This window comes from Micromonospora sp. CPCC 205546 (assembly GCF_036902715.1).
Taxonomy (GTDB): Bacteria; Actinomycetota; Actinomycetes; order Mycobacteriales; family Micromonosporaceae; genus Micromonospora.
Genome location: NZ_JBAKHL010000039.1, coordinates 1 through 54,770, shown reverse-complemented (window position 1 = coordinate 54,770; position 54,770 = coordinate 1). Strand labels below are relative to the sequence as shown.

59 protein-coding genes, 1 pseudogene and 1 riboswitch (1 of these 61 running past the window's edge) are annotated in these 54,770 nt (G+C 73.4%); of the genes and pseudogenes, 48 read left to right on the top strand and 12 right to left on the bottom strand.

Annotated features, from left to right (window positions below; all coding sequences use genetic code 11):
- The 23 genes and pseudogenes from rplN to V6U77_RS18890 form a co-directional block, all read left to right on the top strand.
- Window positions 1–8: the final stretch of a 50S ribosomal protein L14 gene (gene rplN / locus V6U77_RS19000; RefSeq protein ID WP_007465279.1), read on the top strand. 361 nt of this gene lie to the left of the window's left edge; 8 of the gene's 369 nt are visible here — the last part of the coding sequence; its start codon lies off the left edge, out of view; it ends in the stop codon at window positions 6–8.
- Window positions 5–325 (top strand): 50S ribosomal protein L24, encoded by a 321-nt coding sequence (rplX, locus tag V6U77_RS18995; protein ID WP_172896341.1) that lies wholly within the window; start codon window positions 5–7, stop codon window positions 323–325. Before rplN ends, rplX begins: the two co-directional genes overlap by 4 nt.
- Window positions 325–894, top strand: a complete 570-nt coding sequence (gene rplE, locus V6U77_RS18990; protein ID WP_334607672.1) for a 50S ribosomal protein L5 — start codon at window positions 325–327, stop codon at window positions 892–894. Before rplX ends, rplE begins: the two co-directional genes overlap by 1 nt.
- 1 nt (window position 895) lies before the next feature.
- Window positions 896–1,081, top strand: a complete 186-nt coding sequence (locus V6U77_RS18985; RefSeq protein ID WP_088998358.1) for a type Z 30S ribosomal protein S14 — start codon at window positions 896–898, stop codon at window positions 1,079–1,081.
- A gap of 118 nt (window positions 1,082–1,199) precedes the next feature.
- Complete coding sequence (rpsH, locus tag V6U77_RS18980; protein ID WP_013288624.1) at window positions 1,200–1,607, top strand: 30S ribosomal protein S8; 408 nt, start codon at window positions 1,200–1,202, stop codon at window positions 1,605–1,607.
- Window positions 1,608–1,623: 16 nt separating this feature from the next.
- Window positions 1,624–2,166, top strand: a complete 543-nt coding sequence (gene rplF, locus V6U77_RS18975; protein ID WP_334607671.1) for a 50S ribosomal protein L6 — start codon at window positions 1,624–1,626, stop codon at window positions 2,164–2,166.
- Window positions 2,163–2,552 (top strand): 50S ribosomal protein L18, encoded by a 390-nt coding sequence (gene rplR / locus V6U77_RS18970; protein ID WP_334607670.1) that lies wholly within the window; start codon window positions 2,163–2,165, stop codon window positions 2,550–2,552. The genes rplF and rplR overlap by 4 nt, the downstream gene beginning before the upstream one ends.
- Window positions 2,553–2,585: 33 nt before the next feature.
- On the top strand, window positions 2,586–3,200 hold the full coding sequence (gene rpsE / locus V6U77_RS18965) for a 30S ribosomal protein S5 (protein WP_007073019.1): 615 nt from the start codon (window positions 2,586–2,588) through the stop codon (window positions 3,198–3,200).
- Window positions 3,200–3,382, top strand: coding sequence for a 50S ribosomal protein L30 (gene rpmD, locus V6U77_RS18960; protein ID WP_018784560.1), 183 nt, complete (start codon window positions 3,200–3,202; stop codon window positions 3,380–3,382). Before rpsE ends, rpmD begins: the two co-directional genes overlap by 1 nt.
- A complete protein-coding gene (gene rplO, locus V6U77_RS18955; protein ID WP_334607669.1) occupies window positions 3,382–3,825 on the top strand; it encodes a 50S ribosomal protein L15 in 444 nt (147 codons plus the stop codon). The genes rpmD and rplO overlap by 1 nt, the downstream gene beginning before the upstream one ends.
- 233 nt (window positions 3,826–4,058) lie before the next feature.
- On the top strand, window positions 4,059–5,387 hold the full coding sequence (gene secY, locus V6U77_RS18950; protein ID WP_132230908.1) for a preprotein translocase subunit SecY: 1,329 nt from the start codon (window positions 4,059–4,061) through the stop codon (window positions 5,385–5,387).
- Entirely contained in the window at window positions 5,388–6,041 is a 654-nt protein-coding gene (locus V6U77_RS18945; protein ID WP_334607668.1) for an adenylate kinase, read from the top strand.
- Between the two features lie 93 nt (window positions 6,042–6,134).
- On the top strand, window positions 6,135–6,986 hold the full coding sequence (map, locus tag V6U77_RS18940) for a type I methionyl aminopeptidase (protein ID WP_334607667.1): 852 nt from the start codon (window positions 6,135–6,137) through the stop codon (window positions 6,984–6,986).
- 310 nt (window positions 6,987–7,296) lie between these two features.
- Window positions 7,297–7,836: pseudogene (locus V6U77_RS18935) on the top strand (DUF1707 SHOCT-like domain-containing protein); the annotation flags it as partial.
- A 441-nt stretch (window positions 7,837–8,277) separates the two neighbouring features.
- Window positions 8,278–8,499, top strand: coding sequence for a translation initiation factor IF-1 (gene infA, locus V6U77_RS18930; RefSeq protein WP_007073013.1), 222 nt, complete (start codon window positions 8,278–8,280; stop codon window positions 8,497–8,499).
- Between the two features lie 93 nt (window positions 8,500–8,592).
- Window positions 8,593–8,706, top strand: a complete 114-nt coding sequence (rpmJ, locus tag V6U77_RS18925; RefSeq protein ID WP_012184307.1) for a 50S ribosomal protein L36 — start codon at window positions 8,593–8,595, stop codon at window positions 8,704–8,706.
- A 264-nt stretch (window positions 8,707–8,970) separates the two neighbouring features.
- Complete coding sequence (gene rpsM / locus V6U77_RS18920; protein ID WP_088998365.1) at window positions 8,971–9,351, top strand: 30S ribosomal protein S13; 381 nt, start codon at window positions 8,971–8,973, stop codon at window positions 9,349–9,351.
- Window positions 9,352–9,368: 17 nt separating this feature from the next.
- Complete coding sequence (gene rpsK / locus V6U77_RS18915; RefSeq protein ID WP_014440747.1) at window positions 9,369–9,776, top strand: 30S ribosomal protein S11; 408 nt, start codon at window positions 9,369–9,371, stop codon at window positions 9,774–9,776.
- Between the two features lie 13 nt (window positions 9,777–9,789).
- Window positions 9,790–10,416 (top strand): 30S ribosomal protein S4, encoded by a 627-nt coding sequence (gene rpsD, locus V6U77_RS18910; RefSeq protein WP_132230910.1) that lies wholly within the window; start codon window positions 9,790–9,792, stop codon window positions 10,414–10,416.
- Window positions 10,417–10,514: 98 nt separating this feature from the next.
- Window positions 10,515–11,537 carry a DNA-directed RNA polymerase subunit alpha gene (locus V6U77_RS18905; RefSeq protein WP_013735931.1) on the top strand — a complete coding sequence of 341 codons (1,023 nt, stop codon included), beginning with the start codon at window positions 10,515–10,517 and terminating at the stop codon, window positions 11,535–11,537.
- 34 nt (window positions 11,538–11,571) lie between these two features.
- A complete protein-coding gene (gene rplQ / locus V6U77_RS18900) occupies window positions 11,572–12,132 on the top strand; it encodes a 50S ribosomal protein L17 (RefSeq protein WP_334607666.1) in 561 nt (186 codons plus the stop codon).
- Between the two features lie 70 nt (window positions 12,133–12,202).
- Complete coding sequence (truA, locus tag V6U77_RS18895; protein WP_334607665.1) at window positions 12,203–13,033, top strand: tRNA pseudouridine(38-40) synthase TruA; 831 nt, start codon at window positions 12,203–12,205, stop codon at window positions 13,031–13,033.
- 138 nt (window positions 13,034–13,171) lie between these two features.
- Entirely contained in the window at window positions 13,172–14,170 is a 999-nt protein-coding gene (locus V6U77_RS18890) for a P1 family peptidase (RefSeq protein ID WP_334607664.1), read from the top strand.
- Between the two features lie 57 nt (window positions 14,171–14,227).
- Here the strand turns inward: V6U77_RS18890 and V6U77_RS18885 are convergent, their stop codons facing one another.
- Window positions 14,228–15,292, bottom strand: a complete 1,065-nt coding sequence (locus V6U77_RS18885; RefSeq protein WP_334607663.1) for a hypothetical protein — start codon at window positions 15,290–15,292, stop codon at window positions 14,228–14,230.
- Between the two features lie 244 nt (window positions 15,293–15,536).
- Between V6U77_RS18885 and V6U77_RS18880 the strand changes: the two genes are divergently transcribed.
- From V6U77_RS18880 to V6U77_RS18865, 4 genes are all read left to right on the top strand, one after another.
- Window positions 15,537–16,142 (top strand): class I SAM-dependent methyltransferase, encoded by a 606-nt coding sequence (locus tag V6U77_RS18880; RefSeq protein WP_334607662.1) that lies wholly within the window; start codon window positions 15,537–15,539, stop codon window positions 16,140–16,142.
- Between the two features lie 42 nt (window positions 16,143–16,184).
- Window positions 16,185–17,864, top strand: a complete 1,680-nt coding sequence (locus V6U77_RS18875; protein ID WP_334607661.1) for an ABC-F family ATP-binding cassette domain-containing protein — start codon at window positions 16,185–16,187, stop codon at window positions 17,862–17,864.
- Complete coding sequence (locus tag V6U77_RS18870) at window positions 17,861–18,658, top strand: nucleotidyltransferase domain-containing protein (protein WP_334607660.1); 798 nt, start codon at window positions 17,861–17,863, stop codon at window positions 18,656–18,658. Before V6U77_RS18875 ends, V6U77_RS18870 begins: the two co-directional genes overlap by 4 nt.
- A gap of 101 nt (window positions 18,659–18,759) precedes the next feature.
- Window positions 18,760–19,722, top strand: a complete 963-nt coding sequence (locus tag V6U77_RS18865; protein ID WP_334607659.1) for an aldo/keto reductase — start codon at window positions 18,760–18,762, stop codon at window positions 19,720–19,722.
- Window positions 19,723–20,181: 459 nt separating this feature from the next.
- Here the strand turns inward: V6U77_RS18865 and V6U77_RS18860 are convergent, their stop codons facing one another.
- Window positions 20,182–21,087: a DUF559 domain-containing protein gene (locus V6U77_RS18860; protein WP_334607658.1), complete on the bottom strand. Its 906-nt coding sequence runs from the start codon at window positions 21,085–21,087 to the stop codon at window positions 20,182–20,184.
- 123 nt (window positions 21,088–21,210) lie between these two features.
- Window positions 21,211–21,319, top strand: a riboswitch (TPP riboswitch).
- On the opposite strand from V6U77_RS18860, the gene thiE reads away from it, so the two are divergent.
- From thiE to thiC, 7 genes are all read left to right on the top strand, one after another.
- Window positions 21,314–21,940 (top strand): thiamine phosphate synthase, encoded by a 627-nt coding sequence (gene thiE, locus V6U77_RS18855; protein ID WP_334607657.1) that lies wholly within the window; start codon window positions 21,314–21,316, stop codon window positions 21,938–21,940. (Overlaps the previous riboswitch by 6 nt.)
- Window positions 21,934–23,067 carry a glycine oxidase ThiO gene (thiO, locus tag V6U77_RS18850; RefSeq protein ID WP_334607656.1) on the top strand — a complete coding sequence of 378 codons (1,134 nt, stop codon included), beginning with the start codon at window positions 21,934–21,936 and terminating at the stop codon, window positions 23,065–23,067. The genes thiE and thiO overlap by 7 nt, the downstream gene beginning before the upstream one ends.
- On the top strand, window positions 23,058–23,258 hold the full coding sequence (thiS, locus tag V6U77_RS18845) for a sulfur carrier protein ThiS (protein ID WP_334607655.1): 201 nt from the start codon (window positions 23,058–23,060) through the stop codon (window positions 23,256–23,258). The genes thiO and thiS overlap by 10 nt, the downstream gene beginning before the upstream one ends.
- A 5-nt stretch (window positions 23,259–23,263) precedes the next feature.
- Entirely contained in the window at window positions 23,264–24,034 is a 771-nt protein-coding gene (locus V6U77_RS18840) for a thiazole synthase (RefSeq protein WP_442934459.1), read from the top strand.
- 95 nt (window positions 24,035–24,129) lie between these two features.
- Window positions 24,130–24,813, top strand: coding sequence for a thiamine phosphate synthase (locus V6U77_RS18835; protein ID WP_334607677.1), 684 nt, complete (start codon window positions 24,130–24,132; stop codon window positions 24,811–24,813).
- Complete coding sequence (gene thiD / locus V6U77_RS18830) at window positions 24,810–25,598, top strand: bifunctional hydroxymethylpyrimidine kinase/phosphomethylpyrimidine kinase (RefSeq protein WP_334607653.1); 789 nt, start codon at window positions 24,810–24,812, stop codon at window positions 25,596–25,598. Before V6U77_RS18835 ends, thiD begins: the two co-directional genes overlap by 4 nt.
- A 17-nt stretch (window positions 25,599–25,615) precedes the next feature.
- Entirely contained in the window at window positions 25,616–27,208 is a 1,593-nt protein-coding gene (gene thiC / locus V6U77_RS18825) for a phosphomethylpyrimidine synthase ThiC (protein WP_334607652.1), read from the top strand.
- 66 nt (window positions 27,209–27,274) lie between these two features.
- Here the strand turns inward: thiC and V6U77_RS18820 are convergent, their stop codons facing one another.
- The 4 genes from V6U77_RS18820 to V6U77_RS18805 form a co-directional block, all read right to left on the bottom strand.
- Window positions 27,275–29,824: a hypothetical protein gene (locus V6U77_RS18820; RefSeq protein ID WP_334607651.1), complete on the bottom strand. Its 2,550-nt coding sequence runs from the start codon at window positions 29,822–29,824 to the stop codon at window positions 27,275–27,277.
- Window positions 29,825–29,900: 76 nt separating this feature from the next.
- Window positions 29,901–30,203 carry a cupin gene (locus V6U77_RS18815; RefSeq protein WP_334607650.1) on the bottom strand — a complete coding sequence of 101 codons (303 nt, stop codon included), beginning with the start codon at window positions 30,201–30,203 and terminating at the stop codon, window positions 29,901–29,903.
- Entirely contained in the window at window positions 30,200–31,150 is a 951-nt protein-coding gene (locus V6U77_RS18810) for an LLM class F420-dependent oxidoreductase (protein ID WP_334607676.1), read from the bottom strand. The genes V6U77_RS18815 and V6U77_RS18810 overlap by 4 nt, the downstream gene beginning before the upstream one ends.
- A 2-nt stretch (window positions 31,151–31,152) precedes the next feature.
- Complete coding sequence (locus V6U77_RS18805) at window positions 31,153–31,938, bottom strand: ABC transporter ATP-binding protein (protein ID WP_334607649.1); 786 nt, start codon at window positions 31,936–31,938, stop codon at window positions 31,153–31,155.
- A 266-nt stretch (window positions 31,939–32,204) separates the two neighbouring features.
- Here V6U77_RS18805 and V6U77_RS18800 point away from each other — a divergent pair, with 266 nt between their 5' ends.
- Both V6U77_RS18800 and V6U77_RS18795 read left to right on the top strand, forming a co-directional pair.
- Window positions 32,205–33,236 carry an ABC transporter substrate-binding protein gene (locus tag V6U77_RS18800; RefSeq protein ID WP_334607648.1) on the top strand — a complete coding sequence of 344 codons (1,032 nt, stop codon included), beginning with the start codon at window positions 32,205–32,207 and terminating at the stop codon, window positions 33,234–33,236.
- Window positions 33,237–33,333: 97 nt separating this feature from the next.
- Complete coding sequence (locus tag V6U77_RS18795) at window positions 33,334–34,179, top strand: ABC transporter permease (protein WP_334607647.1); 846 nt, start codon at window positions 33,334–33,336, stop codon at window positions 34,177–34,179.
- A gap of 57 nt (window positions 34,180–34,236) precedes the next feature.
- On the opposite strand, the gene V6U77_RS18790 is transcribed toward V6U77_RS18795, so the two are convergent.
- Window positions 34,237–35,418 carry an ABC transporter substrate-binding protein gene (locus V6U77_RS18790; protein WP_334607646.1) on the bottom strand — a complete coding sequence of 394 codons (1,182 nt, stop codon included), beginning with the start codon at window positions 35,416–35,418 and terminating at the stop codon, window positions 34,237–34,239.
- A gap of 446 nt (window positions 35,419–35,864) precedes the next feature.
- Here V6U77_RS18790 and V6U77_RS18785 point away from each other — a divergent pair, with 446 nt between their 5' ends.
- From V6U77_RS18785 to V6U77_RS18770, 4 genes are all read left to right on the top strand, one after another.
- Window positions 35,865–39,047: a sensor histidine kinase gene (locus V6U77_RS18785; protein ID WP_334607645.1), complete on the top strand. Its 3,183-nt coding sequence runs from the start codon at window positions 35,865–35,867 to the stop codon at window positions 39,045–39,047.
- Complete coding sequence (locus V6U77_RS18780; RefSeq protein ID WP_067359650.1) at window positions 39,044–39,451, top strand: roadblock/LC7 domain-containing protein; 408 nt, start codon at window positions 39,044–39,046, stop codon at window positions 39,449–39,451. Before V6U77_RS18785 ends, V6U77_RS18780 begins: the two co-directional genes overlap by 4 nt.
- Window positions 39,452–39,540: 89 nt before the next feature.
- Window positions 39,541–39,906: a DUF742 domain-containing protein gene (locus V6U77_RS18775; RefSeq protein ID WP_334566315.1), complete on the top strand. Its 366-nt coding sequence runs from the start codon at window positions 39,541–39,543 to the stop codon at window positions 39,904–39,906.
- A complete protein-coding gene (locus V6U77_RS18770) occupies window positions 39,887–40,510 on the top strand; it encodes a GTP-binding protein (protein ID WP_334607644.1) in 624 nt (207 codons plus the stop codon). Before V6U77_RS18775 ends, V6U77_RS18770 begins: the two co-directional genes overlap by 20 nt.
- A 27-nt stretch (window positions 40,511–40,537) precedes the next feature.
- On the opposite strand, the gene V6U77_RS18765 is transcribed toward V6U77_RS18770, so the two are convergent.
- Window positions 40,538–41,626, bottom strand: a complete 1,089-nt coding sequence (locus V6U77_RS18765; protein WP_334607643.1) for a uroporphyrinogen-III synthase — start codon at window positions 41,624–41,626, stop codon at window positions 40,538–40,540.
- Window positions 41,627–41,954: 328 nt separating this feature from the next.
- Here V6U77_RS18765 and V6U77_RS18760 point away from each other — a divergent pair, with 328 nt between their 5' ends.
- From V6U77_RS18760 to glmM, 6 genes are all read left to right on the top strand, one after another.
- Window positions 41,955–42,650, top strand: coding sequence for a class I SAM-dependent methyltransferase (locus tag V6U77_RS18760; protein WP_334607642.1), 696 nt, complete (start codon window positions 41,955–41,957; stop codon window positions 42,648–42,650).
- Window positions 42,651–42,701: 51 nt separating this feature from the next.
- Window positions 42,702–42,959, top strand: coding sequence for a DUF6364 family protein (locus V6U77_RS18755; protein WP_088998395.1), 258 nt, complete (start codon window positions 42,702–42,704; stop codon window positions 42,957–42,959).
- Window positions 42,937–43,242 (top strand): type II toxin-antitoxin system PemK/MazF family toxin, encoded by a 306-nt coding sequence (locus tag V6U77_RS18750; RefSeq protein WP_334607641.1) that lies wholly within the window; start codon window positions 42,937–42,939, stop codon window positions 43,240–43,242. The genes V6U77_RS18755 and V6U77_RS18750 overlap by 23 nt, the downstream gene beginning before the upstream one ends.
- A gap of 264 nt (window positions 43,243–43,506) precedes the next feature.
- Window positions 43,507–43,950: a 50S ribosomal protein L13 gene (rplM, locus tag V6U77_RS18745; protein ID WP_242794454.1), complete on the top strand. Its 444-nt coding sequence runs from the start codon at window positions 43,507–43,509 to the stop codon at window positions 43,948–43,950.
- A 20-nt stretch (window positions 43,951–43,970) separates the two neighbouring features.
- Complete coding sequence (gene rpsI, locus V6U77_RS18740) at window positions 43,971–44,438, top strand: 30S ribosomal protein S9 (protein ID WP_334607640.1); 468 nt, start codon at window positions 43,971–43,973, stop codon at window positions 44,436–44,438.
- Window positions 44,439–44,548: 110 nt separating this feature from the next.
- On the top strand, window positions 44,549–45,904 hold the full coding sequence (glmM, locus tag V6U77_RS18735) for a phosphoglucosamine mutase (protein WP_334607639.1): 1,356 nt from the start codon (window positions 44,549–44,551) through the stop codon (window positions 45,902–45,904).
- A 73-nt stretch (window positions 45,905–45,977) separates the two neighbouring features.
- Here the strand turns inward: glmM and V6U77_RS18730 are convergent, their stop codons facing one another.
- Together V6U77_RS18730 and V6U77_RS18725 are read right to left on the bottom strand one after the other, a co-directional pair.
- Complete coding sequence (locus V6U77_RS18730) at window positions 45,978–46,724, bottom strand: ABC transporter ATP-binding protein (RefSeq protein WP_334607638.1); 747 nt, start codon at window positions 46,722–46,724, stop codon at window positions 45,978–45,980.
- A gap of 2 nt (window positions 46,725–46,726) precedes the next feature.
- Window positions 46,727–49,561: an FtsX-like permease family protein gene (locus tag V6U77_RS18725; RefSeq protein ID WP_334607637.1), complete on the bottom strand. Its 2,835-nt coding sequence runs from the start codon at window positions 49,559–49,561 to the stop codon at window positions 46,727–46,729.
- A 96-nt stretch (window positions 49,562–49,657) separates the two neighbouring features.
- Here V6U77_RS18725 and V6U77_RS18720 point away from each other — a divergent pair, with 96 nt between their 5' ends.
- Window positions 49,658–50,266, top strand: coding sequence for a PadR family transcriptional regulator (locus V6U77_RS18720; protein WP_334607636.1), 609 nt, complete (start codon window positions 49,658–49,660; stop codon window positions 50,264–50,266).
- 20 nt (window positions 50,267–50,286) lie between these two features.
- On the opposite strand, the gene V6U77_RS18715 is transcribed toward V6U77_RS18720, so the two are convergent.
- Window positions 50,287–51,477, bottom strand: coding sequence for a pyridoxal phosphate-dependent aminotransferase (locus V6U77_RS18715; protein WP_334607635.1), 1,191 nt, complete (start codon window positions 51,475–51,477; stop codon window positions 50,287–50,289).
- 203 nt (window positions 51,478–51,680) lie between these two features.
- On the opposite strand from V6U77_RS18715, the gene glmS reads away from it, so the two are divergent.
- Window positions 51,681–53,594, top strand: coding sequence for a glutamine--fructose-6-phosphate transaminase (isomerizing) (glmS, locus tag V6U77_RS18710; RefSeq protein ID WP_334607634.1), 1,914 nt, complete (start codon window positions 51,681–51,683; stop codon window positions 53,592–53,594).
- A 69-nt stretch (window positions 53,595–53,663) separates the two neighbouring features.
- On the opposite strand, the gene V6U77_RS18705 is transcribed toward glmS, so the two are convergent.
- On the bottom strand, window positions 53,664–54,770 hold a 1,107-nt coding region (locus V6U77_RS18705; protein ID WP_334607633.1), incomplete at its 5' end, for an alpha/beta hydrolase.

The following is a 54,770-nucleotide window of genomic DNA, read 5'->3' as shown; positions in this document are numbered from 1 at the left end:
TGTTGTGACCGTGAAGGTCAAGAAGGGCGACACGGTCGTCGTCATCGCCGGCAAGGACAAGGGTGCCAAGGGCAAGGTCATCGCGGCCTACCCGCGGCAGGACAAGGTCCTGGTCGAGGGCGTGAACCGGGTCAAGAAGCACACCCGCATCAGCACCACCCAGCGTGGCGCCAAGACCGGTGGCATCGTCACCCAGGAGGCCCCGATCCACGTCTCGAACGTGCAGGTCCTGGACTCCGACGGCAAGCCGACCCGCGTCGGTTACCGGATCGACGAAAACGGCCAGAAGGTCCGCATCGCGCGTAGCACCGGTAAGGACCTGTGATGACCACGGCTACCGAAACCAAGACCATGCCGCGCCTCAAGGAGCGGTACCGCAACGAGATCGTGGCGCAGCTGCAGGAGCAGCACAACTTCGGCAACCCCATGCAGGTGCCGCGGCTGGTCAAGATCGTCGTCAACATGGGTGTCGGCGAGGCAGCCCGGGACGCCAAGCTGATCGACGGCGCCGTCCGGGACCTGGCCACCATCACCGGCCAGAAGCCGCAGGTGCGGCGGGCGACCAAGTCCATCGCGCAGTTCAAGCTCCGCGAGGGCATGCCGATCGGCGCGAAGGTGACCCTCCGCGGCGACCGGATGTGGGAGTTCCTGGACCGGCTGCTGTCGATCGCGCTGCCGCGTATCCGTGACTTCCGTGGTCTGGACGGGCGCAAGCTCGACGGGCACGGCAACTACACGTTCGGTCTGACCGAGCAGTCGGTGTTCCACGAGATCGACCAGGACAAGATCGATCGGCAGCGGGGCATGGACATCACGGTGGTCACGACCGCCACGACCGACGACGAGGGCCGGGCGCTGCTCAAGCTCCTGGGCTTCCCGTTCAAGGAGAACTGAGATGGCCAAGAAGGCGCTGATCCACAAGGCGGCCGCGAAGCCGAAGTTCTCGGTTCGCGCGTACACCCGCTGCCAGCGGTGCGGGCGTCCCAAGGCGGTCTACCGCAAGTTCGGTCTCTGCCGGGTCTGCATCCGGGAGATGGCCCACCGCGGTGAGCTGCCGGGCGTTTCCAAGGCTTCCTGGTAAGGGCGACCGCGTCCCGGCCATCGCGTCGGGACCCCTTGCACCGATCACGTATTGCTCTTCGCCGTAGGCCCGGGGCGGAAGGCCCCGGGAACCCCGGCGAGAAAGGCTGACGAAATCCATGACGATGACCGACCCGATCGCAGACATGCTCACGCGTCTGCGTAACGCCAACCAGGCGTACCACGACCGGGTGACGATGCCCTACTCGAAGATCAAGGCGAACATCGCCGAGGTCCTCAAGGCCGAGGGCTACATCGCCACCTGGTCGGTCGAGGAGCCCGAGGAGGGCGCCGTCGGCAAGCGACTGGTCGTCGAGCTGAAGTACGGCCAGAACCGGGAGCGGAGCCTGGCCGGCATCAAGCGAGTGTCCAAGCCCGGTCTGCGGGTCTACGCCAAGTCGGACGGGCTCCCGCGGGTGCTCGGCGGGCTGGGCGTGGCGATCATTTCGACGTCCCAGGGGCTGCTCACCGACCGGCAGGCCCGCAAGCGGAGCGTTGGCGGGGAAGTCCTCGCCTTCGTCTGGTAACGGGAGACAGGTAGAAATGTCGCGTATTGGACGTAAGTCGATCCCGGTGCCAGCCGGCGTCGACATCACGATCGACGGGCAGACCGTCAAGGTCAAGGGCCCGAAGGGCGAGCTCTCGCACACCCTGGCCGAGCCGATCACGATCGACCGGGCCGAGGACGGGCAGCTGAGCGTCAACCGCCCGAACGACGAGCGCAAGGCCAAGGAACTGCACGGCCTCAGCCGTACCCTGGTCGCCAACATGATCGTCGGCGTCACCGAGGGCTACCGCAAGAGCCTGGAGATCGCCGGCACCGGTTACCGCGTGACCGCCAAGGGCCAGGACCTGGAGTTCGCGCTCGGGTTCTCGCACCCGGTGCACGTGGCGGCGCCGAACGGCATCACCTTCACGGTGGAGAAGCCGACGCTGTTCCACGTGGCCGGCATCGACAAGCAGCTCGTCGGTGAGGTTGCCGCCAACATCCGGAAGATCCGCCCGCCGGAGCCCTACAAGGGCAAGGGCGTGAAGTACCAGGGCGAGGTCATCCGCCGCAAGGCTGGAAAGGCAGGTAAGAAGTGAGCGCCACGCTGCTCAAGCGCCGCCGCGGCGTCGCCGCCAAGCGTGCCGTCGGGCGTGCGCGCCGGCACTTCCGGGTCCGCAAGAACCTCAGCGGCACCGCCGAGCGCCCCCGCCTCGTGGTCACCCGTTCCCTGCGGCACATCGTCGCCCAGATCGTGGACGACACCAAGGGTCACACCCTGGCGTCGGCCTCGACCCTGGACGCCTCGCTGCGTGGCACGGAGGGCGACAAGAGCGCCCTGGCCGGCAAGGTCGGCGCCCTGCTCGCCGAGCGGGCGAAGGCCGCCGGCGTCTCCAAGGTCGTCTTCGACCGCGGTGGCAACCGGTACGCGGGGCGGGTCGCCGCGCTTGCCGATGCCGCCCGCGAAGCCGGGCTCGAGTTCTAGAAACCCCGTCACGAGAGAGAAGGAAGGCTGCTGATGCCAGGTCAACAGCGCCGTGGCGGCGGGTCCGGTGGCAACGAGGGTGGTCGCCGCGACAACCGCCGTGAGGGCGGCCGCGGAAACGCGCCCGTCGAGAAGACCCCGCACCTCGAGCGGGTCGTCGCGATCAACCGCGTCGCCAAGGTCGTGAAGGGTGGTCGTCGCTTCAGCTTCACCGCCCTGGTGATCGTGGGCGACGGCGACGGCACCGTCGGTGTGGGCTACGGAAAGGCCAAGGAGGTGCCCGCGGCGATCGCCAAGGGCGTCGAGGAGGCCAAGAAGCACTTCTTCAAGGTGCCGCGCATCGCCTCCTCCATCCCGCACCCGGTGACGGGTGAGGCGGCGGCCGGTGTGGTGCTGCTCAAGCCGGCCTCCGCCGGTACGGGTGTCATCGCCGGTGGCCCGGTGCGTGCCGTGCTGGAGTGCGCGGGTATCCACGACGTGCTCTCCAAGAGCCTCGGTTCGTCGAACCCGATCAACATCGTGCACGCCACCGTGGCGGCGCTGAAGGGGCTCGAGTCCCCGGAGGCCGTCGCCGCCCGTCGTGGTCTGCCGGTCGAGGACGTCGCGCCGGCCGCCATGCTGGCGTCGCGGGCGGGGGTGGCGTCCTGATGGCTCGCCTGAAGGTCACCCAGGTCCGGTCCGAGATCGGGACCAAGCGCAACCAGCGTGAGTCGCTGCGTTCGCTCGGTCTCAAGCGGATCAACGACGTGGTGGTCAAGGAGGACCGTCCGGAGATCCGCGGCATGATCTTCACGGTCAACCACCTCGTGAAGGTCGAGGAGGTCGAGTAATGACGATCAAGGTCCACCACCTGCGCCCGGCGCCCGGTGCCAAGACCGCGAAGACCCGCGTGGGTCGCGGTGAGGGCTCCAAGGGCAAGACCGCCGGTCGCGGTACCAAGGGTTCCAAGGCCCGCAAGAACATCTCGGCGGCGTTCGAGGGTGGGCAGATGCCCATCCACATGCGCCTGCCGAAGATGAAGGGCTTCAAGAACAAGTTCAAGGTGGTCTTCCAGGTGGTCAACCTGGACCGGCTCGCCGAGCTGTTCCCGAACGGCGGCCAGGTCGGCCCGCACGAGCTGGTCGAGGCCGGCGCGGTCCGCAAGGGCCACCCGGTCAAGGTCCTCGGTACCGGGGACCTGGGCGGGGTCGCCCTCCAGGTGTCGGCGCACGCGTTCAGCGCGTCGGCCAAGGAGAAGATCACCGCCGCCGGTGGCTCCGTCACCGAGCTGTAAGGGCTGTACGACCCGTGGCGCCCGCTCAGTTGTCGAAACTGGGCGGGCGTCATGGTCTGCCCCGGCATGTGTGCGCCGGGTAACATCGGATTCGGTTTATGTAGCCGGGCACATCTGCCCGGACCGGGATCGGGCTGTTAGAGTCCCTTCCCAGCCATGGATATCGGGCACTCGCCCGGCACCCACCGACCGCCAGGGATGACTGGCGGCCCGCCTCGCGCAGGAGGAAGAAGTTGCTGTCCGCCTTTCTCAGTGCGTTCCGTACGCCTGACCTGCGCAAGAAGCTGCTGTTCACAGTAGGCATCATCGCGGTCTACCGGCTCGGGGCGACGCTGCCCAGCCCGGGTGTCTCGTACGGCAACGTCCAGAAGTGCATCGACGCCATGGAGAACGGCTCCACCGGCGTGATGAACCTGCTCAACCTCTTCTCCGGCGGAGCGCTGCTGCAGCTCTCGGTCTTCGCGCTGGGCATCATGCCCTACATCACCGCGTCGATCATCCTGCAGCTGCTGACAGTGGTGATCCCCCGGCTGGAGCAGCTCCGCAAGGAGGGCCAGTCCGGCCAGGCGAAGATCACCCAGTACACCCGCTACCTGACCCTCGGCCTGGGTGTCCTCCAGGCGTCGGCGTTCGTGGCGCTGGCCCGCTCCGGGCAGCTCTTCAACAACCAGTGCGACCAGTTCCCGATCATCCCCGAGGGGACCGGGATCCCGGACTGGCTGACGCTCAGCCTCCTGGTCATGACGATGACCGCCGGCACCGGCGTGGTGATGTGGCTCGGCGAGCTGATCACCGACCGGGGCGTCGGCAACGGCATGTCCGTCCTGATCTTCACCTCGATCGCCGCCCGGCTCCCCAGCGAGGGCTGGCAGATCAAGCAGACCGGCGGCTGGGGCAAGTTCCTGCTCGTCATCGCGCTGGTCCTGGTGGTCATCACCGCGGTCACCTTCATCGAGCAGGCGCAGCGCCGCATCCCGGTGCAGTACGCCAAGCGCATGATCGGCCGGCGGATGTACGGCGGCACCTCGACCTACATCCCGCTGAAGGTCAACCAGGCGGGTGTCATCCCGGTCATCTTCGGCTCGTCGCTGCTCTACCTGCCTCAGCTGGCGCTGCAGTTCTTCGACCAGAACAACCCGGGCAAGACCCAGGCGTGGATCCAGAACAACCTGGTCGACCCGACCAGCCCGATCTACATCGCGGTCTACTTCCTGCTGATCATCTTCTTCACCTACTTCTACGTCTCGATCACGTTCAACCCGACCGAGGTCGCGGACAACATGAAGAAGTACGGCGGCTTCGTGCCGGGCATCCGCCCCGGCAAGCCGACCGCCGACTACCTCGACTTCATCCTGAGCCGGATCACGCTGCCCGGCGCCCTCTACCTGGGCATCATCTCGATCCTGCCGAACTTCTTCTTCATCTGGCTGGACAAGCAGCAGTACCTGAACTTCCCGTTCGGCGGCACCGCTGTGCTGATCATGGTCGGCGTGGGTCTGGAGACGACCAAGCAGATCGAGAGCCAACTCATGCAGCGGAACTACGAAGGGTTCCTGCGGTAGATGAGACTCGTTCTGGTTGGCCCGCCGGGTGCGGGCAAGGGCACGCAGGCCGAGTTCATCGCCGCGCACCTCTCGGTCCCGAAGATCTCGACCGGCGACATCTTCCGGTCGAACGTCTCGCAGGGCACCCCGCTCGGCGTCGAGGCGAAGCGCTACATGGACGCCGGCGAGCTGGTGCCCGACGAGGTGACCATCAACATGGTGCGGGACCGGCTCGCCGAACCCGACGCCTCCGAGGGCTTCCTGCTCGACGGCTTCCCGCGCACCACGCCGCAGGCCGCCGCGCTGGACAAGCTCCTCGCGGACCTGGGCACCGCGCTGGACCTGGTGCTGGAGCTGGTCGTCGACGACGACGAGGTGATCCGGCGGCTCTCGGGGCGGCGTACGTGCCGGGGCTGCGGCAAGATCTGGCACGTCGAGTTCGACGCCACCACCCGTGAGGGCATCTGCGACCGGTGCGGCGTCGAGCTGTTCCAGCGCGACGACGACAAGCCGGAGACCATCGCCACCCGGCTGCGGGAGTACGCGGACAAGACCGCGCCGCTGGTCGACTACTACGGCGCCCAGGGCAAGCTGGTGGGCATCGACGCCACCGGCCCGGTGGAGGACGTCACCGTCCGCGCCATCGACGCCCTGCGGTCGTACGGCGGCTGACGTCCCGCCGGACTCCGGCGGATAGAGTGCGAAGAGCGGGGTACGTCCGACGTGCCCCGCTCTTCGGCATCGGCAACGAAAGGTAACGGCTCCATGCGTCGTCCCCAGCTGGACATCCAGCTGAAGACCCCTGACCAGATCGAGAAGATGCGGGCCGCCGGGCTGGTGGTCGCCGCGGCGCTGCGTCGGATGCGGGAGGCGGTCGCCCCCGGGGTCAGCACCGCCGACCTGGACGCCATCGCCGAGTCGACCATCCGCGAGGCCGGGGCCGTCCCCTCCTTCAAGGGCTACCACGGCTTTCCCGCGTCGATCTGCTCGTCCGTCAACGAGCAGGTGGTGCACGCCATCCCGTCGGCGCAGCAGGTGCTCCGCGACGGCGACCTGATCTCCATCGACTGCGGTGCCGTGCTCGACGGCTGGCACGGCGACGCCGCCATCACCGTCGCCGTGGGCGAGGTCGACCCGGCGCTGCTGAAGATGACCGCGGTGGCCGAGGACGCCATGTGGGCGGGCATCGCCGCAGCCGCCCGCGGCGCGGCCAGCGGCAAGGGCCGGCTCACCGACATCTCGCACGCCGTCGAGAACGCGGTCCGCAAGGGTGGCCGGTACGGCATCGTCGACGGCTACGGCGGGCACGGCATCGGCACCGAGATGCACCAGGACCCGCACGTGCTCAACCACGGCCGGCCGGGCAAGGGCCCGCGCCTGGTGCCGGGCATGGCGCTGGCGATCGAGCCGATGATCACGATGGGCTCGCCCCGGACGGTCGAGCTCTCCGACGGCTGGACCGTGGTCACCCGGGACCGGTCGATGGCGGTGCACGTCGAGCACACGATGGCGCTGCTTCCCGACGGCGTCTGGGTGCTGACCGCGCCGGACGGCGGCCGTGCCCGACTGGGCGAGCTGGTCACCTCCCGGCAGCCCGCGGACTCGCCGGCGCGTTGAGTTCGGCCCGGCACCGGGGACGATCCGGCCACGCTGCCGGCGTGCTTCCGCCCGCCCGTCGGGCTCCGCGGCCCGCAGGCTCGGCGAGTCCGGCGTTCCTGCCGGCCCGGAGCTGACCTACCCGGGGCAGATCCGGGTGACCGTGGTCCGCTGACCCCGGCGGACACGTCCCGCCTGTGTCCCGGCGGCGTTGAGATCCTGGTCACCCGTCCCGGGGCCACCACGGGCCCAGGGCGTCCGGCGGCGCCTCGGCGAGGGCGGGTGCTGGTGGCGCGGTGGCATGCTTGCGGGCATGGAGGGACGCGACGGGATGCGGGCCGCCGACGAGGACCGTCAGGCGGTGGCGGAGCGGCTGCGCGCGGCCGTGGACGAGGGCCGGCTGGACCTGCACGAGTACGACGAGCGGTTGCAGCGGGCGTACGCCTCGCGTACGTACGGCGAGCTGGACGCGCTGGTGACCGACCTGCCGGCGCCGGCGGCCCCGGCGGCGTCCCGGCTCGCCACGCGGCCGGACGCCGTCGCGCCGCCGTCGGAGGATGCCCGGCCGTCGTCGGTGACCGCCCGGTGGCTGGCCGAGGTCTGGCTGCCGTACCTGCGGGTGGTCGCGGTCGTGGTGACCGTCTGGGCGGTGACCTCCACGCTCTCCTGGGACCTGCTCTACTTCTGGCCCGTCTGGGTGGCCGGGCCCTGGGGAGGGGTGCTGCTGGTGCGCACGGTGGCCGGTCTCGTCGACGGAGAGCCGCGGCGGCGGGCCGCGGAGCGGTCGCGGCGGCGGGAGCGGCGACTGGCGAAGCGGGCGCGGAAGCGGGCGCTGGCCGCCGAGGAGCGGCAGCAGCGGGACGCGCCGGGCCAGGGAGAGCTGCCGGCCCAGGCGGACGTGCCGGTCCAGGGAGAGCTGCCCACGCAGGGAGAGGCGCCGGCCCGGGCCGAGCTGCCGGCCCAGGGCGAGCAGTCGGCCCAGGGCGAGCGACCGATCCAGGGGGAACCGCCGATCCGGGGCGAGCAGCCGGTGGTGCCGGCCCCGCGGCGGCGTCGGGGAGACGAGGCCGGCACCGGGGTGTGAATGACCCGTTCTGTCCGGTCCGACGCACCGATTCCCGGCCGGTTTGGCGACGGCCCGCAGGCGGGCGTACACTTTCTGATCGGCGCACAGCGTCCACTCCGGCATGCCCACCCTGCGCTTCGGTGGGAGCCGGAGCCGCGGCTGGCGCGGGCAATCCGATCTTGATCGGTGGCCCGTGTAAGACGTTGTGGGCCGTCCGGAGTAACCGACGTCAGGACAGCGGAGGACATGCCGAAAAAAGACGGAGCCATCGAGATCGAGGGTCGGGTCATCGAGCCCCTGCCGAACGCCATGTTCCGGGTGGAGCTCGCGAACGGTCACAAGGTGCTGGCTCACATCAGTGGCAAGATGCGGCAGCACTACATCCGCATCCTGCCGGAAGACCGGGTCGTCGTCGAACTCTCGCCGTACGACCTGACCCGCGGGCGCATCGTCTACCGCTACAAGTAAGCCTGACGGCGGCCGGGACGTCCCCGTGTCCGTCTTCGACGTCCGGTGTCGCGCCTCGGCGCGTCGTCGGGCCAGATGGGAAGTAAGGCAACCGTGAAGGTCAAGCCGAGCGTCAAGAGGATCTGCAACAAGTGCCGGGTCATCCGTCGGCACGGCCGGGTCATGGTCATCTGCACCGACCCGCGCCACAAGCAGCGCCAGGGCTGAACCAGTTCCGGCCGACCGTGTGACCACGGTCGGTCGAAATCGGTCCGGGCCGCAGATCCAGACACCGAATCACATGCTCGTCCCAGCCGCGGGCGGTACGCGTCGCGTACCTCTTCGTGGTTGACCCCCGGTCGGAGGCCGGGGCCCGCTCGGGCAGCGACCGACCCCGGTCGCCGGCGCACACGCCGGAAGGACAGGGGCGGCCGGTAGCGGGGTGGGACGGGTCCACACCTCCGCCACACATCACGAGGAGTACGCCCGCACATGGCACGTCTAGTCGGCGTCGACCTCCCCCGCGAGAAGCGGATGGAGATCGCGCTCACCTACATCTTCGGCGTGGGTCGCACCCGGGCCCTGGAGACGCTCTCTGCCACCGGCATCTCGCCGGACAAGCGCGTCCGGGACCTCACGGACGAGGAGCTGGTCCAGCTCCGCAACCACATCGAGGGCAACTACAAGGTTGAAGGCGACCTGCGCCGCGAGGTCGCCGCTGACATCCGCCGCAAGGTCGAGATCGGCTGCTACGCCGGCATCCGGCACCGCCGGGGCCTGCCCGTGCGTGGCCAGCGGACCAAGACCAACGCCCGGACCCGCAAGGGCCCGAAGCGGACCGTCGCCGGCAAGAAGAAGCCCGGCAAGAAGTAATAGGAGCGCACAGACTTATGCCACCGAAGGCTCGTGCCGGAGCCGCCGTCAAGAAGGTCCGGCGCAAGGAACGCAAGAACGTCGCCCACGGGCAGGCGCACATCAAGAGCACCTTCAACAACACCATCGTGTCCATCACGGACCCGACCGGTGCGGTCATCTCCTGGGCCTCGTCCGGCCAGGTGGGCTTCAAGGGCTCCCGCAAGTCGACTCCGTTCGCCGCGCAGCTGGCCGCCGAGGCCGCCGCGCGTCGGGCCATGGAGCACGGCATGCGCAAGGTCGACGTGTTCGTCAAGGGCCCCGGCTCCGGCCGGGAGACCGCCATCCGTTCGCTGCAGGCCGCCGGTCTCGAGGTCGGACAGATCTCCGACGTCACGCCGCAGCCGCACAACGGGTGCCGTCCGCCCAAGCGTCGTCGGGTCTGAGAGGTAGAGAGAGATGGCTCGTTACACCGGTGCTGACTGCCGCCGTTGCCGGCGGGAGAAGATGAAGCTGTTCCTCAAGGGCAGCAAGTGCGATGGCCCGAAGTGCCCGTTCGAGTCCCGGCCGTTCCCGCCCGGACAGCACGGCCGCGGCCGCACCAAGGAGACGGAGTACCTGCTCCAGCTCCGTGAGAAGCAGAAGGCCCGCCGCGTGTACGGCGTGCTGGAGAAGCAGTTCCGCGGCTACTACGAAGAGGCCGTCGGCAAGAAGGCCAAGACCGGCGAGGTTCTCCTGCAGATCCTCGAGTCGCGGCTGGACAACGTGGTCTACCGGGCTGGCTACGCCAAGTCCCGCGACATGGCCCGTCAGCTGGTCAAGCACGGTCACTTCACGGTGAACGGCAAGAAGGTCGACATCCCGTCGTTCCGCGTCAAGGAGCACGACATCATCGAGGTCCGGGGCAAGAGCAAGGAGCTCACCCCGTTCATCGTGGCGCAGGCCGAGGCCGGCTCGAAGTCGGTCCCGGCGTGGCTGGAGGCTATCCCCAGCCAGATGAAGGTGCTCGTGCACTCGCTCCCGGCCCGGCAGGTCATCGACACGCAGGTCCAGGAGCAGCTGATCGTCGAGCTCTACTCCAAGTAGTCGGAGCTCGTTGCGGTGGCCCGCCCTTCCGGGGCGGGCCACCGGAACAGTTTGTCGTGGGCGTCATATGGCGGGCGCCCCGGAAGAGAAGAGAAGACATGCTCATCAGCCAGCGACCGACTCTCTCCGAGGAGTCGATCAACGAGACCCGGTCCCGGTTCACCATCGAGCCGTTGGAGCCGGGCTTCGGCTACACCCTGGGCAACTCGCTGCGGCGCACGCTGCTGTCGTCGATCCCGGGTGCGGCGGTCACCTCGATCAAGATCGACGGCGTGCTGCACGAGTTCACCACGATCCCCGGTGTCAAGGAGGACGTGGTCGAGCTCGTCATGAACATCAAGGAGCTCTGCGTCAGCTCCGAGCACGACGAGCCGGTCAGCATGTACCTGCGCAAGCAGGGTCCGGGCGACGTGACGGCGGGCGACATCCAGCCGCCGGCCGGCGTCTCGGTGCACAACCCGGACCTGAAGCTCGCCACCCTCAACGGCAAGGGTCGGCTCGACATGGAGCTGACCGTCGAGCGTGGCCGCGGCTACGTCACGGCTGCCCAGAACAAGCAGGCCGGCGCCGAGATCGGCCGGATCCCGGTCGACTCGATCTACTCGCCGGTGCTGAAGGTGACGTACCGCGTCGAGGCGACCCGTGTCGAGCAGCGGACCGACTTCGACCGGCTGATCATCGACGTCGAGACCAAGCCGTCGATGGGCCCGCGTACCGCGCTGGCCTCCGCCGGTTCGACGCTGGTGGAGCTGTTCGGTCTGGCTCGTGAGCTGGACGAGACCGCCGAGGGCATCGACATCGGGCCGTCCCCGCAGGACGCCCAGCTCGCGGCGGACCTGGCGCTGCCGATCGAGGAGCTGGACCTGACCGTCCGCTCCTACAACTGCCTCAAGCGCGAGGGCATCAACTCCGTTGGTGAGCTCATCGGGCGTACCGAGGCCGACCTCCTCGACATCCGCAACTTCGGTCAGAAGTCGATCGACGAGGTCAAGATGAAGCTCGCCGGGATGGGTCTGGGGCTGAAGGACTCGGCCCCGAACTTCGACCCGGCGCACGTCGTGGACGCCTTCGGCGAGGCCGACTACGACACCGACGACTATCGCGAGACCGAGCAGCTCTAGTCCGCGCTGCCGCCACACCTGAGGAGCACCAAGCATGCCCACGCCCACCAAGGGCCCCCGCCTCGGCGGCAGCCCCGCGCACGAGCGGCTGATGCTGGCCAACCTGGCCACTGCGCTGTTCCAGCACGGCAAGATCAAGACCACCGAGACGAAGGCCCGGCGGCTGCGTCCGCTGGCCGAGCAGCTCATCACCAAGGCCAAGCGCGGCGACCTGGCTTCCCGCCGGCGGGTGCTGGGCGTCGTCAAGGACAAGGACGTGGTCTACTCCCTGTTCGACCAGATCGCGCCCCGGTTCGCCACCCGCAACGGTGGCTACACCCGGATCGTGAAGACCGGTCCGCGCAAGGGTGACAACGCGCCGATGGCGATCATCGAGCTGGTCGAGGAGCTCCAGGTCGCCGAGCCGAAGGCGAACAAGAAGACCGCCGCCCGCAAGGCCGCGCAGCAGGACAAGGTCGAGGCGCTCGCCCCGGCCGAGGACGCCCCGAAGTCGAACTCGGGCGACCAGGACGCCGAGCCGCCCGTGTCGGCGTCCGGCGACACCGCCGCCGCCCGCGAGGACAGCGACGAGGCCGGCGAGAACGACAAGGCCTGATCCAGGCCACCGTCGGGCCCGGCACCCCCTCGCGGGGTGCCGGGCCCGACCCCGTGAGGCGGAGGTACGAGTGGACGAGCGCACCCGGCTGCGGCTGGACGTCGCGTACGACGGGTCGGGCTTCTCCGGCTGGGCCGCGCAGCCGACGCGGCGCACGGTCGCCGGGGTGCTCGTGGAGACCCTCGACCTGGTCCTCGGCGCGGGCACGGCGACCGGGTTGACCGTGGCGGGCCGCACCGACGCCGGGGTGCACGCCACCGGGCAGGTCTGCCACGTCGACCTGCCGAGCGCCGTGTGGCGGCAGCACGACGGTCGGCTGCTGCGCCGACTGGCCCGGCTGCTCCCCACCGACGTCCGGGTACGCGCGATCATCGAGGTGCCCGCCGACTTCGACGCCCGGTTCTCGGCCACCTTCCGCCGCTACGAGTACCGGGTCACCGACGCCGCCTGGGGCGCCGAGCCACTGCGCCGGCACGAGATCCTGGCCTGGCCGAAGCCGTTGGACCTGGCCGCGTTGAACGCCGCTGCGGCGGGGCTGGTGGGGGAGCACGACTTCGCCGCGTACTGCCGGCGCAAGGAGCACGCCACCACGCTGCGCGAGGTGACCCGGCTGGACTGGCGGCGGGAGGCGGACGGGATCCTGGTGGCCACCGTGCAGGCCGACGCGTTCTGCCAGGCGATGGTGCGCAGCCTCGTCGGCGCCATGCTGGTCGCCGGGGACGGGCGCCGACCGGCCGAGTGGCCGGGCAGCCTGCTGGCCCGCCGGGAACGCTCCAGCGAGGTGACCGTGGCGCCGGCGCACGGGCTGACCCTGGTCGCCGTCGGCTATCCCGAGGACCCGGGCGAGTACGCCCGCCGCGCCGAGGCGACCCGCCGGCTGCGCGTACCCGTGGAGGGTTGACCGCCCCCGCTCCCGCCCTGGGCGCCGGACCGTCAGGCCGGGCCCTCCACCGTCCCCGCAGAGATCCGTCGATCGTCAGGAGTCGCCGCCGTGCAGGAACCTCGCCGTGGACGGGATCTCGGCATAGTCGTCGGGACGTTGCCGACGGGTCCCCTGAACGCGGTCACCGACGTGCCCGGCGTGCGGGTGGGCCACACCACGCTCGTCGAGGGGGACAGCATCCGCAGCGGGGTGACGGCGATCGTCCCGGACCAGCTGACCGACCGCCGCTCCCTGCCGGCGGGGCTGTTCGTGGGCAACGGGCACGGCAAGATGGTCGGGTCGACCCAGGTCGCCGAGCTGGGCGAGATCGAGACCCCCGTGGTGCTGACCGCGACGCTGTCGACGTTCCGGGCGGCGGACGCGCTGGTCACCTACATGCTGCGGCAGCCGGGCCGGGAGACGGCCGAGTCGCTGAACCCGGTGGTGGCGGAGACCAACGACGGGTTCCTGTCCGACATCAGGGCGCGGCCGGTACGGGCGGAACACGTCCTCGGGGCGCTGGAGGAGGCCTGCGGCGGACTGCCCGCGGAGGGCGCCGTCGGTGCCGGTACGGGCACGGCCGCGCTCGGCTTCAAGGCCGGCATCGGAACGTCCTCACGGCTCGCCGCGACGTCCGGCGGCACGGTCACCGTCGGTGTGCTGGTGCAGGCCAACTTCTCGGGAGTGCTGCAGGTGTGCGGGGTGCCGATCCGGCCCGCGCAGGTGGGCGTGCCGACCCCGTCGCTGCCGGACCGGCCCGCGGGGAACTCCTGCGTCATCGTGGTCGCCACCGACGGTCGCCTCGACGCGCGGCAGTTGGGCCGCGTCGCCCGCCGGGCCATCTTCGCCATGGCGCGCGTCGGCTCGGACTTCGCCGGTGGCAGTGGCGACTACGCGCTGGCGTTCTCCACCGCCGACACGCGGACACCGACCGCGCCGGAGTCCGACCTGGAGCCCGTCTTCGCAACGGTGCTGGAGGCCGTGGAGGAGGCGCTGCTGAACTCGCTGTTCATGGCGCGCACCACCGTCGGCGTGGCCGGCCGGGTCAGGTACGCGGTCCCGCACGAGCGGATGCTCGACCTGCTGCGGACGCACCGGGTCGCACCCGGGACGTGAGAGACGGGGAACGGGTGCGTGGCCGTGGCCCCCGCACCCGTTCCGGTCGTGCTCCGGTCAGTCGTCCCCGTCCTGCGTACCGGTGTCGTCGGCGCCACCGTCGGTCGGCTGGCCAGCCGTGCCGCCGTCCGCCCGGCGCTCCAGCACACCCCGGTTGAGGTGCAGCTCGATCATGTCGAACAGGATCTCCCGGGCCTTCGTGTCGCCGGACCGGATCGCCTCGCCGTCGCTGCGGACGACCACCGCGTACGCGAGGTAGTGGCCGCGCACCTGCCAGCCGACGCGGGCCGGCGCGGTGGCGATCGCCGCGCTGTCGTCGTTGGCCGCCATGCCCCGGAACCGGCCCTGCCGCTCGTCGAGCAGCAGCCGGACCCGGTCCCGGGCGCGTTCGGCGTTGGCCCGGTCGATGAGGTTGAACAGCCCGGTGGTGACGAGGTGGTCGTCGTCGGGCGTCCGCAGCGTGCCCCGGACCACCTGGGTGCAGCCGAGGCGGACCAGCAGGTCGGCGACCTCACCGGTGGCCGCCACCGCGCAGCTTGCGCTGGACTGGGTCTTCAACACCCGGTAGGCGGGCTCGCCGTCGGCGACGACGAGCTGCCTGCCGGGGAAGAGCTCCTTGGCGGTCAGGGGGGCCGGGTCGGTGTCGCGGGAGTCGAGGGCCTGCGTCTCGGCCTGGGCGGGCTCGGTCGGCTCGGCCGGGGCCGTGGGCGTGGCCTGCGGGGTCCTGTCACGCTCGGCCAGCAGGGCGGCGGCGCCGAGACCGCAGAGCGCGAGCAGCGCGAGGACGGCCGCGCCGCCGACCGCGACCTGCCACAGCCGGCCGCTGCCGCCGCGCTGCGACCGCCGGGCCGGCAGGGCCGGCTCGGCCGGTGACGGCGGGGCCGGGGGCGGCTCGGCGGGCCCGGCCGACGGCTGCGACTCGGCGGACGCCCGCACATGGGCGGGCAGCGGCGGCGGCACCTGCGCCGCGGCGCGGGGCGGCGCGGGCGCGGCGGAGGGCAGCACGACGCGGTTGGCGCGGGGCAGCGACGGCGTCGGGAAACGGGACGGGGAGGGGCCGGCCGGGGGAGGCGGACCGGCATCGAGCACCGACCGGTCGGACCCGGGCTCCGGGTACTCCATGAATGCATCCTCATCGGACTCGTACCGATACACCATGTCGCCCAGAGTAGGAGGCATTGTCCCTTTAGGTGGGAATAATGGGAAATTGTGCGCGGCGTCGTTTCGCCTCGCCCCGGGCCCGCGTGCCGTCGGGCCGGGCCCCACGTGCGTCGGCGACCGGGCCCGCGTGCCGTCGAACCGGTTCCGCGTGGCGTCGGACCGGGCCCGCGCCGACGGAACGGGCGGCGGTGCGAGAATTGCCCGCGTGACCGGCGAACACTACTTCACCGCTGAGCCCTCGGCCGCCGCCAAGCCGCGCGAGGTCGAGTTCTCCGTCGCCGGCCGCGACTACGCCCTGGCCTCCTCCGCCGGCGTCTTCTCCGCCACCCGCCTCGATCCCGGCACGGCGGTGCTGCTGCGCAAGGCCGACCTGCCACCCGCCGGGACCACCGGCGCCCTGCTCGACCTCGGCTGCGGCTTCGGACCGATCACCTGTGTGCTCGCCAGCTCGGCGCCGTCGGCGACCGTGTGGGCCGTCGACGTCAACGAACGGGCCCGCGAACTCACCGCGGCCAACGCCGCGCGCGTCGGGGCGGCCGACCGCGTGCGCGCCACCGCCCCGGACGACGTGCCCGCCGAGCTCCGCTTCGCCCAGATCTGGTCCAACCCGCCGATCCGGGTCGGCAAGGACGAGCTGCACCAGCTCCTGCTGCAGTGGTTGCCCCGGCTCGCCCCGGACGGCGTCGCCTGGCTGGTGGTGGCCCGCTACCTCGGCGGGGACTCGCTGCAGCGCTGGCTGGTCGAGCTGGGCTGGCAGGTGGGGCGGCACGCCAGCCAGAAGGGCTACCGGGTGCTGCGGGTCACCCGGTAAATGGTTGGGCCGTCCGGCCCGTGCTCGGGCAGGATGCCGGACGTGGGATACGTGGACGTGGCAGCGGTGGGACACATCCTTCCCGACGGTCGGGAGCTCTTCTCCGACGTGTCGTTCCGGGTCGGGGAGGGCGCCAAGGTGGCCCTGGTCGGGCCCAACGGTGCCGGCAAGACGACGCTGCTGCGGATGGTCGCCGGTGACCTGCCGGTCAAGACCGGCGCCGTCGCGCGGGCCGGTGGGCTGGGCGTGATGCGCCAGTTCATCGGGATGATCGGCGACGAGTCCACCCTGGCCGACCTGGCGCTGTCGCTCGCCCCGCCGGCGTTGCGCGACGCCGGCCGCCGCCTGGTCGAGACCGAGGGGGCCATGCGCGCCGCCGAGGTCCGCGGCAAGTACAGCACCGCCGCCGGCAAGGCACAGCTGGCGTACGCGGACGCGCTCGCGGCCTGGGGCGAGGTCGGCGGGTACGACGCCGAGGTGCTCTTCGACACGGTCGCCACCATCGTGCTCGGCCTGCCCTGGGACGGTGCCCGGGATCGACCCGTACGGACCCTCTCCGGCGGCCAGCAGAAGCGCTTCGCCCTCGAACTGCTGCTCCGTGGCCCCGACGAGGTGCTGCTCCTCGACGAGCCGGACAACTTCCTCGACGTGCCCGGCAAACGCTGGCTGGAGGGGCGGCTGCGCGAGTCCGGCAAGTCGGTGCTCTACGTCTCGCACGACCGGGAACTGCTCGCCCACACCGCCGACCGGGTGGTCGCCGTGGAGGGCGGCAGCGCCTGGGTGCACCCGGGCGGCTTCGCGAGCTGGCACGCCGCGCGGGTGGCCCGGCACGCCCGCCTCGACGAGCTGCGCAAGCGGTGGGACGAGGAACACCAGAAGCTGCGCGAGCTGATGCTGATGTACAAGCAGAAGGCCGCGTACAACGACGGGATGGCGTCGCGCTACCAGGCCGCGCAGACCCGGCTGCGCAAGTTCGAGGAGGCCGGGCCGCCGCCCGTACCGCCGAAGGACCAGGACATCCGGATGAAGCTGACCGGCGGGCGGACCGGCAAGCGCGCGGTGGTCTGCGAGCAGCTCGAGCTCGACGGCCTGACCTTCCCGTTCGACCTGGAGATCTGGTACGGCGACCGGGTCGCCGTGCTCGGCGCCAACGGCACGGGCAAGTCGCACTTCCTGCGGCTGCTGGCCCGGGGCGGCACCGACCCCGACCCCGCCAACGGCCCGGTCGACAACGCCGCCGCGCTCACGCCGGTGGCGCACGACGGGGTGGCCCGGCTCGGCGCGCGGGTACGCCCCGGGCACTTCTCGCAGACCCACGACCGGCCGGAGCTGATGGGGAAGACCCTCGTCGAGATCCTCTGGCGGGGCGACGACCACCGGGCCGGCATGGACCGGCACGACGCGATGGCGGCGCTGAGCCGCTACGAGCTGGCGGGGCAGGGCGACCAGCGCTTCGGCACCCTCTCCGGCGGCCAGCAGGCGCGCTTCCTGGTGCTGCTGCTGGAACTGTCCGGCGCGACGCTGCTGCTGCTCGACGAGCCCACCGACAACCTCGACCTGGCCTCGGCGGAGGCGCTGGAGGCCGGGCTGACCGCGTTCGAGGGGACCGTGGTGGCGGTGACCCACGACCGCTGGTTCACCCGCACCTTCGACCGGTTCGTGCTCTTCCGGGGCGACAACGAGGTGGTGGAGACCCCGGAGCCGGTCTGGGACGTGGCGTGATCCCCGCCGACCTGGCCGACCGCCTCCGCGCGGTCGGCGGGGTCGTCGCCGTCGCCCTCGGCGGCAGCCGGGCCCGGGGTGAGCACCGGCCCGACTCCGACTGGGACCTCGGCCTCTACTACCGGGGCGAGCTGGACGTGCCGGGGCTGCGCGCCGTCGCCGCCTCGGTCGCCGACGAGGAGGTCGAACTGACCCCACCCGGCGGCTGGGGGCCGTGGGTCGACGGCGGCGGATGGCTGCGCGTCGGCGGTACGGCGGTCGACTGGATCTACCGCGACCTCGACCGGGTGCACCGGATCTGGGCCGACTGCCGCGCCGGCCGGTACGAGGTCGGCGTGCAGGCCGGGCACCCGCTCGGCTTCTACTCGTCCGCGTACGCGGGCGAGGTGGCGCTCTGCCGGGTGCTCGGCGACCCGACCGGTGAGCTGACCGCATTGCGCGAGGAGACCCGCGCGTACCCGCCGGCACTGGCCGACGCCCTGACGGCCGGCGGATGGGAGGCCCCGTTTCTGGTCGACGGCGCGGCCAAGGCGGTCGCGGCCGGCGACAGCGGCTACGTGGCCGGCTGCCTGTTCCGGGCGGTCGGGGTACTCGCCCAGGTGCTGCACGCCCGGGCGGGGCGGTGGCTGGTCAACGAGAAGGGCATGATCGCCGCCGCGGGACGACTGCCCGGCGCACCGCCCGACTTCGCCCGGCGGGCGCAGGCGCTGCTCGGCGCGGTCGGGCACACGCCGGAGCAGTTGGCCGAGACGCTCGCCGCCGCCCGCCGGCTCGTCGCCGACGTGCTCGACTGACGGGCCGCGACGTACGCCGGACGGCTCCGCGTCGGTGACGCGTGGTTCGTGCGTGTGGTGGGCTTCGCGGTCCGCAGCGTGCGCCCGGCGGCCGGCATAGGGTGGATCTCGTGACTGAGATGACCTACCGCCGGTTGGGCGACTCCGGGCTCGTGGTGTCCGTGGTCGGCATCGGCTGCAACAACTTCGGCCGCAAGCTCGACCTCGACGGCACCCGGGCGGTGGTCGACGCCGCGCTCGACGCCGGGATCAACTTCTTCGACACCGCCGACATCTACGGCGAACCGCAGGGCGGCTCCGAGGAACTGCTGGGCCAGGCGCTCAAGGGCCGGCGCGACGACGTGGTGGTGGCCACCAAGTTCGGCATGGACATGCACGGCATGAACGGCCCCGACTTCGGTGCCCGGGGTGCCCGTCGCTACATCGCCCGGGCGGTCGAGGCGTCGCTGCGCCGGCTCGGCACCGACCACATCGACCTCTACCAGATGCACGAGCCCGACCCGGGCACCCCGATCGACGAGACGCTCGCCGCGCTCGACGACCTCGTCCGGGCCGGAAAGGTCCGCTACCTGGGCAACTCCAACTTCGCCGGCTGGCAGATCGCCGACGCGGACTGGGTGGCGTCGTCGAACGGCCGGTCCCGGTTCATCAGTGCGCAGAACCACTACAGCCTGTTGGAGCGCGGCGTCGAGGCCGAGGTGGTGCCCGCCTGCGAGCGCTTCGGCCTCGGGCTGCTGCCGTTCTTCCCGCTGGCCAACGGGCTGCTCACCGGCAAGTACAAGCGCAACGAGGCCCCGCCGGCGGGCAGTCGCCTCGCCGGTGGCGGCCGGTACGCCCAGCGGCTCGCCGCCGCCGACTGGGACACCATCGAGGCGATCGAGGCGTACGCCGCCGAGCGGGGGCTGTCGATGCTCCAGGTGGCGATCGGCGGGCTGGCCGCCCAGCCGGCGGTGACCTCGGTGATCGCCGGCGCCACCACGCCCGAGCAGGTACGCGCCAACGCGGAGGCGGGCACCTGGCAGCCCACCGACGAGGACCTCGAAGCCCTGCGCGCCATCCTCTGAGCCACGTCGACACCACCCCTGTCGTCACCCTCGCCCTCGTCCCGCCCTCGCCCTCGTCCCGCCCTCGCCCCGTCCCGCCCCCGGCACCGCAGCACTGCGGCACCGGGGGCGGTGCGCTGCGCGCAGCACCCCACCCGCGCCGACGCGAGGCTCGGTGGAACGCCATGGGTGTCACCCGGCACCGGAAACACCCACCACGTTCCACCGAGCGTCGGGTCGCCTCGTGCACGACAGGCGGGCTGCGGTGGTGCGGTGGCAGTCGTGGCGCGTGCCGGGTGTCCGCTGAGTGGAACGTCACGGGTGTCAAGGGACGGCGGAGACACCCGTGGTGTTCCACCGGCTGGGCCGCCGTGCTCTTCGGCCCGCCGGCAGGACGGCCGTCAGGAGGAGGGGGCGCAGGGCAGGAAGCCAGTGCGGCGGGAGCGGGGCCGGGAGGCGGAAGTGAAGGCGCAAGGGTGATCAGCGGGAGGGGTGGCGTTCGCGGAGGGCCTGGTTCACCAGGGCGACGGTGCGGGTGGGGTGCCGGAGCACGTCGTCGGCGGTGAAGCGCAGGACGATCCAGCCGGCCGCGCGCAGGGCGTTCAGCCGGGCGACGTCCTGGCGGAAGTGGGCACGCTCGCGGTGGTGGTCGCCGTCGTACTCGACCGCGACGCGCAGGGCGGGCCAGGCCAGGTCCACCCGGCCGACGAACCGCCCGTCGGTCTCGCGAACGTCGTGCTGGGCGACCGCCGGTGGCAACCCCGCGTCGAGCAGGAGCAGCCGGAGGCGGGTCTCCATCGGGGACTCGGCCAGCGGCTCCGCCAGCGCCAGGACCTCCCGCAGCAGGGGCAGACCGGGCCAGCCGGACCGTGCGTCGGCGTACGCGCGCAACGCGGCGAGTTTCACCGCCCGGCGGTGCAGCAGCGCGTCGACGGCGACCACGGCATCGTGCCGGGGAGCCCGGCGGCCCAGGTCGAAGGCGGTGCGCAGGGGCGTGGTGACGGGCAGCCCGCCGAAACGCGTGCGATCGGAATCCGGCACCACCGACCGGTGTACCCGAAGACGGGGGTGGGCGCGCATCCGCGCGGCGCGCGGCAGCAGCACGGTGACCGGCGCGTTCCGGCTGAGCAGGTCGACACCCCACAGGTACGCGGCGCTGCGGCCGGCGATCGCCCCGCCGACCGGCAGCGACAGTGCGACCGCGTCGCACCACATCCGGTGGTCGTCCGGCCGGTAGCCGTCACGGTGCACGTGGACGTCGGGGAGGAGCCGCTGCCAGGACGGCCCGCGCAACATCGTCCAGCTCAGCAGCCCTTCGGCGATGGCGGTGCTGGCCCGGAACGGTAGGAAGGCGAGGCGGGGCGGTACCCGGGCGGCGGAGGGCATCCGGACAGCATCGCGTGACGGGACGGTCACGTGCCGCCCCCGTCTGCCGGGTTCGGGCGGTCGGTGTGAAATCCGCAGCTTGACCTTGGCGGATCCGGCGATCCGTCGTACGGTGACACCCGCAAGTGACCCACGGGAGCCCGGTGGACCGGGCTGAGAGGGGGGCTGTGAGCCCCCGACCGTCGAACCTGATCCGGGTAATGCCGGCGCAGGGAGGAGTGTTGCCGTGCCGTCCCTCGGACGACTGCATCTCATCACCGACACCCGGCCCGGGCGGGATCCGCTCGCCGTGCTGCGGGCCGCCCTTCCGGTGGCCCGCGCGGAACTGGTCGTGCAGGTCCGGGTGACCGACGACGCCACCGACCGGGAGGCGTACGACCTGGCCCGGCGGGTGGTGGCGCTCTGCGCGCCGTACGACGCCACCTGCCTGGTGAACGACCGGCTGCACGTGGCGCTGGCGGTGGGCGCCGCCGGTGGGCACGTCGGCGCCGAGGACCTGCCGGTCGGGGCGGCCCGCCGGGTGCTCGGCACGACCGCCGTGCTCGGTGCCACCGCCCGCGAGCCGGGGACGGCCGCCGAGGCGGTCGCCGCGGGAGCCAGCTACCTGGGCGTGGGCCCCTGCCACGCCACCGGCACCAAGACGGGACTGCCGGCGCCGATCGGCCCGGCCGGGGTACGCGCGGTCGCCGACGCCGTGGCCGTGCCCGTCGTCGCGATCGGCGGGGTGACCGCCGCGAACGCGCCCGCGCTGGTGGCCGCCGGGGCGTACGGGGTGGCGGTGGTGGGGGCGCTCTCCGGGGCGGTCGATCCGGCCCGGGCGACGGCGGAGCTGCTGGGAGCGCTGGGGTGCTGAACCGACCGGACGTCGCCGTGGTGGGGGCGGGACCGGTCGGGCTGGCGATCGCCTGGCGCTGCGCGCAGCGCGGACTGCGCGTCGTCGTGCACGACCCCGCCCCGGGCTCCGGCGCGTCCCACGTCGCCGCCGGGATGCTCGCCCCGGTCGCCGAGGCGTACTTCGGCGAGCACGAGCTGACCGGGCTGCTGACCGCCTCCGCCGCCCGCTGGCCGGCGTTCGCCGCCGAGCTGACCGCCACGAGCGGCGTGGACGTCGGCTACCGCACCGAGGGCACGCTGATGGTCGGGCTCACCGCCGACGACCTGGCCGAGGCGCGGCGGCTGTGGGCGTACCAGCAGGGGATCGGGCTGCCGGTGACGCCGCTGCGCCCGTCGGCGCTGCGGGACCGCGAGCCGGCGCTGGCCCCCCGGGTCCGTGGCGGCGCGCTCGCCGCCACGGACCACCAGGTCGATCCCCGCCGGCTGGTGCGGGCGCTGCGCACGGCTGCCGAGCACGCCGGCGCCACGCTGGTCCCCGCCGCCGTGCGCGCCCTGTCCGACGTGGACGCCCGCGTCACGGTGGTCGCGGCCGGCTGCGGCGCGGCGGCCCTGACGGGGCTGCCGGTGCGGCCGGTGAAGGGGCAGGTGGTCCGGCTGCGCGCGCCCGGCGGCGGCGCGCCGGGCTTCCGGCACGTCATCCGGGGGTACGTCGACGGCGAGCACGTCTACCTCGTCCCCCGTGACGACGGGGAGGTGGTGGTGGGCGCGACCGTCGAGGAGCGCTCCGACACCGACGTGTCCGCCGGGGCGGTGCTGCGCCTGCTCCGTGCCGCCGTCGACCTGCTGCCGGAGCTGGCCGAGTACGACCTGGTGGAGACGGTCGCCGGCCTGCGCCCCGGCACTCCCGACAACGCCCCGATCCTGGGCTCGTTGCCGGGCCGGCCCGGCGTGCTCGTCGCGACCGGACACCACCGGCACGGCATCGTGCTCACCCCGATCACCGCAGACCTGATCGCCGGCCTGGTCGGGACGGGTGCGCCGGACCCGCTGCTCGCCCCCTTCACCCCGGCCCGCTTCGCGCCGGCCGCGACCACCGGGCCCACCGCCCGCCCGTCCGCATCCGAGAAGGAGCACACGTGGAACTGACGGTGAACGGAGCCGGGCGCAGCCTGCCCGGCGGCGCGACCGTGGCGGACCTGGTCCGCGCGGTCACCGACCAGCAGCGCGGTCTCGCCGTCGCGGTCAACGGGGAGGTGGTGCCGCGTACGGGCTGGCCGGCGACCGTGCTGCGCGAGGGCGACCGCGTCGAGGTGCTCAGCGCCGCCCAGGGCGGGTGAACGCGATGAGCTTCGACCTGGGCGGCGTGAGCTTCACGTCCCGGCTGATCCTCGGCACCGGCGGCGCGGCCAACCTGCGCGTGCTGGAGGACGCGATCCGCGCCTCCGGCACCGAGCTGGTCACCCTGGCCCTGCGCCGCGTCGACACCGCCCCCGGTACCGCCGGCGGGCTGCTGGACCTGCTGGACCGCTGCGGCGTGAAGCTGCTGCCGAACACCGCCGGCTGCTACACGGCGGGCGAGGCGGTCAAGGTGGCGCACCTGGCCCGGGAGGCGTTCGGCACGGACTGGGTGAAGCTGGAGGTGATCGGCGACGAGCGCACGCTGCTGCCCGACGGGGTGGAGCTGCTGCGCGCCGCCGAGGAACTCGTCGCCGACGGGTTCGTGGTGCTGCCGTACACGTCGGACGACCCGATCCTCGCGCGCCGGCTGGCCGACGTCGGCTGCGCCGCCGTGATGCCGGCGGGCGCGCCCATCGGCTCCGGCCTGGGCGTGTCGAACCCGCACCACATCCGGCTGATCCGGCAGGGCGTCGACGTGCCGGTGATCCTGGACGCCGGCATCGGCACCGCCTCGGACGCCGCGCTGGCCATGGAGCTGGGCTGCGACGCGGTGCTGCTCGCCAGCGCGGTCACCCGCGCCGCCGACCCGGTGGCGATGGCCACCGCGATGCGGTACGCGGTCGAGGCGGGCCGCCTCGCATACGGGGCGGGCCGGATCGCCCGACGCTTCCACGCGCTCGCCTCCACCCCCGACGAGGGACGGCCGGACCTGTGACCGCCAGCCCCGGTCCCGCCTGTGCGGCTGCGGCACCGGCTGCGGCTGCGGATCTTGGTACGGAAGGGCCCCTGGAGGGGCCGTCTCCCACCAGGATCTCGGACGGGCCGGCTGGCGTCCTGCTGCTGACCGATCGGCGGCAGGCGCGGCGGCCGTTGACCGAGGTCGTTGCCGGGGCGGTGGCCGGGGGAGTGCGGTGGGTGGTGCTGCGGGAGAAGGACCTGCCCCGGGCCGAGCGCGCCGCCCTCGCCGCCGAGCTGCGCGCGATCCTCGCCGGGGCGGGCGGCACCCTGGTCGTCGCCGGCCCCGACCCGCTCGGCGGCGACGCCGTGCACCTGCCCGCCGCCGGCCCGTACCCGCCGCCGCGCCTCGGCCTGGTGGGCCGCTCCTGCCACGACCGGGCGGAGCTGGCCAGGCTCACCACGGAGGACTACGCCACTCTCTCGCCCGTCTACCCGACCAGCACCAAACCCGGCTACGGCCCGCCGCTGCGCCCCGACGGGCTCAGCGCGCTGATCGCGGCCAGCCCCGTGCCCGTCCTGGCGCTCGGCGGAGTGCGGAGCCCGGACCAGGTGACCGCCTGCGTCGAGGCGGGAGCCGTGGGGGTGGCGGTGCTGGGTGCCGTCATGCGCGCCGACGACCCCGAGGCGGCAGCAGCCGCCCTGACGGCAGCCGCCGACGCGGCGAGCCGGAGTGGGCACGGTCGGCCGCAGCCCCCGACCACCACGGCGCAGGCCCGGCCCGAGCTCGCGTCCGCCACCACGGAAGAGGAACGATGACCCCGACGACCGTGCTCACCATCGCCGGATCGGACTCCGGCGCCGGCGCCGGCATCCAGGCGGACCTGAAGGTCTTCGCGGCCCTCGGCGCGTACGGCACCAGCGTGATCACCGCGGTCACCGCGCAGAACACCAGGGGCGTGGACGCGGTGCTGCCGCTGCCGCCGCGCACGGTCACCGAGCAGCTCGACAGCGTGCTCGCCGACTTCACCGTCCGCGCCGCCAAGACGGGCATGCTCGGCACCCCGGCGGTCGCCGACGCGGTGGTCGACGCCGCGAAGGCCGGCCGGCTGCCGCACCTCGTCGTCGATCCGGTGCTCGTCGCCACCAGCGGGCACCGGCTGGGCGTGGTCGCGGCCGTCGAGCGGTTGCTGCCGTACGCCGAGGTGGCGACGCCGAACTGCGCGGAGGCCGCAGCCATCACCGGGCGCCCGGTGACCACGGTCGAGGAGATGGTCGCCGCCGCCGAGGCGCTCGCGGCCGGCGGCCCGGCGCACGTGGTGGTGACCGGCGGCGACGTGGACGCCGACGGCGAGGCGGTCGACGTGCTGCACGGCGGCGGCGTCACCACCCTGCTCCGCGCGCCCCGGGTCGACACCCGGCACAACCACGGCACCGGCTGTTCGTTCTCGGCGGCGATCGCCGTGCGGCTGGCGCTCGGCGAGCCGGTGCCGACGGCGGTCGCCGCCGCCAAGGAGTACGTCCTCCGCGCGCTGACCGGCGCGCGGGACTGGGAGCTGGGCGCGGGACGCGGCCCGTTGGACCACTTCGGCTGGTCCGCTTGATCACCAGGGAGGCTGTCATGCAGGCACGTCGCAAGGTGTACGTGGAGGGGTCCCGGCCGGACGTGCGGGTGCCGTTCGCCGAGGTGGAACTGAGCGGCGACAACCCGCCGCTGCGGCTCTACGACACCTCGGGACCCGGCTCCGATCCGCAGGTCGGCCTGCCGCCGCTGCGCGGGCCGTGGATCGCCGAGCGCGGCGACGTGGCCCCGGTCCGGGGCGCGGGCACCCCGCTCGCCGGCACCGACGGCCGCCGCCCCACCCAGCTCGCGTATGCGCGGGCCGGCGTGGTGACGCCGGAGATGGAGTTCGTGGCGATTCGGGAGGGCATGGCGCCGGAGTTCGTCCGCGACGAGATCGCCGCCGGGCGGGCCGTGCTGCCGCTCAACGTCAACCACCCCGAGTGCGAGCCGGCGATCATCGGCAAGGCGTTCCTGGTCAAGGTCAACGCCAACATCGGCACCTCGGCGGTCACCTCGTCGGTGGCCGAGGAGGTGGAGAAGCTGACCTGGGCGACCCGGTGGGGCGCGGACACGGTGATGGACCTGTCGACCGGCAAGCGGATCCACGAGACCCGCGAGGCGATCGTGCGGAACTCGCCGGTGCCGATCGGCACCGTGCCGATCTACCAGGCGCTGGAGAAGGTCGGCGGCGACCCGGTGAAGCTGAGCTGGGAGGTGTTCCGGGAGACCGTGATCGAGCAGGCCGAGCAGGGCGTCGACTACATGACGGTGCACGCCGGGGTGCTGCTGCCGTACGTGCCGCTGGCGGTGGACCGGGTCACCGGGATCGTGTCGCGGGGCGGCTCGATCATGGCGGCCTGGTGCCTGGCGCACCACGAGGAGAACTTCCTCTACACCAACTTCGCCGAGCTGTGCTCGCTGCTCGCGCGCTACGACGTGACGTTCTCGCTCGGCGACGGGCTGCGCCCCGGCTCGATCGCGGACGCCAACGACGCCGCCCAGTTCGCCGAGCTGCGCACCCTCGGCGAGCTGACGAGGATCGCCTGGGAGCACGACGTGCAGGTGATGATCGAGGGGCCCGGCCACGTGCCGATGCACAAGATCAAGGAAAACGTGGACCTCCAGCAGGAGTGGTGTCACGAGGCGCCCTTCTACACCCTCGGCCCGCTGACCACGGACATCGCCCCCGCGTACGACCACATCACGTCGGCCATCGGCGCCGCGATGATCGGCATGTTCGGCACCGCCATGCTCTGCTACGTGACCCCGAAGGAGCACCTGGGGCTGCCGGACCGCGACGACGTGAAGGCCGGCGTGATCGCGTACAAGATCGCCGCGCACGCGGCCGACCTGGCCAAGGGACACCCCGGCGCGCAGGCGTGGGACGACGCCCTGTCCAAGGCGCGCTTCGAGTTCCGCTGGTCCGATCAGTTCAACCTGTCGCTGGATCCGGAGACCGCGCGCTCGTACCACGACGCGACGCTGCCGGCGGAGCCGGCGAAGACCGCCCACTTCTGCTCGATGTGCGGCCCGAAGTTCTGCTCCATGAAGATCACCCAGGAGCTGAAGGAGTACGCGGCACGCGGCATGAAGGACAAGTCGGAGGAGTTCCTCTCCTCGGGCGGCCGGGTCTACCTGCCGCTCGCCTGAGCGGCTCGGCCACCCGCCCGGGACGACGCCCGCTTCCCCCAGGCCCGGCCGTCCTCCCCGATCGAGTCAGTCGCGGTGGTGGCGGCCGGTGGAGCGCAACGACCGCCGGCCGCTCTCCTGCTCGGGCTCGTTGTCCGCGATCGGCTTGCTCAGGCCGGTGACCCAGTCCACGTACTCCTCGTCCTGCTCCGGCAGGGGCTCGGGATCCCGGTCGGCAGGGGCGTCCTCGGTCCCGGCCCGGTTGCGGCGGAACAGGCCGAGCCGCCCCCGGCCCCGCCCCGGGGGCTGTTCGGTCCCCGCTGGCGACGCCGAGTCGGGCGAGGTCTCCGCCCCGGCGGCGGAGGCACCGTTCTCCGGCGCGGCGTCGACGGGTGCCGGGGTGGGACCTCCCCGGCGCGCGGTGGCGAGCGCCTCCCAGCTCGCGGCGCGGGCCAGGTCCGGCATCGGCGCGCGGTGGCGGGGCCGGGGCGTCGGCTCGGAGGCGGGATCCGCGGCGGACGCCGCCTCGGCGGCGCCGCCCTGGGGCCGGGGTGGCACCGGCCACGCCGATGCGGTCGGCGTCGCGGCGGTCCCGGCAGCGGTCGTGCCGAAGAGATCGGCGGTAGCGGCGGGCGGGGCGGGATCGGTCCTCGGCGCCGGCGCGTCGGCCGGGAGCGGCGGCGCCGGCACGGCGGCACGGGACAAGGTCGGGGGGACCGGTCCGGGCGTCTCCGGGGACGCCGGCGACGCCGTGCCCGGCGCGGTCGCCCCGGTCACGGGGGCGTCCGGAACGGCGGGCGTCGGCTCCCCCGCGGTGGGCGTCGGGTCCGTGGTGACGGGCGTCGGCTCCCCCGCGGTGGGCGTCGGCTCCCCAGCGGTGGGCGTCGGGTCCGTGGTGACGGGCGTCGGGTCCGCGGTCGCCGGCACCGGGGCCCCAGCGGTGGGCGTCGGGTCCGCATCTCCGGGTGCCACCGCGGGCGCGGCCTGGCGCGTCGACCGGGGCTTGCGGGTACGGCGGGGCTTGGGCGCGCTCGATGCGGCCTGCTGTCCGGCGACCGCTCCTGCCGGCTGCCCGGCGGACGCCGCCCCTTCGACCTGCTGCCCGGACGGGGTCGGTGTCTCGACCGGCTGCCCGGCCGCCACCGGTCCCTCGACCTGCTGCCCGGCCGGGGTCGGTGTCTCGGCCAGCTGCCCGGCCGGCGTCCCCTCGGCCCGCTGTCCCGCCGGCGTCGGCGCCTCGACCGGCTGTACCGGGTGCGCCGGTCCTCCGGTCGGGCGTCCGGCGGGTGACGCCTCCCTGACGGGCTGCGCGTCGGGCGTCGCCTCGGCTGTCGGTGCCGCCTCCGCTGCCGGGGCCGCCTCGGCGGCGGCCGGGACGGACGCGGCCATCGGCGCAGGGGCGGGGGCGTCGGCCGGCGTGCGGGCGGGCTGCCGTCCGACCGGGCGCTCGGCTGCGGCCGGGGCGTCGGTTGCCGACCCGACCGTCCATCGTGGGTCCACGTCCGGCCGGGCGTCGGCGGCGGGAGCCGGGGAGGTTCCCCCCTCGGCGGGCCAGTCCCAGTGCGGGGGAACGGCTCGGGGCGTCGGGGCGTCGCCCCCGGTGACGGTGACCGTGCCGGAGTCCGTACCGCCGGCCCGGTCGGCGGTGACCAGGGCGGCACCGGCCAGGTCGACGGTCTCCGGCTCGTCGCCGGCGTCGGCCGCGGGGGCGTTCGGCAGGGCCGGACCGGTGGGCAGCGGGCGCAGGATGTCGGTCGGCTCGATCGCGTCGGTGGGGGCGGTGCGGGTGACCAGCGGCCAGCGCAGCAGCGCGGCGGCGGCCGATCCGAGCGCGCCGGCGGCCACCGCGAGCAGCGCCGCGTAGTACGGCGTGAGCTGGTAGCGGTCGGCGGTGTCGCCCGGGCCGGCGGTCAGGTAGGCGAATGCCACCAGCACCGGGCCCGCCACCCCCGTCGCGCCGCTGACCAGCGGCGGGTGACCGTGCCACCGGGCCAGTGCGCCGGTCGCCGCCCCGGCCAGCAGCGCCACCAGCGGCAGGACGACCAGGGCCAGCCGCTGCGCCGTGGCGGCGTCGAGCGACGCAGGCTCCAGCACCCCCAGCCGTACGGTGTCCAGCGGCCCGGTCGAGACCAGCGACGGCGCCACCGAGACCAGGGCCAGCAGCCAGACCGCGCCCGCGACCGCCGCCACGTTCCAGCCCACCGGCGGCCGGAGCAGTACGGCGAGGGCCGCGCCCGCCCCGGCCAGCGCACCGAGGACCGCGCAGATGCCGACGGCCCAGACCGGGTCCACCGAGACGAGGTCGGCCGCCCGGGCGGGCTGCATGCAGAGCGGCGCGACGACGGTGGCGCCCAGCGCGGCGGCGCCGGCGACGGCGAGCAGGTGCCCGGTCCCGGCCAGCCCTCCGTCCCGGCGGGCCAGGCGCTCGGTCAGCACCGCACCCATCACGGCGGCGTTCGCGGCGAACCAGCCCGCCCAGACGAGCTGGGCCGGCCACTGGTTGACGGTGGCGCCGGTGAAGGTGCCGGTGAGCCGGACGATGCCGAAGCTGAAGGCGATGCCGAGCTGACCGGCCCCGGCCAGCAGGCTCACCCCGAGCGCGGTGAGCAGCAGTCTGCCCCAGGTCCGAATGGCCATGTCCGGCACGTTACGCACCTGTTGACCGGGCCGCCACCGGCGCGCCGCGAGCCGGGGGTGACCCGTCGGCCAGCGGTTACTTCAGTTCGACCAGCCTGGCCAGGTAGGTCGTGTCGCCCACGTTCGTGAGCATGTGCACCGCGCCCGGATCCCGGTAGACGACCCCGCCGGTCGGCTCGTCGGCGTCGATGAGGGTGCCGTCGATCGTCTGTACGACGTTCTTCGCCCCCTGGATCGCCACCACGAGGTACGGGTGGTCGTGCCGGTGCAGCGGCTGCCGCTCACCCGGCTCCAACCGGATGTGCCAGACCCGGACCCGGTCGTTCTCGTACACGATCTCCTGGCCCACCGGGCCGAGTTCGGGGTGCGCGTCGGTCATCGGGTTCCGTCCAGTCGGGGGAGCACCTCGGCGGCGATGAGCTCCAGGTGGTCGAGGTCGGCGAGGTCGATCAACCGCAGGTGCACCCGGGTGGCGCCGATGGCGGCGAACTCGCCGATCCGGTCGACGAGCTGCGCGGGCGAGCCGACCACCGGGTCCTCCGGCGGCAGCGCGCTCTTGACGTGCAGCGGTGCGGCGCGGCGGTGCGCCTCGGCGTCGGTGCGGCCGATCGCCACCACGATCCCGGCGGAGAGGGTGAGCGGGGCGCGTCCGGACTCCGCGCGGCCGGCCCGGTCGCAGGCCTCCCGCACCCGCTCGTACGCGGCGGCGGTCTCCGCGACGGTCTTGAACGGCATGTTGAACTCGTCGGCGTATCGGGCGGCGAGGTCGGGGGTGCGCTTCGGGCCGCGCCCGCCCACGATGACCGGCGGGCCGGGCACCTGCACCGGCTTCGGCAGCGCGGGGGCGTCCACCAGCCGGTAGTGGTCGCCGGCGAAGCTGTACGTCTCGCCCGGCGGCGTCCGCCACAGCCCGGTGACGATCTCCAACTGCTCGGCCAGCCGGTCGAAGCGCTCGCCGACGCCGGGGAACGGGATGCCGTAGGAGGTGTGCTCGCGTTCGTACCAGCCGGCGCCGATGCCGAGTTCGACCCGGCCGCCGCTCATCTGGTCCACCTGGGCCACCATCACGGCCAGCGGGCCGGGCAGCCGGAAGGTGGCGGAGGTGACCAGGGTGCCGAGCCGGATCCGGCTGGTCTCGCGGGCCAGCGCGGCCAGCGTCAGCCAGGCGTCGGTCGGGCCGGGCAGCGCGGGCTCGTCCCCCATCGCCTGGTAGTGGTCGGCGCGCAGGAAGCCCTCGAAGCCGCCGTCCTCGGCCAGCCGGGCGAAGCGGAGCTGGTCGTCGTAGCTGGCGCCCCGGTGCGGCTCGGTGAAGACGGTGGCCCGCATGCTCATCGTCCCTCCGCGCCGGCTGTCGCCGGCAGGTCCCGCTCCATGAGCAGTTCGTGCAGGTCGGCGCTGACCCGGGCGACGTCCGCCAGGTGCGCGTTGCGGCCGAGGGTGCGCGGTCGGGGGATGTTCACGTCGACCACCTTGCGGATCCGGCCGGGTCGAGGGCTGAGCACGACCACCCGGTCGGCCAGCAGCACCGCCTCGTCGATCGAGTGGGTGACGAAGACGACGGTGGCCCCGGAGGTCATGTGCACGCGCTGCAGCTCACCGGAGAGCTCCTCGCGGGTGAGCGCGTCGAGCGCGGAGAACGGCTCGTCCATCAGCATCACCCGGGGCTCGCCGATGAGCGACCGGCACAGCGACACCCGCTGCTGCATGCCGCCGGAGAGTTCGTGCGGCAGCCGCTTCTCGAAGCCGCCCAGCCCGGCGAGCTCCAGCAGCTGCCGGGCCCGGTCACGGTGCTTGGCCCGCTTCCAGCCGAACATCTCCACCGGGAGCAGGACGTTGTCCAGCACCGTGCGCCAGGGCAGCAGGGCCGGCCGCTGGAAGAGCATCGCCATGTCCGGGCGCGGCCTGGTGATCGGCGTACCGGCCACGGTGATCCTGCCCTCGCTCACGGGGAGCAGGCCGGCGATCAGGCGCAGCAGCGTGGACTTGCCGCAACCGGAGCGGCCGAGTACGGCGACGAACTCGCCCGCCGCCACGTCGAGGTCGATGCCACGCAGCGCCTCGACGCGGCCGCTGCGGCCGTCGAAGGTGCGGGACACCCCGGAAAGCTGGATCATCTCCGGCGGCCCCCCTGAGTCAGCGATCAGCAGTCGCGGCCCAGGGTAACCGCCTCGTGTGGACAGCACGTCGTCCGGGGTGGACGCGAGGATTTTTCCGTAACGAAACCCATACGCCTGGCATTGTCGGGGTCGGTTTCTCGTACGCTGTGCCCGCTAAGAGTCCCCTCACGACGGATGGTGTCGGCTCAACCCCTCGGCCGGCCCACCAGACAACCCCTCCGGCGGCGGCGCGCCGCTCCGGTCGGAAAGGACATGGTGCACTGATGAGAAGGCTGACCCGTACGGTCGCTGCCGCTGCGCTGGCCACCGCCCTCGCCCTGGTCTCCGGGTGCAGCGGCGACTCGGATTCCGGCGCCGACGCCAAGGGCGGCAACGGCGGGGCGTTGGAGAAGGTGACCTACCTCACCTCGTTCGGCAACTTCGGCCGTGACTCCTACGCCTGGGTCGCTAAGGAGAAGGGCTTCTTCAAGGAAGCCGGGTTCGACGTGGACATCAAGCCAGGTCAGGGCACAAACGCGGTCATCCAGCAGGTCGTCGGCGGCCAGGCCCAGTTCGGCCCGATCGACCTCACCGGCGGCCTGCTCCAGCTCGGCGGCGGCCAGGCCAAGGACTTCGTCGCGGTCGCCGCGATCCAGCAGCGCACCATGGCCGCCATCGCCACCGTCGAGGGCAAGGGCATCGCGTCGCCGAAGGACCTGGAGGGCAAGAAGCTCGCCGACACCCAGGGCTCCGTCGTGCGCAACCTCTTCCCGACGTACGCCCGGATGGCCGGTGTGGACGCGAGCAAGGTGACCTGGGTGAACGGCCAGGCCCAGGACCTGATGGGCATGCTGGGCTCCGGCACGGTGGACGGCATCGGCCAGTTCGTCGTCGGTCAGCCCACCATCGAGGCGGTGACCAAGCAGAAGGCCGTCCTGCTGCCCTACAGCAACGTCATGCAGGACCTTTACGGCAACGTGCTGATCACCTCCTCCAAGATCGCCAAGGAGAAGCCGGAGATGGTCAAGCGGTTCACCGCGGCCCTGATGAAGGGCCTGGACTACGCGCTGACCAACCCGCAGGAGGCGGGCGAGCTGCTGAAGAAGAACGTCGACGCCGCCAACCCCGCCGCGGCCGCCGCCGAGCTCCAGCTCATGGCCGGCTACGTGCGCTCCAGCAACTCCGGCACCCAGCTCGGCACCCTGGACAGCGGCCGGGTCGCCAAGAGCATCGCGATCCTGCAGGGCGCCGGTGCGCTCAAGCAGAACATCACCCCCGACCAGATCATCGACTTCAGCCTCGCGCCGAAGGCCTGACGGACGCCGACCACGGCACGGGGGTGCGGTCCACCGGGGCGACCCGGGGGCCGCACCCCCGTCGCGTGCCGGCCCGGCCGGCAGGAGAGGAGAACCCGTGACGGAGACGACCGCTACCCGGTCCGGCGACGTCGGGAAGAAGCCCGCGGGCGCCGGCGCGCCCCCGCGCCGGTTCGGCGTACGCCCGGCTGCCGTCGGGCTGCCGCTGCTCGGCGCGGTGATCACGCTGGCCGCCTGGTGGCTGGTCACGTCGGGCCTGCAACTGGTGCACCCGGTGTCGCTGCCCCCGCCGCAGGCGGTGTGGCAGGCGATGGTCGCGGGAAGCGACGTGCTGTTGCCGGCGCTGGGGGTGACCACCACGATGACCGTGGTCGGCTTCCTGCTGTCGGCGGTGGCCGGGGTGCTGATCGGGATGGCCCTGGCCGGGTCGCGGCGCGTCGAACGGATGTTCGCGCCGCTGCTGGTGGCGGTCAACGCGGTGCCGAAGATCGCCCTCGGGCCGCTGCTGGTGGTCTCGGTCGGCTGGGGCGCGAAGCCGGTCCTGACCATGGTGTTCCTGCTCTGCTTCTTCCCGATCGTGCTCTCCACGGCGACCGGGCTCACCACCACACCGAACGACCTGGCCGAGCTGGCCCGGTCGCTGAACGCCTCGTGGTGGCAGGCGTTCCGCAAGGTGCGCCTCCCCGCCGCGCTGCCGCAGATGTTCGTCGGGCTCAAGGTGGCCATGCCGCTGGCCGCGATCGGCGCGGTGATCGGTGAGTTCTACTCGGACAAGCCGGGGCTGGGCTACCAGATCCTGCAGTACAACGGCGTCGGGGACACCGCGACCGCCTGGGCGGCGATCGTGCTGATCGCGACGATGAGCATCCTGCTCTACAGCGCGCTGTCCCTGGTCGAGCGGCTCGCCCTGCCGTGGGTCCGGGCCACCACGTCGGCCCGCTGACCCGCTGGAGCAGCCGCTGGTGCGGCCCGCCGTGTCCCGGCGGGCCACACCAGCCGGTCAGCTGGCGAGGCGCCAGCGCCCGTTGCGCGCCACCAGGGTGGTGAGGGCCTGCGGCATCAGGCCGGAGTGGTTGTCCGGGGTCATCCGGATCGGCCCGGAGAGACCGTCCAACTGGGTCGTCTCCAGCACGTCGCGGATGCCGTCGCGGTCGACCTGGCCGGGCTCGCCGCCCGAGCGCAGCTCGGCGTCGGCGATGAGCTGCACCGCGTCGGCCGCGAACGAGGAGGAGCCGTTGTAGCCGCCGAAGCGGGCGGTGTAGTCCTGGAACCACTGCCGGCGGGCCGCCTTGGCCGGGGTGGTGGCGATCACGTCGTCGATCACCATGGTCTGGGTGAAGACCAGCGTGGTGCGTTCGGTCGCCGCGGACGCGGCACCGAGGAAGAGGTCACCGGCCGCCGCCGCGTCGAAGTAGAGGTCGCCCTCGAACTTGGCCTGCTGCGCGGCGGTGGCGGCCAGCGTCGCCTGCTCCGCCGGGGTCCACACGACCAGCGCGTCCGGCTTCTTCGCGATCAGGTCCTTGACCTGCCGGCCGACCTCGGTGTCGGTGGTGCGCACGGCCTCCTCGCGCAGCAGCTTGATGCCGGTCTTCGCGAACTCGGCGCGCAGGGCGGTCAGCCCCTCACGGCCGTAGGCGTCCTCGCTGTGCAGCACGCCCGCCTTGCGTACGCCCTTGCGGCGCATCTCGGAGGCGAGGGCGGCGGCGCTGTCGGCCGCGTTCGGGGAGAGCTTGAACACGTACCGCCGTTCCGCCACCGGGGTGGACACGGCACTGGACGCGGCGAGCGCAATGGTGGGAATTCGCTTCTCGTTGATGGTGCGCACGGCGCCGACGGCGCATTCGTTGCAGCCGCCCATGATGATGGCGCTGACTTGGGAATCGGAGCTGAAGTCACCGATGTTGCGCAGCGACTCGCTCGCATCCGACCGGTTGTCCTTCACCCTCAGCTCGACCTTGCGGCCGCTCAGCGCGCCGGAGGCGTTCAGCTGCTCGACCTTCAGTTCCAGCGCCCGCTGGTACGCCTTGCCGACGGGCGCCGCCGCGCCGGAGAGCTCGAGGTCCGCGGCGATGACGATGGGACTGGTGTCCTGCTCGTCCGCCCCGAACTGGCAGCCGGTGAGCGTGGTGGCCAGCACGGCCGATGCGAGCGCCGCGGCGGTCGCGGAGCGGATGGGGGTCAACTCAGTCCTCCAGATGCGGCCCGGGACGATGCCCGGTCACCGCCGGGTTGTCCGTCCTCAGTAGAGGAACGGTATCGGTCTGCCGTACGGTGTGCGCGAAGCCTGCAAAACCTTGCCAACGCCGGGCCCTGCGGTCAAGCGGAGCGTCGGAAGCGTTTCGGGACGCGTATCCCACATGGTGGCGCAACGGGAAGTTTGCAAACGCTTACTAATACGACACGGATGACCACTCTGGAGTTACATGCCCTGTTCACGGGCATGGAGAATTGAAGGTATTAGTTGACCGGATCGCGGGATGCGTGCCCTCCAACCGTTTCCTACCCCGCTGCGACTTCCCAAACAGGATCACTTCTGATGAAATCGCGGCCGTGCCGCGTGTGGCGCAGTCCGCTGCACCGGGCGCGAGTCGGCGGGGCAGGCGTGGAAGAAACGACGGAGGCGATGTCGTGAGCACCGGACCGACGACCCTGCCCGCGAGTGGCGGCACCGATCAGTCGAAGCGGCGCCGGCTGCCCCGGCTGCGCGACGTGCGGATCCGCTCCAAGCTCGCGCTGATCCTGGTCGTGCCGGTCGCCGCGGTGCTCGCGCTGGCGACGGTCCGACTCGTCGCCGTCGGCGAGAACACCTTCGACGCCAACCAGGCACGGGCGCTGACCGCGCTCTCCGTCGACGTATCCGCACTGACGCAGGACCTGCACGCCGAGCGGATGGCCGCCGCCGCGTTCCTGTCGACGCCGCAGCAGAAGGCCGACACCTACAACCTGCGGGTGCGCAGCACCGACGAGCGGGTCGCGGCGTACCGGGCGGAGCGCGGACGCATCGGCGAGGTGCCGACCGCCGTACGGGAGCGGCTCGCGACCATCGACGAGCACCTGGAGACGCTGGCCAGCACCCGGCAGGAGGTGCTGGACCGTCAGCAGATGGCGGTCGCCGAGGCGGCGCTCCGCTACGGGGTCATCATCACCGACCTGGTCGCGTATGGCGACGGGCTGGCCCAGCTGCCCGGCGACGAGCGGCTCTCGGACGCCCGGCGCGCGGTCGCCGCGTTCACCCGCGCCAAGGCGGCCGTCGCCGAGGAGCAGTCGGTCGTCTTCACCGCCCTCGTCGCCGGTCGGCTCGACGAGGAGCAGTTCTCCTCCTTCGTGGCCACGCTGACCAGCCAGCAGGAGGCGCTGGTCGCCTTCTCGCTGGCCGCTGACCCGACCCAGCGTGCCCTGGTCGACAGCACGGTCTCCGGCGACGCGGTCACGCTCGCCGACCGGATGGCCGCTGACATCACCCGCTCGGTCGGGCAGACCTCGTTGGTGACCGCCCAGGACGCCGCCGCCGCCATCGGCGCGGTGAACGACCTGATGCGGTGGGCCGAGATCCGCCTGCAGGAGCGGCTGCTCAGCCAGGCCGACCAGGCCCGCTCGGACGTCATCCGGCAGGCATTCATCGAGACCGGGCTGGTGCTGCTGACCCTCATCGTCGCGGTGACCCTCGCCGTGGTGCTGGCCCGCTCGCTGAACCACTCGCTGCGCCGGCTGCGCGAGGGCGCCCTCTCGGTGGCGAACCACGACCTGCCGGACGCGGTCAAGCGGCTGCAGAACGTCGGCAACGTCGGCGACGGCGGCGTCGAGGAGATCGTCCGGCAGGTACGCGACCCGATCCAGCTCAACAACCGCGACGAGGTGGGCCAGGTGGCGCTCGCCTTCAACGTCGTGCACCGCGAGGCGGTCCGGGTGGCGGCCGAGCAGGCCGCACTGCGTACCAGCGTCTCGGCGATGTTCCTCAACCTGGCCCGGCGCAGTCAGACCCTGGTCGACCGCATGATCGGCGAGCTCGACGCGATCGAGCGCGGCGAGGAGGACCCGAAGCGGCTCGCGCAGCTCTTCGAGCTGGACCACCTGGCCACCCGGATGCGCCGCAACGACGAGAACCTGCTCGTCCTGGCCGGTGCCGACTCGGCCGTACCGCGCCGCGACGACGCCCTCCTGGTGGACGTGCTGCGGGCCGCGCAGTCCGAGGTCGAGCTCTACAACCGGATCGAGTTCGGCACCGTCGACACCGACATCTCGGTCGCCGCGCACGCGGTCAACGACGTGGTCCGGCTCGTCGCCGAGCTGCTCGACAACGCCACCCGCTTCTCGCCGCCGACCACCACCGTGGTCGCCGACGGCCGGCGGATCCGGGACTACGTCCTGATCCAGGTCGAGGACCGGGGCCTCGGCCTGACCGACGACCAGCTCGACTCGCTCAACCGGCGACTGGCCGCCCCGCCGAGCGTCGACGTCGCGGCGTTCCGCCTGATGGGTCTGGCCGTGGTCAGCCGGCTGGCCTCCCGCTACGGCATCCGGGTGGAGCTGCGCCGCAACGTGGAGGGCGGCACGGTCGCCCAGGTGACGCTCCCCGCCGCGACGGTGGTGCTGCCACCCGTGCACAGCCGGGACCCGCAGATCACCCGCCCCCGGCAGCCGCTCGCGGTCGAGCAGAACCCGCTCACCCCGGCCGGCCTCGCCGAACCGGCTGGCGCGGGACGTACCGCCTCGGCCACCCTGACCGAGCAGTGGCGCTCCGCCGCCCCGGCGCCGTGGCAGGCCCCGGAGCAGGCGCGGGACACCACGGCTCCCGTGCAGGCCGGCGGCCTGGCGGCGACGCAGCCGGCCGCCCCGGCGGCACCTCCGGCCCGCCCGGCCTTCGGCGGCGGCGTCTCGGTCGGTACGCCGACCGTCGCGTACCCCACGGTCGACGCCCTGCCCAGGCGCGTCCCCGGCGGCGAGACCTCGGCGCCGGCGGCGCCGGGCCTGCCGGTCGGCCCGGTCGCCGGCTCGCCCGGTGCCACCGGGCTGTCGGGAGGGCTGAACCCGGACCGGGGCCGCGGCCTCGGGGCCGGCCTGGCCGCCACCGCCCCGCTCGCCCCCGCCCCCGCGGCGCCGATCACGCCGCGCCCCGAGCTGCCGGCCGAGGCGCCGATCTTCCGGGAGATGGAGGCGGTGTGGTTCCGGTCGCACGGCAACGACGCCACCGCCATCTTCACCCGCCCGAACTTCAGCCAGCCGCCCGCGGCGCAGCAGGCCACCGGGGCGCCGAGCGCCGCACCGCCGAGCGCCGCACCGCCGAGCGCCGCAGCGCCGGCCGCCCAGCCGGCACCGGCGCAGCCCCGCGCACCACGGCTGCCCACGCGCACGCCGGGCAGCACCGACACCACCCCGCCGGCCGCGCAGTCGGCACCGCCGTCGTACACCCCGCCGGCCGCGACGCGAGCCGGCACGCCGGACACACCTCCCGCGGCACCCCCTGCGGCACCTCCCGCGGCACCTCCCGCGGCGCCGGTCACGGAGCCGTCACCGGCGGCGCCGGCGACGGACGCGGACGCCTGGCGGACGGCGGCGGACGAGGGCTGGACCCGGGCCAGCCGGGCGGCGGCCCCCGCCACCGCCGGCACCACCCGCTCCGGGCTGCCCAAGCGGCAGCCGCAGGCACAGCTCGTGCCCGGCGGGATCGAGCCCCGGGGCGGCCGCGACCGCAGCCGGCGTACCCCGGACGAAGTTCGGGGCCTGTTGTCGGCCTACCACCGCGGCGTGCAGCGCGGCCGGGCGGCCGGAACGGACCAGAACAGCACCTCGACCAAGGAGACGAGTCGATGAACAGGCCAGCGGCCATGCAGGACATGAGTTGGTTGCTCACCAACTTCGCCGACAGCGTGGCGGGAATCGCCCACGTGGTGGCGGTGTCCGCCGACGGGCTGCTGCTCGCCTCCTCGCGGGACCTGCCCGCGGACCGGGCGGACCAGCTCGCGGCGATCACCTCGGGCGTGGTCAGCCTGACCGAGGGCGCCGCCCGGATGTTCAGCGCCGGCGGCGTGCTCCAGACGGTCATCGAGATGGACAGCGGCTACCTGTTCCTGATGTCCATCAGCGACGGTTCGTCCATGGCCGTCCTGGCGGCCCGGAGCTGCGACGTGGGCCAGGTGGGCTACGAGATGGCGTTGCTGGTCGAGCGGGTCGGTGCGGCGCTGGTGCCGCTGCCCCGGGACGCGGTGCGCTCCTAGCGGGACGCGACGTGCGGGCTGCGCGTCGTCAGGAACGAGAAGATCCGGTGCCCGACCAGGGGCCCGGCCGGGAACGGAGGTGATCGTCGATGGACCAACGGCGCGTGGACCCACGTGGTGCGCTGGTGCGGCCGTACGCGGTCACCCGCGGCCGGACCGAGGCCCGGATGGACATCGCCCTGGAGGCGGTCCTGACGGCCAGCCCGACCCAGGCCGCGGAGTCCCGCTTCGCGGGGCACGACAAGCACCGCATCGCCACCGTCTGCGAGGGCCGGGCACAGTCGCTGGCCGAGATCTCCGCGTACACCCGGATGCCGCTGGGCGTCACCCGGGTGCTGGTCGCCGACATGGTGGCCGAGAGCCTGCTGACGCTACACACTGCCGCTCCCGCCGAGGGGTTCGAGGAGCGGATGGAAATCCTTGGAAGGGTGCTAAGTGGACTTCGCAGGCTATGACCCCGCCGGGGCCCGCCGAAACCGGGGAATCATCTCCGCGAAGATCGTGGTTGCGGGCGGCTTCGGCGTGGGCAAGACCACCCTGGTCGGCGCGATCTCGGAGATCACCCCGCTGAGAACCGAGGCGGTGATGACCGCGGCCGGCGTCGGCATCGACGACCCGTCCAAGGTGCCGGGGAAGCAGACCACCACGGTCGCCATGGACTTCGGCCGGATCACCATGGCCGAGGACCTGATCCTGTACCTCTTCGGCACGCCGGGCCAGACCCGCTTCTGGTTCATGTGGGACGAGATCATCAAGGGCGCGGTGGGGGCCGCCGTGCTGGTGGACACCCGCCGGATCACCGACGCCTTCGCGCCGCTCGACTACTTCGAGAACCGCAGGCTGCCGTACGTCGTGGCGTTGAACCGCTTCGACGGCGCGCCGCAGTACGAGCTGGAGGAGGTCCGCGAGGCGCTGGCCATCTCGCCGGACGTGCCGCTGGTGCTGACCGACGCCCGGCACCGGGACGCGGTCAAGCAGGTGCTGGTGACCGTCGTGGAGCACGCCATGCTCCGCCTCGAGGCCGAGCACGGCCGGGGCTACCCGACGCCGGTCGGCTGAGCGCGACGGCTACCGCCTCCGGGCCGCTCAGTCGACCCGGAGGCGGTAGCCGCGCTTGACGACCGTCTGCACCACCCGGGGCGCGCGCAGCCCGGCGCGCAGTCGGGCCACCGCCATCTCCACGGCGTGCTCGTCGGCGCCGCGCGGCAGCGTCCGCAGCAGGACGGTCCGGGACAGCACCCGACCGGGCGAGCCGCACAGCGCCCGCAGCACCGCCATCGGCGCCGGCGCGAGCGGACGCAGCTCGCCGTCGAGCACGGCGGCGTGCCCGCGCAGGGTGAGCAGGTGACCGGCCACCTCGAGGGTGACCGTACGGCGCGGCAGTTCCTCGACGATCGTCCGCACCAGGGCGCCCAGGCGGGCCCTGGCCGGCGTGCTGACCGGCACCCCGCGTCGCAGCAGCGGGCCCGCGGTGACCGCGCCCACGCAGCTCGCGAGCACGTCGCCCCGGAACGCGTCGAGCACCGCGTCGCAGCGGTCCCCGGCGGCGCGCAGCAGCGCCTCGGCCGCCGGGGCGGAGGTGAAGGTGACCGCGTCGACCAGCCGGCCGGCGACCAGGTCGATGAGCCGGTGCAGCGGGGCGGGATCGGTGGGCGGCGCCCACCGGTGGACGGGTGCCTCGATCACGGTCGCCCCGGCCGCCTCCAGCGCCAGCGTGCACTCCGGCTGCCGCTCGCCGTGCACCTGCACGGCGACCACCTGCCCGGCCACCCCGCGCCGGCACAGGTGCTCGATCACCTCCTCGCAGCTCTCCGAGCCCGGTGACCACCGGTCGTGCAGCCCGGCGGCGCGAATGGCCCCGCGCGCCCTGGGGCCCCGGGCCACCACGTACGCGTCGGCGAGCACGCCACGCAGCGGCTCGGCCAGCCCCCAGCCCTCGGCCGCCTCCAGCCAGCCGCGCATCCCGATGCCGCTGTCGGCCACGAGGACGTCGGGCGGCCGGTCCAGGCAGGCCCGGGTGGCCTCGCGCAGGTCGGTGTCGTCGGCCAGCGGCACGATCCGCAGGACCGGGGCGACGACCACCCGGGCGCCCCGCCGTTGGAGCAGCGCGGCGAGCTCGTCCCGCCGGCGGTCGGTGGTCACCCCGACGGTGAAGCCGGCCAGTTCGTCGCGCATCCACCCCTCCCGTCGCAGCCGCCCGCACGCCGTCGACGAGGGTGGCGGCGCCCCGCTCGGGCTCCAGCCGGTCGAGCGGGCTGACCGGCGTCCGGGCGCCGCTCGCCGCCGGCCGGGTCCCGTAGCAGCGGGATGGTCTGCGTCCGCCCCGGTCCGGTCGCCGCGTGCGCACCGTCTGTCGTGTCGGCACAGCGTGCCGGGGGGCGGTTTCCGCTCCGGGTCCCGTCCGTTTCGGTCCTGTCAAGAGCGGCCCACACCGCACGGGGGCGACGGGCCGACGCGCGACGTCTATCATGCGGGAAGACATTCCTGCGATATGGGAGGCGCGATGGAAGTGGCGGAGGCGTTCGACGCGGTGGCCGGCCGCTACGACGAGGCCCGCCGGCGCCTGGTGCCCTGCTTCGACGCCTTCTACGGCACCGCCGTCGAGGTGGCCGCGCCGCCGCTGCGGGCCGCGCTCGCCGCGGGGCGCACCCCCGAGGTGCTGGACCTGGGGGCGGGCACCGGGCTGCTGTCACTGCTGCTCGCCGCCGCCGTGCCGGGGGTCCGGCTGACCCTGGTCGACGCCGCGCCGGCCATGCTCGCCGTCGCCGCCGAGCATCTGCGCGCCCGCGGGGTGACCCACCGGACGGTCCTGGCCGACCTGGCCGACCCGCTGCCCGCCGGCCGCTACGACGCGGTGGTCAGCGCGCTGGCCGTGCACCACCTCGACGACGCCGGCAAGCGCGGGCTCTACCGGCAGGTGCCGGCGGCCCTGGCCCCCGGCGGCGTCTTCGTCAACGCCGAGCAGGTCGCCGCCCCCACCCCCGCGCTGGACCGGCGCTACCACGAGGTGTGGCTGGCGCAGGTCGCCGCGCTGGGCTCCGACGCCGACGAGGTCGCCGCCGCCGAGGGTCGGATGGCGTACGACCGGCCGGCGCCGGTCACCACGCAGTGCCGCTGGCTGGCCGAGGCGGGCCTGGTCGACGTCGACTGCTACTTCAAACAGTGGCGGTTTGCCGTGTTCGGCGGTCGGCGCGAATAGCCCGGGGCGATGGGATGACTGCCGGTCATACCCGTGGGTAGTCTGCTCGGCATGACTGCCAAGGTGACCCTGTCGTTCTCGGACGAGACGATCGAGGAGGCCCGGCGGTTCGCGAAGCGCGAGGGGCTCTCCCTGTCGGCGTGGATGGACCAGGCGGCCCGCGAGAAGGCGCTGCGCGAGGTCTTCACCGCGCACGCCGCCGCCGTCGGCCGGGCCGGTCTCGACCTCGAAGCCGCCGCCCTCGCCGACGCGCGCGAGGTGGGCATGGTCGACGACGTGCTCTTCGGTGGGCGCCCGCGTGCTGCGTAGGGGCGAGGTCTGGCGCATCGACGGCGCCCGGGAACGCCTCGGACTGGTGATCAGCTCCGACGTCTACAACTCCACCGACGTGCCGATCGTGATCGTGGCCGAGGTGGTCGAGGAGGCGCTGCTGCGCGACTCGCCCCTGGCGGTGCCGATGGGCGCGTACGTGGTGATGCCCGACCGGATCTCCTCGCCCATGAAGAAGTGGTTCACCGAGTGCGTGGACGTCGCCGACACCGAGACCATGCTCCGGGTCGGCCGGGCGCTGCGCATCCTGCAGGAGCTCTGACGTCCCACCGGCGGCCTCCGTCCGTGCCGCGGTCTCCGTTCCCGGCGCGCACCGCCGGCGGCGGGGGTGTGAGCACCGCCATGTATCCTTCGGGGGCCAGGCGGGGGCGGTACCCCGTTTTGACCTGCCGACGGGGCGGCGGGTATCGTTGCCTGCTGTTGTACGACATCCAGAGGCGTGCCGCCTGAGGTACGCTTGGTCGTTCGTGCGCGCCCGGTAACCTCGGCGCGCGACCCCAGACCGACGACGAGACAAGGTATACCTGTGCGTACGTACAGCCCGAAGCCGGGTGAGATCGAGCGTCAGTGGCACGTCATCGACGCCTCTGATGTCGTGCTGGGCCGCCTGGCCACCCACGCCGCCACGCTGCTGCGCGGCAAGCACAAGCCGACTTTCGCGCCGCACGTCGACACGGGCGACTTCGTCGTCATCGTGAACGCGGGCAAGGTCGCGCTGACCGGCAACAAGCGCCACACCAAGATCGCCTACCGCCACTCCGGCTACCCGGGTGGTCTTAAGCAGGTCGGCTACGACGAGCTGCTGACCAAGCGTCCCGAGCGGGCCATCGAGCTGGCCGTCAAGGGCATGCTCCCGCACAACAAGCTCGGCCGTCAGCTCATCAAGAAGCTGAAGGTCTACGCCGGTGCCGAGCACCCGCACGGCGCGCAGCAGCCGGTGCCGTTCGAGATCAAGCAGATCGCGCAGTGAGCGCGGGCGAAGGAAACAGCATGACCGACATCACCGAGACCGAGGTTGCCCCCGAGGAGGCCACCGAGGCGCCGGCGCCCGTCGCCCGCGCGCCGCGTGGTGACCGCCCGATCCAGACCGTGGGTCGGCGCAAGGAGGCCATCGTCCGGGTGCGCATCGTCCCCGGCAGCGGCAAGATCACCTGCAACGGCCGGGACCTCGAGGCCTACTTCCCGAGCAAGGTGCACCAGCAGCTCATCAAGGACCCGCTGGTCACCGCCGAGAAGCCGGAGGCGTTCGACGTCATCGCCAACCTGCGTGGCGGCGGCACCACCGGTCAGGCCGGCGCGCTGCGGCTCGCCATCGCCCGGGCCCTGATCGTCAACGAGCCGGACGACCGCCCGGCGCTGAAGAAGGCCGGCTTCCTCACCCGGGACGCCCGGGTCAAGGAAAGCAAGAAGTACGGCCTCAAGAAGGCCCGTAAGGCTCCCCAGTACTCGAAGCGCTGATCATCAGCGGCACGTTGTACTTCTGACGAACGGCCGGGTTCACCTCCCCTGGATGGGAGGTGGCCCGGCCGTTCGCCTTTCCTGGACAGTTCCATCGGAGGTTGGCGGGTATGGGCCGGTTGTTCGGCACGGACGGCGTACGCGGGCGGGCGAACGCGGATCTCACGCCTGAGTTGGCGCTGGCGGTGGCGGTCGCCGCCGCGCACACACTCGCCGAGTCGGATCGGAGCCACCCCCCGCTGGCCGTGGTCGGGCGGGACACCCGGGCCAGCGGCGAGATGCTGGAGGCCGCCGTGGTCGCCGGGCTCACCAGCGCCGGCGCCAACGTGGTCCGGGTGGGCGTGCTGCCCACCCCGGCCGTGGCGTTCCTCACGGCCGAGGCCAAGGCCGACCTGGGCGTGATGCTCTCCGCCTCGCACAACCCGATGCCGGACAACGGGATCAAGCTCTTCGCCGCCGGCGGGCACAAGCTGCCGGACGAGATCGAGATGCGGATCGAGGCGGCCGTCGAGGCGAACGCCACCACCGCCTGGAAGCGGCCGGTCGGTGCCGGCGTCGGCCGGGTGCACGACCTGCTCGACGGCGCCGACCACTACGTGCAGCACCTGATCGGCACCCTGCCGCACCGCCTCGACGGGCTCAAGGTCGTCGTGGACTGCGCCAACGGCGCGGCGGCCGAGGTGGCGCCGGTGGCGTACCGGGAGGCCGGGGCCGAGGTCGTCGCGATCTACGCCGAGCCGGACGGCCTCAACATCAACGACGAGTGCGGCTCCAACCACATCGAGGCCCTGCGGGCCGCCGTCGTCGAGCACGGCGCGCACCTGGGCATCGCCCACGACGGCGACGCCGACCGCTGCGTCGCGGTGACCGCCGACGGCGACGAGGTCGACGGCGACCAGGTGATGGCGATCCTCGCGCTCGCCATGCGGGAGGCCGGCACGCTCACCGACGACACCCTGGTCGCCACCGTGATGAGCAACCTCGGCCTGCGGCTGGCCATGTCCGCGCAGGGCATCCGGCTTTTGGAGACCAAGGTCGGCGACCGGTACGTGCTGGAGGAACTGCGTGCGTCCGGCCTCGCCCTGGGCGGCGAGCAGAGCGGGCACATCGTCATGCCGGCGTACGCCACCACGGGCGACGGCGTGCTGACCGGGCTGCACCTGATGTCCCGGCTGGCCGCCACCGGCAAGTCCCTCGCGGAGTTGGCCGCCGTGGTCACCAAGCTGCCGCAGGTGCTGATCAACGTGCCGGTCGGCGACCGTACCGTCGGCGCGGCCGCGCCCGCCGTGCGTGCCGAGGTCGAGCGGGTCGAGGCGGAGCTGGGGGAGACCGGCCGGGTGCTGCTGCGCCCGTCGGGCACCGAGCCGCTGGTCCGGGTGATGGTGGAGGCGGCCACCGAACGCGTGGCCCGCGAGACGGCCGAGCGCATCGCCGAGCAGGTCCGCACCGCCAGCCCGACCGCCTGACTTCTCCCGTCGGCCCGGGTCCGCCATCGGCGGGCCCGGGCCGACGCCTGTCCCCGGCGGTCCGCAGCCGCCCCTACAGGCGCAGGCCCGTGGCGCGCCGGAAGGTGGCCGCCGGGTCCTCGCCGTCGGTGAGGTCCACGTCCTCGACGATCCGCCCGTCACCGAGGCGGATCAGCCGGTCGCATCGGGCGGCTATGGTCCGCTCGTGGGTGGCGAGCAGGATCGTCATGCCGTGCCGGTCGCGCAGGTCCAGCAGCAGGTCGAGGATCTGACCGCCGGTGGCCGAGTCGAGGTTGCCGGTCGGCTCGTCGGCGAGCAGCAGCCCGGGGGAGCCCATCAGCGCCCGGGCGATCGCGACCCGCTGCTGCTGGCCGCCGGAGAGTTGAGCCGGCAGGGCCCGCTCCCGCCCGGCCAGGCCCACCGCGTCGAGCAGTTCCCGGGCCCGGGCGGCGTGGTCGGCCCGACCGCGCCGGGGCAGCACCGGCGCGGTCACGTTGTCCAGCACGGTGAGCGCGGGCAGCAGGTGGTAGCGCTGGAAGACGAAGCCGACCCGCTGCCTGTACCGGGTGAGGGCGGCGCGGCCGAGCGCGGTGATCTCCCGCTCGTCCACGGTGATCGTGCCGGCGTCGACCTGCTCGATCGCGCCGATCATGTGCAGCAGCGTCGACTTGCCGGAGCCGCTGGGCCCGGTGAGCGCCACCACCGTCCCCGCCGGGATCTCCAGGGACACGTCGTCGACCGCCGTCACCTGCTGCGGGCCGGCCCCGAAGCGCCGGACCAACCCGGCGACCCGGACCGTGCTGCCCGTCGTCGTCTCCATCGTCACTCCTCCGCGAGCAGTCGGGCGGTCGGCAGCCGGCGCAGCAGCGCGGCCGGGACCAGGGCGGCCACCGAGGTGACCAGGACACCGGCCACCGCCACCAGCGCGGCGACCGTGACCAGGGCGCCGGGCAGGGCGCCGACCAGCCAGGCCGTCCCGGCCAACCCGAGGCCGGCTCCGGTGACCGCGCCGAGCACTCCGAGGGCCAGGCCCTCGTAACCGATCAGCCGGCCCAGCGCTCCGTCGCTCCAGCCGACCGCGCGAAGCGTCGCCAGTTCGGCGGCCCGGTCCCGGATGTTGAGGTAGAGCACGTCGGCGACCGCGGCGGCACCGAGCAGCACCGTCGCCACGGCGGCCGTGGTGTCCGCGCCCCGCACGCTCAGCGACACCGTGTCGCCGAGCAGGCTGCCGACGATGGCGCCGCGGAACGCGTACCCGGCAGCGGCGACCAGGGTCAGCGCGGCCACCCCGATGGCCAGCGCGCCGGCCCCGAGCAGGGTGCGACCGGGCGTGCGGGCCAGGTTGGCCAGGGCCAGGCCGGCCAGGGTGCGCGGCCGGCGTACCCAGCGGGCCGCCGCCACCGCCGGGCGCAGCGCGGCGGCCGGGTGGGCGCGCGTGGCCCGCAGGGCCGGTGCCAGGCCCGCCACCAGCGCCAGCAGCAGGGCCACCGGTACGGCCAGCAGCGCCCGCCGCCAGCCCACGTCGATGCCGAGCGCGGCCCCGAGCGGGACCGCCAGCGCCAGCGCGAGCAGCCCGGCGGCCAGCCCGAGCGCGGCGACCTCGCCGAGGATCAGCGCGCCGATCCGCCGGGCCGGCCAGCCCAGGCAGGCGAGCACGGCCAGTTCGGATCGGCGGTCGCGTACGGCGGCGGCGACCGCGTTGCCGAGGAAGAGCGCGCAGACCACCAGCACCAGTACGAAGAGCGCGACGCTCTTGCGGTCCACCGCCTTGGTGATCACCGAGGCGACTCCGAGTGCCGACCAGTTCTCGGCCAACCGCAGCGCCGGCCGGCCGAACGACCCGGCGGGCAGCTCCACGGCCTGCGGGGCCGGGGACGAGCCGAGCGTGATGTCGACGTCGAGCCCGGTGGCCTGGGCGATCCGCTCGGCGACCAGCCGGACCTGCTCTGCGGCGCGATCGCTGTAGCCGCCCACGTCGGCGACCCGGACCCGGATCGCGCTGATCGGGGCGGTGAGCTGCGGACTGCCGCCGCCCGCCAGCAGCTCCGGCACGCTGGTCAGGGTGGTCAGCAGCAGCGGCGGGGCGGCGAGGTAGCCGGCGGGATTGCCGCTCGGCTCCAGCGGCTGCCCGCCCAACGCGTCCCGGCTGGCGGCGTCGGCACCGGTGGCCCGCGGCGGTTCGTACGTCTCCAGCGGCACCTTGCCCAGGTCGCTGAACCCGGTCAGCTTCGCCGGGTCGAAGGCCCCCACCGCCCGCCATTCGCGCCAGAGGGGTTTCCTGGGGGTCGACTTCCCCAACGACAGCTTGCGCAGCGGGCGGGCACCGACGTCCTCCGTCAGCCAGGGACGCGGGTACGGGTTGACTTCCTGTTGCCCACCGTAGACCTCGGCGGCGGCCGGCGGGAGCGGACGGACCCGCAGGGTGCCGTCGGGGAGCCGGTCGTACTCCACGGGCCCGGCCTGCACGATGTCCTGGAGCTGGCCGTAACAGCAGCCGGTCGAGGAGAGACCCTCGGTGAACCGGGAACGCCAGCCGGAGAGGACGTCGGCGCTGGCGTCCCCGGCGGGGATCGCCGGCCCCCGCCGCAGCTCCCGCTCCAGATCGGCCAACGGCACGCCGCCCGGGCGCGCGGCGGGCAGCCGCGTGGCGCCGATGCGCAGCTCCTCGTCGAGGAAGGGACGGCTGGTCGTGAGGACCGGGACGGTGTGGTGGCCCTCCGTGCGTCCCTCGACGACCGAGTCGTCGGGGCGGAGCGCCCGCCCCTCGACCACCGTCCCGGCCAGGCCGACGAGTCGGTCCTCGGCGGCCGGGTCCACCGCGGCCAGCAGGAAGGGCACGGTCAGGTTGTACCGGATCCGGAGCCGGTCCGACGTGGTCACGTAACCCGGCCCGTGGCCCTCGCCGTCGGCGAGGACATTGACGTGGGCCTCGAACCGGCCATCAGGCAGCAGCCGCACAGGCATCACCGCCCAGTCCTCCCGCTCCGAGTAGGCGCCCAGGCTGCCCATGGCGTGCCGCGGGTCGCAGATCGACTGGGTCCGGCCGTCGGGCAGGACCTCGCGCGGGGAGGGGCCGCACGTTTCGTCCCAGGGGTAGCTCCGGCCGTCGGTGTAGGTGGTGGCGTCGGCGCTCATGACCATGTCACTGCGGGCGTGGATGATCGGGTGCTTGGTGACGTACAGGTACCGGGCGCGGCCCGGGGCGGTGGAGAGGCCGCGCTCGGCGACGAAGCGCGGGTCGATCCGGATGACCTGCCGGTCGAGCGAGCGGTCGACGGCGTCGGTCAGGTCCATCGCGGTTGTGACGGGGGCGGTCGAATAGCCGAGCATGGCGATGGGGGCGGCGACGTCCACCCCGGCGAGCGCCTTCACCTGGTCGTACTGCGCCGTGGTGATGCCGCCGAAGAGGCCGGAGAGGTAGTTGGGCTGGACCAGCCGCCGCTCGGCCTCCAGCGGGGTGCGCGCGCCCTTCGGGCGGACCAGGATGTCGTAGGCGGCCTCGGTGTTCCGCTCGACGGCGCCGGTGACTTCGAGCCGGGAGGCGGTGGTGGCGCCGGTCAGCACGACGAAACCGGTGGTCGCCACCAGCACGCCGAGCAGCAACGCCACCGACCGTCCCGCACGGCCGCGAAGCTGTCTCCAGATGATGTTGAGCATGTCGCGCCTCCCCGTGTGCTGAGCACACTGTGCGCGATACATTGTGACAATGCAAGACCCGGCGGCGGTCCGCCCCGGGTCGGATCGGAGCAGACGGTGGCGATACAGCACGCGGTCCTGGCCCTGCTCGCCGGCGGCCGCAGCTACGGCTACGAGCTGAAGGGCGCGTTCGAGGAGGCGGTCGGCCCGCAGTGGGGGCCGCTCAACATCGGGCACCTCTACCAGATCCTCGACCGGCTCTCCCGCGACGGCCTGGTGGTGGCCGAGCGGCAGCCCCAGCCGGTCAAGCCCGACCGGGTGGTCTACGAGATCACCCCGGAGGGGCGGGCCGAGCTGGCACGCTGGCTCGGTGAGCCCAGCCCGCGCAGCGGCGGGTTCCGGGACGACTTCTTCCTCAAGGTGACCGCCGCGGCCCGCTCCGGCGAGCCGGCCACCGTGCGCACGGTGCTCGGCAACCAGCGCGGTCACCTGATGCGGGAGCTGCGCAACCTCGACGGGCTGCGCCGCGCGGCCGACGATCCGGTGGTCGGCCTGCTGCTCTCGGCGGCGGCCCGGCACGTCGAGGCCGACCTGGCCTTCGTCGACGACGCCGAGGCGGTGTTGCTCGCCGACGGCGCAGCGGCGCTCGCCCGGCTCCGGGCGACGCCCCGCTCCGAGGACGCGCCGTCGCAGCGACGGGACGGCCCGACCCGGGCGGCCGGCTGACCGTCAGGCGTACGCGGTGGTCAGCCGGTCGCCAGGCGACGCAGTCGGTCGACGGCCTCGGCCAGCACCTCCGGGCGCTTGCAGAAGGCGAAGCGGACGAGGCGCCGGCCCGCCCCCGCGTCGTCGTAGAAGACCTGCGTCGGCACGGCCACCACGCCGCACCGCTCGGGCAGCGACCGGCAGAACTCCACCCCGTCCCGGCCGCCGAGGGCGGTGACGTCGGCGGTGACGAAGTAGGTCCCCTCCGGCGCGAGCACCTCGAAGCCGGCGTCGGTCAGCCCGCCGACGAGCTGGTCGCGACGGGCCTGCATGCCGTCGCGGAAGTCCGTGAAGTAGTCGTCCGGCAGGGCCAGGGCCACCGCGACGGCCGGCTGCAGCGGCGCGGCGTTGGTGAAGGTGAGGAACTGCTTCACCCGCAGCGCCGCCGACACCAGCGCCGCCGGCCCGCTCACCCAGCCGACCTTCCAGCCGGTGCAGGAGAACGTCTTGCCGGCCGAGGAGATGCGCAGGGTGCGCTCGCGCATGCCGGGCAGCGTGGCCAGCGGCACGTGCGGGGTGGCCGCGTCGGTGAAGACGAGGTGCTCGTAGACCTCGTCGGTCACCGCGTAGGCGTCGTGCTCCCGGCACAGCTCGGCGACCAGCGCCAGCTCGTCGGGGGTGAACACCTTGCCGGTCGGGTTGTGCGGCGAGTTCAGCAGCACGAGCCGGGTACGCGGGCCGAACGCGGCGCGCAGGGCGGTCGGGTCGAAGGCGTACCGGCCGTCGGCGGCGGGACGCAGCGTGACCGGGCGACGGACCGCGCCGGCGAGCGCGACCGAGGCGGCGTACGAGTCGTAGTACGGCTCGAAGCAGACCACCTCGTCGCCTGGCTCGCAGAGCCCGAGGATCGCCGCCGCGATCGCCTCGGTGGCGCCCGCCGTCACCACGATCTCGCCGTCGGGGTCGTACTCCAGCCCCCAGAACCGGCGCTGGTGCGCGGCCAACGCCGCGCGCAACGCCGGGATGCCCGGACCCGGCGGGTACTGGTTCTGCCCGCCGCGCAGCGCCTCCGCGGCGGCGGCGAGCATCTCCGGCGGCCCGTCGGTGTCGGGGAAACCCTGGCCGAGGTTGACGGCGCCGGTGCGGACGGCGAGGGCGGACATCTCGGCGAAGATGGTCGTCCCGAACGGGCGCATCCGGGCCACCAGCGGATCCACGTCGGCGGTCGTCACGCCCGCCAGCCTACGGACTCCCGGCGCGGCTTCAACCCCCGCCGAGGGCGGCCCGACCGCCCGGGGCCGTCGCCGGCGCCCCCTCCGCCCGGTGGAGCTATGTCACGGAGCGTGCCGCTTCCCTTCCGATCGCTCAAGTCGGGTGATTGTTTGGCCGGCTTTCGCGCACGCGCGATGAGTGAAACTAGGTTAGGCTGCGGGACATGTGTGGAATCGTTGGTTACGCCGGTGCGCGCCCGGCGCTCGGCATCGTGCTCGACGGACTGCGGCGGCTCGAATACCGCGGCTACGACTCGGCCGGCGTCGCCATCGTCTGCGACGGCGCGCTGCTGACCGAGAAGAAGGCCGGCAAGCTGGCCAACCTGGAGAAGGTGCTCTCCGAACGGGCGGCCGAGGACCCCACGTCCTGCGCGGCCAGCCCGATCGGCATCGGGGACGGCACCACCGGCATCGGGCACACGCGCTGGGCCACCCACGGCGGCCCGACCGACCGCAACGCCCACCCGCACCTGGCACCCGACGGCCGCGTCGCCGTGATCCACAACGGCATCATCGAGAACTTCGCGAAGCTGCGTGCCGAGCTGGAGGCCGACGGCGTCCAGTTCACCAGCGACACCGACACCGAGTGCGCGGCGCACCTGCTCTCCGCCGCGCTGGCCGACCTGCGCGCCGCCGGGCACCCCGACGGGCCGCAGCTTCTCGCCGCCGGCATGCGGGTGGTCTGCCAGCGGCTGGAGGGCGCGTTCACGCTGCTCGCCGTCGACGCCGCGGTGCCCGGCGCGGTGGTCGGCGCCCGGCGCAACTCGCCGCTGGTCGTCGGACGGGGCGAAGGGGAGAACTACCTCGCCAGCGACGTGGCCGCGTTCATCGAGCACACCCGCGAGGCGGTGGAGCTGGGCCAGGACCAGATCGTCCTGATCACCGGCGACACCATCGAGATCACGGACTTCGCCGGCCAGCCCGCCAGTGGCAAGGACTTCCACATCGACTGGGACTCCTCCGCCGCCGAGAAGGGCGGCTACGACTGGTTCATGCTCAAGGAGATCGAGGAGCAGCCGCAGGCCATCGCCGACACGCTGCTCGGCCGGCTCACCGACTCCGGCGAGATCATGCTCGACGAGGTCCGCCTCAGCGACCAGGACCTGCGCGACGTCGACAAGATCTTCATCGTGGCCTGCGGCACCGCGTACCACTCCGGTCTGGTCGCCAAGTACGCCATCGAGCACTGGACCCGGATCCCGTGCGAGGTGGAGCTGGCCAGCGAGTTCCGCTACCGCGACCCGGTCCTCGACCGGTCCACGCTGATCGTGGTGATCTCGCAGTCCGGCGAGACGATGGACACCCTGATGGCGCTGCGGCACGCCAAGGAGCAGAAGGCCCGCGTCCTGGCCATCTGCAACACCAACGGCTCCACCATCCCCCGGGAGTCCGACGCGGTGCTCTACACCCACGGCGGGCCGGAGATCGCCGTCGCGTCCACCAAGGCGTTCCTCACCCAGCTCGTCGCCTGCTACCTGATCGGCCTGCACCTGGCCCAGGTGCGCGGCATCAAGTTCGCCGACGAGGTGGCCGCCGTCGTCGCCCAGCTGCAGGAGATGCCGGACAAGCTGCGCGAGCTGCTGGAGCGCATCGAGCCCGTCCGCGAGCTGGCCCGCGACCTGAAGTCCGAGCCGACCGTGCTCTTCATCGGCCGGCACGTGGGCTACCCGGTGGCCCTGGAGGGCGCGCTCAAGCTCAAGGAGCTGGCGTACATGCACGCCGAGGGCTTCGCCGCCGGCGAGCTGAAGCACGGCCCGATCGCGCTGATCGACAAGGGCACCCCGGTCATCTGCATCGTGCCGTCCCCGGTCGGCCGCGGGATGCTGCACGACAAGGTCGTCTCCAACATCCAGGAGGTACGCGCGCGCGGCGCCCGGACCATCGTGATCGCGGAGGAGGGCGACGAGGCGGTCGTCCGCTACGCCGACCACCTGATCTACGTGCCGCGTACGCCGACGCTGCTCGCGCCGCTGGTCACCACCGTGCCGTTGCAGGTCATGGCGGCCGAGATCGCCGCCGCCCGGGGGCACGACGTGGACCAGCCCCGCAACCTGGCGAAGTCGGTCACGGTCGAGTAGCCGTACGCGCCCCGCCACGGGCCCCCGTCCCACCGCGCCGGTGGGCGGGGGCCCGTCGCGTCGCGCGGGTCAGCGGCCCAGCACCACCCGGGCCATCCCGTCGAGGGCCGGGTTCTCCGCCGCCCAGTAGCCGGTGTGCCCGTGCCGGCCGCTGGGGAACGTGCGCCCGCCGAAGCCCGGGTGGGACGGGTCCTGCCCGAACCACAGCTCGCGCTCCGGCGCGCCGAGCAGCGTCCCGATCGCCGGGCCGGCCGGCGACGCGCCCAGCAGGGCCCGGCGGGCCAGCTCGTCCGGCGACCGGGCCCACCGGATGACGTCGTCCGGCGCGGTGCTCGCCCAGACCTGCCCGGCCGGCACGCCCAGCTGGCCCGCGTGCGCGACCCCCACCCCCGGCGAGCCGACGAAGACCAGCGCGTCGGCGGCCAGCCCGTGATCGCGGGCGGCCGTGCCGACCACCAGCGAGCCGTAGCTGTGCCCCAGCACGGTCTGCCGGCCCGGCGGGTCGTCGTGGGTCGCCCGCAGCCCCTCCTGGAACCGGTGCAGCGCCGGGCCGGCGTCGCGGGCCTGGCCCGGCCACGCCGCCTCGTGCAGGAAGTCGGGTGCGTCGTAGTCGAGCCAGAGCACCGCGGCGGCCTCCTGCCCGGGGTCGAGCGCGCCGCAGCGGGACAGCACCCGTGCCGCCCGGCCCAGCTCGCCGGGCACGTCGTGCAGCCCGGCGGTCATCCCCGGCACGTAGGTCAGCACCCGGCTCGACCGGTCCGGGTTGCCCAGCGCCACCACCGCCCGCCCCTCGCCGGCCGTGCCCAGCCCCAGCAGGTAGGCCCGGGGCTGCTCGTCGCCGGCCAGGCGGACGGCCAGCGCGTCCAGCCCCGCCAGGACCTTCCCGACGCGCGCCAGCCCGGCCAGCTCGACCGGCCCGCGCGGCACCCGGTCCAGCAGCCGTCGCCGCGCCGCCAGCAGTTCCTCGCGCCGCGCCCCGAGCAGCAACCGGTTGGCCTGGTCGCGAGCGGCCACCGGGACCCCGTCGAGGCTGCCGAGGAGCCCCGGCTCGTGCGCGACCAGCCACCGGCGCTGCGCGGGGGTGAGCCCCGCCCACCACGCCCGAACCGTGGCCGGGGCGGCGCCCGGCGCCGGGCGGCCGGGCGGGGGCGCGTCGGCCCACGCCGCGCCGGCGGT

What these genes read in the sequence shown, in the direction of transcription:
- rpsH (WP_013288624.1), top strand. Translation starts at nt 1,200, where the DNA reads ATGACGATGACCGACCCGATCGCAGACATGCTCACGCGTCTGCGTAAC.
- rplF (WP_334607671.1), top strand. Translation starts at nt 1,624, where the DNA reads ATGTCGCGTATTGGACGTAAGTCGATCCCGGTGCCAGCCGGCGTCGAC.
- V6U77_RS18810 (WP_334607676.1), bottom strand. Translation starts at nt 31,150, where the DNA reads ATGCGGGCCACCGTCTTCACCGAGCCGCACCGGGGCGCCAGCTACGAC.
- V6U77_RS18760 (WP_334607642.1), top strand. Translation starts at nt 41,955, where the DNA reads ATGGAAGTGGCGGAGGCGTTCGACGCGGTGGCCGGCCGCTACGACGAG.
- infA (WP_007073013.1), top strand. Translation starts at nt 8,278, where the DNA reads ATGCCGAAAAAAGACGGAGCCATCGAGATCGAGGGTCGGGTCATCGAG.
- map (WP_334607667.1), top strand. Translation starts at nt 6,135, where the DNA reads ATGCGTCGTCCCCAGCTGGACATCCAGCTGAAGACCCCTGACCAGATC.
- V6U77_RS18860 (WP_334607658.1), bottom strand. Translation starts at nt 21,087, where the DNA reads ATGCCCTCCGCCGCCCGGGTACCGCCCCGCCTCGCCTTCCTACCGTTC.
- rpsM (WP_088998365.1), top strand. Translation starts at nt 8,971, where the DNA reads ATGGCACGTCTAGTCGGCGTCGACCTCCCCCGCGAGAAGCGGATGGAG.
- V6U77_RS18780 (WP_067359650.1), top strand. Translation starts at nt 39,044, where the DNA reads ATGAACAGGCCAGCGGCCATGCAGGACATGAGTTGGTTGCTCACCAAC.
- V6U77_RS18730 (WP_334607638.1), bottom strand. Translation starts at nt 46,724, where the DNA reads ATGGAGACGACGACGGGCAGCACGGTCCGGGTCGCCGGGTTGGTCCGG.
- rpsD (WP_132230910.1), top strand. Translation starts at nt 9,790, where the DNA reads ATGGCTCGTTACACCGGTGCTGACTGCCGCCGTTGCCGGCGGGAGAAG.
- thiC (WP_334607652.1), top strand. Translation starts at nt 25,616, where the DNA reads ATGCAGGCACGTCGCAAGGTGTACGTGGAGGGGTCCCGGCCGGACGTG.
- V6U77_RS18805 (WP_334607649.1), bottom strand. Translation starts at nt 31,938, where the DNA reads ATGATCCAGCTTTCCGGGGTGTCCCGCACCTTCGACGGCCGCAGCGGC.
- glmM (WP_334607639.1), top strand. Translation starts at nt 44,549, where the DNA reads ATGGGCCGGTTGTTCGGCACGGACGGCGTACGCGGGCGGGCGAACGCG.
- V6U77_RS18815 (WP_334607650.1), bottom strand. Translation starts at nt 30,203, where the DNA reads ATGACCGACGCGCACCCCGAACTCGGCCCGGTGGGCCAGGAGATCGTG.
- rplO (WP_334607669.1), top strand. Translation starts at nt 3,382, where the DNA reads ATGACGATCAAGGTCCACCACCTGCGCCCGGCGCCCGGTGCCAAGACC.
- rpmD (WP_018784560.1), top strand. Translation starts at nt 3,200, where the DNA reads ATGGCTCGCCTGAAGGTCACCCAGGTCCGGTCCGAGATCGGGACCAAG.
- thiD (WP_334607653.1), top strand. Translation starts at nt 24,810, where the DNA reads ATGACCCCGACGACCGTGCTCACCATCGCCGGATCGGACTCCGGCGCC.
- V6U77_RS18765 (WP_334607643.1), bottom strand. Translation starts at nt 41,626, where the DNA reads ATGCGCGACGAACTGGCCGGCTTCACCGTCGGGGTGACCACCGACCGC.
- V6U77_RS18800 (WP_334607648.1), top strand. Translation starts at nt 32,205, where the DNA reads ATGAGAAGGCTGACCCGTACGGTCGCTGCCGCTGCGCTGGCCACCGCC.
- rpsK (WP_014440747.1), top strand. Translation starts at nt 9,369, where the DNA reads ATGCCACCGAAGGCTCGTGCCGGAGCCGCCGTCAAGAAGGTCCGGCGC.
- V6U77_RS18905 (WP_013735931.1), top strand. Translation starts at nt 10,515, where the DNA reads ATGCTCATCAGCCAGCGACCGACTCTCTCCGAGGAGTCGATCAACGAG.
- V6U77_RS18725 (WP_334607637.1), bottom strand. Translation starts at nt 49,561, where the DNA reads ATGCTCAACATCATCTGGAGACAGCTTCGCGGCCGTGCGGGACGGTCG.
- rpsE (WP_007073019.1), top strand. Translation starts at nt 2,586, where the DNA reads ATGCCAGGTCAACAGCGCCGTGGCGGCGGGTCCGGTGGCAACGAGGGT.
- V6U77_RS18820 (WP_334607651.1), bottom strand. Translation starts at nt 29,824, where the DNA reads ATGGCCATTCGGACCTGGGGCAGACTGCTGCTCACCGCGCTCGGGGTG.
- rplQ (WP_334607666.1), top strand. Translation starts at nt 11,572, where the DNA reads ATGCCCACGCCCACCAAGGGCCCCCGCCTCGGCGGCAGCCCCGCGCAC.
- V6U77_RS18985 (WP_088998358.1), top strand. Translation starts at nt 896, where the DNA reads ATGGCCAAGAAGGCGCTGATCCACAAGGCGGCCGCGAAGCCGAAGTTC.
- rpsI (WP_334607640.1), top strand. Translation starts at nt 43,971, where the DNA reads ATGACCGACATCACCGAGACCGAGGTTGCCCCCGAGGAGGCCACCGAG.
- glmS (WP_334607634.1), top strand. Translation starts at nt 51,681, where the DNA reads ATGTGTGGAATCGTTGGTTACGCCGGTGCGCGCCCGGCGCTCGGCATC.
- rplE (WP_334607672.1), top strand. Translation starts at nt 325, where the DNA reads ATGACCACGGCTACCGAAACCAAGACCATGCCGCGCCTCAAGGAGCGG.
- V6U77_RS18775 (WP_334566315.1), top strand. Translation starts at nt 39,541, where the DNA reads ATGGACCAACGGCGCGTGGACCCACGTGGTGCGCTGGTGCGGCCGTAC.
- V6U77_RS18885 (WP_334607663.1), bottom strand. Translation starts at nt 15,292, where the DNA reads ATGGAGTACCCGGAGCCCGGGTCCGACCGGTCGGTGCTCGATGCCGGT.
- V6U77_RS18840 (WP_442934459.1), top strand. Translation starts at nt 23,264, where the DNA reads ATGAGCTTCGACCTGGGCGGCGTGAGCTTCACGTCCCGGCTGATCCTC.
- V6U77_RS18755 (WP_088998395.1), top strand. Translation starts at nt 42,702, where the DNA reads ATGACTGCCAAGGTGACCCTGTCGTTCTCGGACGAGACGATCGAGGAG.
- V6U77_RS18945 (WP_334607668.1), top strand. Translation starts at nt 5,388, where the DNA reads ATGAGACTCGTTCTGGTTGGCCCGCCGGGTGCGGGCAAGGGCACGCAG.